We start from the raw sequence: 56,732 nt of genomic DNA, 5'->3' as shown, positions 1-56,732 counted from the left end.
CAAGAACGCTTGTCAGCCTTCTCATCGTATTTCAGGTTTTCGACACCGTACTTGCCTGCATCGGGGTTAGTAAAGGCATGACGCACGCCACTACCGAAGGCGACAAATTGCCAGTCTGCGCCGGTTTTTTCCATCTGCTCCAGAAACTTGGTGACAGTCGCAGGTGGCACCATCGCATCAGCATTGCCGTGGAAAGCCAGTATTTTGGTGTTGATTTCAGTGCCATCCGGCGCGGAAGGCAGCGAACCGTGGAAGCTGACCACACCCGCCAAATCTTTCACACCGCTGTACGCCATCTGCAAAATCGTGCCACCACCGAAGCAGTAACCCACCGCTGCCAACTTGCTGGTATCCACCTTGTCGCTTTTCTTGAGCTGCTCCAGACCCGCCAGCGCAGTACCGCGCCATGCATCCACGTCGGAGGTGACTTCTGTCATCCATTCCTTGGCTTGCGCAGGTTTGTCGGTGACTTTGCCATCGCCGTACATATCCGCCGCGAAGGCGACATAACCCATTTTAGCCAATTCTTCGGCACGGTTTTTGGCATGATCGTTTAATCCCCACCATTCGTGGACAACTAATACGCCGGGGCGCTTTTCTGTCACGGCATCGTCGTAATACATCTGACCGATGAATTTTGTGCCATCAAGTTCATAATTCACGGCTTCGCTTTTCACAGCAGCCATGACGTTAGCACTTAACAGAGACAAGCCAACAATCGCTAATGCAGCAATTTTCTTCATGTGAACACTCCTTTGGTTGTTATCCATACGTTTTTTGCACGTAAGTTTCGACCAATGCCTGAAACTCTTGTGCAATATTGTCGCCTTTCAGCGTGACGGTTTTCTGCCCGTCTTCGTAAACTGGGGCAACCGGCGTTTCACCGCTACCCGGCAGGCTAATGCCGATATTGGCATGTTTGCTCTCGCCTGGCCCATTAACCACACAACCCATCACCGCCACCGACATGCTTTCCACGCCTGCGTATTGATCTTTCCACACCGGCATTTGTTCGCGCAACCAGTTTTGGATGTCTTCAGCAAGGTGCTGGAAATAATCGCTGGAAGTACGCCCGCAACCGGGGCAAGCCACCACTTGCGGGGTGAAGGAACGCAAGCCGAGTGACTGCAAAATTTCCTGCCCGACGATGACTTCCTTTTCGCGCTTGGCGTGGGGTTCGGGTGTCAGGGAAATGCGGATGGTGTCGCCAATGCCTTCCTGTAACAGGATCGAGAGGGCAGCGGTGGAATAGACGATGCCCTTGCTACCCATGCCCGCTTCCGTCAAACCAAGGTGCAAGGGGTAATCGCAACGGCTCGCCAAGTCGCGGTAAGCACGTACCAAACCCTGCACTTCGCTGAGTTTGCACGACAGAATAATGTGATCGTGTGGCAGGCCGTATTCTTCGGCTTTCGCCGCACTGGTGAGGGCGGATTCGATCAGTGCAGCGTGCATGACGTCATACAGTTCCAGCGGCTGTGCCAGTTTGCTGTTTTCGTCCAGCTTGCGTGCCAGCAATTCCTGATCCAACGACCCCCAGTTAACGCCGATGCGTACTGGCTTGTCGTAACGGCAGGCGAATTCGATCATTTGCGCGAATTGCTCGTCACGCTTCTTGCCGCGCCCGACATTGCCGGGGTTGATGCGGTATTTGGCGAGGGCTTGCGCACATTCTGGCACAGCGGTCAGCAGCTTGTGGCCGTTGAAATGGAAGTCGCCAATCAGCGGCACGTCGCAGCCCATCTTGTCGAGGCGGTCGCGTACTTCGGGCACGGCTTGCGCTGCCTCCAGCGAATTGACGGTAATGCGCACCAGCTCCGAACCAGCGCGGTACAGCTCCGCACATTGCGCCGCCGTGCGGATTGCATCCGCCGTATCGGTATTGGTCATGGATTGCACCACCACCGGGAAATCGCCACCGACCGTGATATTGCCCACCTTCACGGGAACGGTGTGGTGACGTGGAATAACGTGATTGTTCATTAGTTATGCAGCCTGTTTCAAAGGTAGTTCAGCGCGTTTACTCACATACAAGACTTCAATACCCAGCACATTGCCGTTCACATCGTAGTCGAACATCATGCCCGGTTTGACCTCTTCGGTTTTGTCGACTTCGCCTTCAGCAAGCTGGATATACATGGCATCCGCTAGTGGATCAAATTCAATCTTCATGGTATCACCCTATTCAAAGTAAGCCGTCACGATAGTCACAGGTTCAATGGATTCATTGTAAATGACCCGCAGCCGCTTGAAACCTTTCTCTGGAATTTCTTTCAGCGCGTGAACGAGTGTCGCATCTTCTGCATCGTTTTCTGTTATATCAGGCATTGCCAAGGCAGCAGCTAACCACTCCTGCTTGATTCCCCGTTGCTGGAGCCGTTTCTTGGCGTGGTCACTCAACCTGTATTGCATCTTTTGTTATTCCCGGCTGTTCTGGATGCAGCCATTATGCCCTATCATGCGATAATTCGCAGTGACATGATGGTTTCCGGTAGCGTTATGAAAACAGTTTTTTCCTTGATCGAATCCCCAGTACACCCGAATTTTGGTGCTCTCTACCAGCAGCTTGGTATGCAAGAAGAGTGCTTTAACGCTGCCCGCAAACTGCACAAAGCCTTGCAGCAACAAGCTCCCGACTTTCTGACTGGGGAATTCATCTACGGCTATGGCAACAACTACGCCGGGGCGAATGTATGCAACCTCGATGTCACCTTACGCGCCTTACAACGCTTTTCCCCACAAACCAAAGTCATCGTGTTCTGCAACAAGGAAGACATGCAGTACGTTGTTAAACTCGCCGCCCTGTTTCCGCTACATGCTGTGCTGGCACTGCCGAGCAGCGAACAGGCCATGCGGGAAGCCTTACAAATCCCGCTGTAAATCCTGAATCAACTGCCGGGTGGATTCTGCCAACGCCTGATTCAGTGCTTCGACAATTTTGCTGGTGCTCACGGGTATATTTTCTTTGCGACTATCGTAACGGTGTTGCCCCATAACCCGCTGATCCTGCACCCGCACGAGGATGGATTCCATCGCCACGACCACGGCGGCATTGCCCTTGCCATCCGGCGGATACTCTGCCTGAAACGCAGATACGCGCAGCAACAGCTTGTAGTTTCCGCCCTTGCCCAGCATTTGTTCGGAAACCGACTGGAAGCCGCCGCTGCGTGACAAGGTATCCAGCATAACCGCGTGCAGGTACACCGACAAATCATCAGGCCAACGGCTGTGCGCGATGAAATCCTGCTGGAACCCCGGTTTCATCAGCGTGATGTGGGCGCTATCCAACGCTGGGCTGACCGACACTTTCGGCACATACAGATTGATGCTTAGGCGTTGTGGGGCAAGCGCTACCTGCGGATTCAGCCGGTAGGTCTGGTCGGCAGGCAAGTCGCTTTTCAACGGCGACGAACAGGCCGATAACAACATCACGCACGATAGCAGAAGAGGGCGTATGTTCATCGTGGCAACTCCGTTCCCTGCGGGGCAGGTTGGTAAATGATCTGCGAAGGATTTTGCCCCAACCGGTCACTCAACTGACGGATGGATACCGCCGTCTTACGCGATTCATTCAGCAATTGTCGGAGGTTTTCACTGCCTTCGCCCAGTAACTCGTTGACCTGACCTTCATTATTGACCACCACCCGGTCGACATCTTTCAGCAAGGTATCCAGCTTTTGCGAGGTATTGCGAATAGTACCCAAAGCGGCCTGAAAGTCTTTCATACTGGCAGTAATGCCTTGCTCAGAATGGCTCACTGCCTTGTTGGTGGCATCCACAAGCTCTGCCAGTTGGGTGCTGGTTTGTTGCAGGCTACTGATCAAGAGCGGGATACCTGCCACCGCCGTATCCAGATTTTTCAACAAGCTGGCTACGTTCTCACGGTTTTCCTTATTCAGCACTTCACTGGCAGAATTCAGCAATACGGTGAGGTTTTTCTCCAGATCGGGTAGCTTTTGCACCAAGGCATCCAGCTCCGACGGCTCGGTGAAAATGACCGGCAACGCTTGACCTTCGGCAGCCACCAGCGGTTGCGGTTTACCCACCTTGTCATTCTGGGTCAGGTTGATGAAAGGTAGCCCGGTCAGCCCTTGCTGACGCAAAGTGGCGATCGTAGCGGAATTGACCGGCGTATAATCTTCCACCCGTACCCGCACCCCAACCCGCGCATCACCACCGGGTAACAGAAAAACCTGCGTCACCTCGCCGACCTTGATACCCATGTAGCGGATTTCACTGCCCCGCTCCAAGCCATCGACCGGCGTATCAAAATGGATGTCGTAACTGACGAAATCCCTGCCCGCCTTATCATCGTAAAACAATCCGGCAAACAGGAAACCCGCCACCGCCATCGCGATGACAAACAAACCAACTACGAAGTAGTGGGCATCCCGTTCCATGTGTTCTCCCTCATGATTGCCTGCGCCCGCCTACCGCTGAAATATTGGCGGATTTGCGGATGCGGGCTTGCTAATAGCTCTGCTAATGTACCATCCACTATACGCTTATCGACCAAGATGGCGATACGCTCACAGACAGACGCTAAACTATCCAGGTCGTGCGTTACCATGACCACTGTCAATTCCAGATTGTGGTGCAAGGTCGCAATAAGCTGGTCAAACTCTTCCGCTGATACCGGATCAAGGCCAGAGGTCGGCTCATCCAGAAACAGTACTTGCGGGTCAAGCACCAGCGCCCGCGCCAACGCCACGCGCTTGATCATCCCCCCGGAAAGCTCAGAGGGGAACTTGTTGGCCACATGTGCTTCCAAACCCACCATTTCGAGACGCACGAGCATCAACTCGCGGCATTCCGCTGGGGTCAGATGTGAAAATTCACGCAGGGCAAACTGGATATTGTCCGCCACGCTCAGCGAGGAAAACAGCGCCCCCCGCTGGAACATCACCCCCCAGCGCCGTTTCAGGCCAGCCAGTTCCTGCCGCTTCATCCCGGTCAACTCCTGCCCCTGAAAATAAATTTCCCCGCTGGTGGGCGTATTCAAGCCCAGAATCGTGCGCAACAGCACCGACTTACCAGAGCCGGAACCACCCACAATGCCCAGCACTTCATTACGGCGAATCTCCAGATCCAACCCGTCATGCACCCGCTGGCTGCCAAACTGGTTGACCAGATGCTTGACGGCAATGATGGTTTCCATGACTCCCCCTTGCTAAAACCCAAGCTGATAGAACAGCACGGAAAACAGCGCATCCAGCAGCAGCACCAGAAAAATCGAATCCACCACCGCTTTGGTGGTGTGTTCGCCCAGACTTTCGGAAGAACCCGTCACCCGCATCCCCTGCCAACAGCCAATCAGGGCAATGACCACCGCGAAAAACGGCGCTTTGATCAACCCGGCAGCAAAGGTGCGAAATTCCACATTCAACGCCACCCGCGAATAAAACTGACTAAACGAAATATCCAGAATCGCGGAAGAAATCAGCGCCGCCGCCGCCAACGCCATAATATCCGCGAGTATTGTCAGCAACGGCAAAGCAATCACCAACGCCACCAGACGCGGAATCACCAGAATCATGAACGGGTCGCCACCCATCACCCGCAGCGCATCCACTTCCTGATTGGTTTTCATCAAACCAATTTCCGCCGCAAACGCACTGCCGGAACGCCCCGCCACCATGATCGCAGTCAGCAATACGCCCAGTTCGCGCAGCACCGAAATCGCCACCATGTCGACGGTATACATTTCCGCCCCCAGATCGCGTAATTGCCCACCGCCCTGATAGGTAATCACAATGCTGATCAGACAGGCAATCAAAGCCACAATCGGCACGGCACTGATGCCCGTGGAAAATACATGATGAAATACCGAGCGAAACCGGAAGGTAGAAGGTGAAAACAGTGCGACGACCAACCCGACCAGACTGTGGCCAAAAAACGTAATGAACGACCGCAAAGTTTCCAGCAAAGCCAGCGCAGATTGCCCCAAACGCCGCACGGGTGTTTGCAGGAATGCACCCCACCCCATAACAGGCTGATCACGCTGTCGCGCTTCCTCAAAATAGCCGAGGTATTCAGCGGGGAAATGTTCAAAGCGGACTTCGGCACCTTGTTGCTGCCAGATCTGTGCCTGCTGATAAACCAGCCATGCAGCGGTTACATCCAGCCGTTCTAGCGCACTAGCATCCACCACCACGCCCACCGCTGCTTCCAGCCCGATGGCAGACAGTTGCGTCTTGATGGCATCCGCTTCTGCAAACGTCCACTTGCCCTGCAAGTTCAGGCGAAGTGTTCCCTCTTGCCGTGTTGTTTCCAGTTCGATCATACTGCTATTGTGCCTGCTTCTGAATGCCACTCCCACCGTTTTGATCAAGGTGTCGGATCAAACCACACACTTGTGCCATCCAACGGAATAGTATCCGCCGCTGTTGGCATAACCGCTGGCAATTCCTTATTCACATAGTAGAACAACGCCGGTACTTGCCCGCTGACGCCGTTCGCTGCCACCTGATCCTTGGCGGCCTGCGTGACCTCAATTCCCCAGGCGGCGAAGTACGCGCTGTAATCCTTGCCCGCGATGGTTGAAGCACCGATGTACATAAAGTCATTGCCACTGATAGCACTGGCATCTGTGCGGGTGTAATGACCGAAACCCAGCCGGGTTTTCACCGCATCCCACTTGGCATCAGTTTTGATGGCATCGGTGAAAATGCGTTCCAGCAAATACAGCTTGGTGTAAACACCCCACGATTGCTGGCTGTAGGCCAATTGCATGTAGAACGACAAGCGCTCGAACGCATTGTCATACGTCCCCGTTCCCGACCACAGCGGGTGTTTGGTATCGGCTGCCGTGCCTGCCTTGCGGGCAGCTTGCAGGATGGTGAAAGCTTCCTGGTTCGCCGGGCGGGTCTGGCTGGGGTGTTTGCTTAGCCCCTGATCCAGCGTCCACTGCCATTGGGTGTGCAAAGGGAATATATTGTTGGACACTTCCGTGCTGCGCCCTTCGTAAATTTTCAGGCGGGCGCGTTGCAGGTTATGCCCCATTTCGTGGTTTTCACCCCAGCCCAACGGCTCAATCGGTGCGTAGGAATCAAACGGGTTGCCGGAGCACAACGCGCCACACGCCGCATTCACATCCGCGTTGATGTGCTGGATTTTCGGCTTGACATGAATCGCCGCATCGGTACACAGGTTGCGGGTGCTGCCGTCATACATCACGCTGCTCAAACCGAAACGGGTACAGAAATCACTGGTTGCAGCATCCAGCGCCGCCAGCCCTGCCCCGCTGAAACCAGCATAGGCGTAATTCCCGGCAATCAGGTAATGGTTCAGATCCTCGATGTACGCCTGCACGTCTTCCGGCGTATAACTGTTGGCCTCGTTGCCATCCTGCCGCGCGAAGGATTTCAGCATATAGGATTTGAGGGAATGGATTTCCGCATACGGGGTTTTGATGTCCACCCAGTCGCTGTCGCTTAACAGGATGTCATTCAGGAAACTCTGGATGTCGATGGCATCAAACGCCTGCAACAACGGGTTTTCCAGCACATTGTCGAATGCCAGCGTAAACGGGGTTGCGTCACTGTCGACACCCATCCAGCCAACGTAAAGCGGGCCACCGTAGGGGGTGGAAAAGGTGTAAGTCTGGCCTGCTGCCAGCGTTATGACCGGGCTGCTCATATAGCGCGGGCGGCTGTACTGCTGGTCATTCCACAAACGGGTGCTTTCCCGCAGGAAGTTGAAACGCAATTTGGCTTCAGACGTACCGCTGTCAGTACGGCGTACCGTGATGGTTTTACCGGGTGGCGCGTACAGGCCAGTGCTCGTCCATTCACCAAACACCGTAGGCGTGTACGTGCGGGTTTTACTGGTGGTGCTGGCTGCATTCAGCTTGGTTTGTGCGGTGGTAAAGTCGCCCATATCCGCTTGGTAAACGTTATCGGGGCGCGAATAGTGGACGCCGTAATCCGCAAACAATGCCTGATAAAAAGCCGTATCCGTCGTCGTCACCTTATCCATCGGGTAGTGGATGTCGGCGCGGTACTTGTCCGCCAGCAATACCGCGATTTTCAGCAAGCGCGAGCCGTCAGCCTGCGCAAACAGATTGCTTCCCTGATAATCCAGCGCCTGTAACTGGGTGCGAATCGCCGTTGCGCCCTGATTAAACAGTTCCTCGACACTATGACCGGCGGCATCGGTCACTTTAGCCAAATCACACTTCACCGTGCCTACACTGTCGGGGCAATCGCTAGCCTCGTAGGTGAAATCCGGCAGCCCGTCACGCAGGCTGGTCAGCGTGGTCTGGATAACACTGGCATCGGACGACTGGGCACATTGCGCCGCCACCGACGCAAAATCGCCCACGGTTTGCTCAGCATACCAACGCCAAAGCAGGCCAAATTCGGCCAGATTGGCGTCATTGGGCTGATACCAGTTATTGAAAACCAGCACCGGCTTGTTGGCGGCAAATGCCTGCTGCACTTCCGTGACATCGCGGTTCACATCGCCCAGATACAGGTCAAACGCGCCACTTTTCAGCAAGGCCGCGTCGACTGAAACCGTCCACTGGTGGCTCAGGCTATTGGCACTCAGCCAGTCATTCAGCGCCACCCTGTCCCAATAGTTAGGCACCAGCACGGTCAGTTTTTCATTGAGCACATCAGCGTCCGCAGCGCGTTTCAGCAGCCAGCGCAAAACATTGAGGGTGTTGTCTTTCAGATCCGTATTCACCTTGGTGAAGCTGAACACATTGGTTCCCAGCACGGCGTAGCGTGTACCATTGACCTTGCTGCCCATCCACGAATACACCTGCACCGCACCGTTATTGTACGCAGCATGGAGCGGCAAATTGTGCGGGCTGGTCGAAGCCATGTAAGCCGAACGCAGCGGGAACAGGGTTTGCACCAATCCAGCCGGATAAATGTTGGCAAGCTCAGCCTTGCAGTAATCCGCCTCACTTTGCGCCTGAGCAATACCCGCATCCAGCAATGCCTTGGTGGTCACGCTGCTGGCATCGCCAGTGCGCAAAGCATCTTCCAGCCGCGTATCCTCAACGCCACTGGTCGTCGTGACAGGCGCTTCACCCGTTGCCTTGACGATGTAATTCTGGCTGGTAGTCAGGTTATCGGGGTGTAATAGCACATTGGATTTCAGCAGGTTAAGGTCGGTTCCGGGTCCCGCGAAAATGGTCACGCCATCCAGATTCAGGTCGGTATTGAAATAACCGTTCAAACGATAATTCGCGCCTTGCGTGCTGTTATCCGGCTCGGTCAGTATTTGACCCAACACGGCATTCACATCCGTCCCCGGCCCGCCACCGATGATTTGGGTATTGGCATCCGCATCGCCCGCCCACAGCAACGCCTTGTCGCCCACCACCTGACGGGTCAGATCCCCGGCCTGCACGCCTGTGAAATCCACCACTGTCGCCGTTTGTGCCAGCGCCACCGGGTGGGAGGTTATCCCCAGATGATTACGATGGCGGATACCAATACGGTAATTACCCGGCGCAACCCCCATGAAGTCCAAAGTGTTTGCACCCGTTTGCGGGTTAGCCAGCAAACCATCACGTTGCACCATGACCGCCTTGCTGCCCAGCACGGTATCACTGCTAGCGTCATGCAATTCCAGCAATACCCAGTCCACCACCGCTTTATCACCTTCCACCGCCAATACGGCGGTACTGAGCGTTTCGCCTCCGGCATGGTTGAAAGGGGGAACGTTGTAAGGTTGCGTGATGGGTAAGTAGCCTTTGCTGCGTAAATCGTCACGCATTAAACCGCTGGAAGCCTCGTATGCGCCTTGCAGCAGCACGTTAACCTCACAGGAAACATCGGCGAAAGCGGGTTGGCAACTAGCGACCAATAGCACAAGCGTACTGAAGATATGGCTGATTTTCATGGCGCAATTTATTGTTATTCATGGGTAAAAGGTTGCGTCATGATACGGGAGTTCCCGCTCGACAAGGAGCGGGAAACGACTAACGGTTAGGCCGTTATGGCACTGATAAAGTATATGATCTATCGGGACTTGACAGTTAAGATAATATCTATTCACGACAAAGGAGCGGGTGAGATTACTCACCAACTCCTCGGACAAAGCCTAGTTTAACAATGAACTTGTCTATAACTCTGCGTATTGAAATAATCAGCCTAGTTAACCTTAATCGTCTCTTCCGCTTTCATTGGCAAGATTGGATTATTGTTAGCATCATATTCAACTGACGACGTTGGCCTACTCATCGCTCGAGCATTACTAGCACCATCTGCCTGAACGGGAATTGAAAAGGCTCGTGATTGCGATTCCCCGCCTTTCGTTGTCGTCACTATCAGATTGACATAACGTAGTCCAGCATCACTAGGATAGGCAGAAAATGACAGCGGATAATCTACTACATTCGACTTTAAATCGAGCATGAATGAATCACCCGCCAACCCCGTTACTAACAACCCGTCGTCTACAATAACGTCAACTTTAGCACTATCAATATTAAAGGCAGCCAAATGAAATACTGCACTGATATTACTGGTCTCACCCACGCTAACCTTATCAGACTTATACGTCAGGTCAACAGGTGCGCCCGGTTTCTGGTACTGCCCTTTGGTAGAGCCTACCAGCACTGTCGTATTTTCAACTCCAGCAGGGGCAGGAGCTGCTGCCGCACTATGGCTGACATCTGCTTTGCCACAACCAACCAACGTCACTAACGCAATGACAATTGCCAATGCTGTCTTATTCTGTTTCATAATCAATAACCTCTGTAAACATTAGACTTTGATGGTTAGTTAATGGATACATTAAAGCAAACATTTGCTCCAGCACCTTCTGCATTATCAACGTCATAAACCTCCATCACATAATCACCCGCAACCAAGTTTTGAGTAACTGTTTGTGTATTTGGTGCCGTATCCTGCGCCTCGATAAATGTTGCATTGAACGGTGATGCCTTCGCCACATTAAAAACTATTTTTGCTGGATCTCGCCCCGAAGTCCGTTCGGCTGTTATCGTGTAATCGCCTGCTGCTGCAATCGTAAATCTAAAGTAACGCCTTACAGACAAACGGTTGCCAGGGTTGGGGGCACTCAGGTCAACTACGCTACAACGCTCTACAGCACCACCACCAACCGTTAAGGGCGTGTAAATGGGAAGAACATTGAGGTTCCCACTGCGGTTATCCGTTTGAGCACTACCATAAATGTCATTAATTGGTTCCATATTTTCCATGGCGACAACCGAATCTATATTAGCCGCTTGGCTTGGGTTATTTTCTTTAATCGCCTTGATAAAGGTAAAGATGCTGGTATAGGCTTGGGTATTTTTTTCTTTACCTATCATGGTAGAGTAGATGGATCCAAAGCCCAAGGATACTGCATCACCCGTTTCATTTGTAGAATCATAAAGATCATACAGAACCCGCTGTAATGAACCCTCGCTGTAAAAGCCTGGCTCAACGGCTTCCTGCGTCTCAACATTCAACTCGAGACCAATGGATGCTTGATTCATACCGGATGTATCCACATACAACGGGTCGTCAGTAATCATGCCTGACAGGGCATTACCCCAAGCCTCACCAAATGCAAGGCGCATATCAAGAATATCTCCATCACTATGGATACCTCCCATGCTATCAGAACGGGAGAACTTGTCTTCGAAATAATGACCCCACTCGTGAATCATGATGTGATCATCAAACTCATCGGTATCAACATTTTCCTTCCCCAAGATATACAACCCGACTACGTCGCTATCATAATGAGAAGTGTCAATCTGCCCCAACGCCTTATCACCAACGGTTGGAACATTGTTTACTGACCAGTTAACCTTCAGGGGAGAAAAAGTGGCGGCAGGATCAACAGCCCTGATTTTCTCACAGACAGTATACATACTGTTAAGGATAGCAAAAGGAGCAGACTTCCGGGCAGCACCTGATGTATAACCGTTTCCTCCCCAACCAGAGGGCGCATATAAGTCACGGGTTGAATTACTCATGCCACTAGTCGTCAGGCTCCCGTCCAAGCTATACAATGCTTGACTGTTAGTATTATCGACAACCATTAAACTATAATCAGCCAGTTCAGCTTTGACCCGGATTTTCACCGGGGTGTTTGCCGGGACGGTAACACTATACGTACCATCAATACCCGTTTTGGTGCTGGCTATCACCGTATTGGAAGCATCCAATGCTTCAACCGTTGCCTTGCGGACATTGGAAATAACGGTATTGTTATAATCAAGTCCCGTTAGTTTAACAGGAACCAAATCAAAGGTAGCTTTTCCGCTAATGGTAACATTTACCGGTGATGAGGTAGCAACGACATTAATACCACTGGATGTGACGGAAGCCCCTGTTGTTATACCAGCTTGACGGCTAGCGGCGACAGGTATCACCTCAAAAGTAATGGTTGTCCCCGCGTCTGCTGCCACAATCATGTAGCTTTGGCTGGTTGCCCCGGCAATTACACTGCCATTACGCAACCAGCGAAAAGTGGATATACCTTGTGGATCATTTTTTGCGTCAGTATAGGTATAAGTACCGTTCAGGAGATCCCCAACCATGGCACTGCCGCCGTTGCTGTCAGAAATTGTTACATTACTGGCAACAGGAGTCGTGTTGGCTCGGGTGGGGATAGTTACCGTTCCCGAACTGGTCTGGGGAGTATCCCGCTGATCCAGTTCAGTATGACCACTACTCCGATAATCAGTGCTACTACTGGCAGCAGGAGCCGTGTTGACTCGGGTGGGGATAGTTACCGTTTCCGAACTGGTCTGGGAAGTATTCTCCACAACAGGCCGGGTTGATGCGATAGTAGCCAAATCTGAGGACAAACCATCATCGCTGTTCGCGATGTTAGTTGCATCACCGCACGCTGTCAGCAGTGAAGCTGCGAGCGGCAATAAAGCAAGCCGCCACCAAGGAAATCTACTGGACAGAGCAACAAAGCCTGTCCCTGTTTGCTGTGAAACCATAACCCGAGCTCCTTCTGATTCAAAAAATTCACCATCCAAGCCATATTTTGATAGGTTTACACGCTGACGAACCGTGTAGAATACTTAAAGCCTATAAACATGCAGAGATCCAAAAACACCGCTCATCATCAACTTAATTTATCATAATAACTGTGACCACTATCACTAAACTTAATCAATGGCTCCAAGCTGGGTTAATTACCCCAGCGCAACACGCCAATATCCTCAGTTTTGAAGCCGAGCGCCGTCAGAACGCCAACGGCTGGCTGTACAGTTTCATGATCCTCGGCGCGGTGATCATCGGGCTGGGCGTGATTTCGCTGATTGCGGCGAATTGGGCGCACATCGCCGATAGCACCAAACTGGGGGTGGATTTCGCGCTGCTGTCGGTGTTGGCGGGGGGCATTTTCTGGCAATACCCCCAACGCCGCCACGGGGTGTGGTTTGAAGTGCTGCTGGTGAGTTTCATGCTGCTGTGTCTGGCGAGCATTGGCTTGATTTCGCAAATTTTTCACATCAGCGGGCAGTGGTATCACGCGCTGCTGTTCTGGGCGGCAATTACATTTTTGCTGAGCCTGTTTGCCCGCAGCCTGTTTACGCGCTTTTTCTGGGTAACATTATTGCTGCAAGGGTTGGTGTGGAGTCTGGTCGATTTCACCACCCCTGACATCTGGCAGCAATGGAAAACCTTGCCTGCGGTGTTGCTGCTGGCTCCCTTACTATCCGCCACGCTGTATTACGCCACGTTTCCGGTAAAAACCTTGCGCGGCTTTAGCACCAGCCTGTACTTCTGGTTCCAAATTACCGCGATGATTGCGCTGGCCATGATCGACATTGCGCGTTCCGGTGGCGAAATGACGGAATATCAACTGGCGTGGTTTGTGCCTGCTTATATGACCGCCGGGCTACTGGCACTGGGAATCCTGTTACACCGCGAATACCGCTGGCTGAACCGGCTGTTATTGCTGGGGGCATTGGGCTTGCTGCTGCTGTATTTCCACCCTGATTGGCTGTTTAGCGGGCAAAGCCGTTACAGCCTGTTTGGGTCACAGGCACAGGCTACGGTCAGTTTCTGGCAGGCGGATGACATCCGCGCCCCCTTACTGACACTCGCCATTCTGTTCCTGTATGCGTTGCATTCGGGAAATAGCGGGCGGCAGCATACCTTCAATCTGGTGACGTTTTTGATCGGGCTACGCTTTGTGATCCTGTACTTTCAGGCGATGGGCGGGCTGGCAGCCACCGGGGTGGGGCTGATCGTTTCCGGCAGCTTGATCATCGGCATGACCTGGCTGTGGTACAAGTCGCGTGACCGCCTGCGGGCATGGACAACGGGGTTGCAAACTTGAACAGAAAGCGCTGGCTGATCGTGGCCTTGGTATTACCGATTCTGGCACTGGCGGGCAGTGCTTACCTGAAAAGCGTGCAGCGTAACAGCGGCGTGGCAGTGACTCTGCCCATCAGTGGTTTCGACCCGCGTGATTTGCTTTCCGGGCATTACCTGATTTACCGGGTGGATTACGGCGTGGAAGCGGTTTGTGACAAACAACAGGGGCAGGCCAGCGTGTGCCTGCGTCCGCAACGGGGGTTGTATCCAACGGATGAATTGCCGCCCGATTGCACGCTGTTCATCCACGGGCGGTGCGATAACGGCGTGTTTAGCGCGGGGATTGAGCGTTTCTACATTCCCGAAGCCTACGCGCAAGTGCTGGAAGCCAAGGTGCGTGATCAGCAGGGTGAACTGGTGTTGGCGGTGGATATGCAAGGCAATGCCGCCATCCGCGACTTGCTGATTGGTGGCAAGCCGTGGAAGGCAGCAGTGGACGGATTAGACTAGATTTCTGGCACTTCCAGCACCAGATCGGAAGCCGGTTCGCCGACACAGAACAGCCCCTTGCCCGCTGCGGCATCTTCTTCAAACAGTGCCAGCGGTTCGCCGTCGGGGTAAATCATTTCCCCCGAGACGATTTGCCCCATGCACACGCCACAAATCCCACCGCCACAACCCCACGGTACCGGAATTTCCTGACGCAAGGCGGCTTGCAGCACGGTTTCGCCTTCGTTCACCTGAAAGCGCCAAGGGGTGTTCTGGATAGTGACGGTGTAGGGCATGGGCTTGTGCTAACTTAGGATTTCGGGAATTTATAGTAGGTGTCGTTCAGGTACTCGGTCACTTTGTTTATGTCATCGTCGAACAGTTTGGAACCGAGGTTGGCGTCACAGCGGCGTACCTGCGCGACGAGCATCCCATAATCTTTCATCTTGTGGTCAGCACGGGTGTAAACGCCCGCATCATGGCAACTGATGCAGTTGGCGTCATGGATAGCCTTGCCCGGATGCACGTCGCTGGCAGCTTCTGCTGTTTCGGTTGCCTTCGGTGGTGAACTCGGCGCAACCGCCTGTTCCATCGGTTTGCCCGCCGTCTCCGGCGCAGTCGCTGTGCCGCTTTGTTTCTCGCCGCAAGCGGTCAGGGCGAATGCTGCAACAGCCATTGCCAGCATGAAAGGGGTCAGTAATTTCATCATTTAGCCTCATTTATATTTTCATCAAGCGGTGTACGGATTGCATCAGGCAATCCAAAGCACCTTGATTTTGTTGGAAAAAATGTTGGGCGGCAACACCTGTCTGGTGATGCACTTCCGCATCCTGCAACCACGTCAGCAAGGGTGCGTACAGCTCAGCTTCGCCCGCCACCAGTATTGCACCACCTGCCTCACACAGGGGCGGAAAGATGTCGGCGAAGTTGTGTACGTGTACGCCACTGACCACCGGCAAGCCAAAAGCAGCCGCTTCCAACGGGTTATGTCCGCCGTGAGCCACTAGGCTGCCACCGATGAAGGCCACATCGGCGGAAGCATACCACAACAACATTTCTCCCATACTATCACCCACAATAATGGCGGTATCAGAGGAAAAATCACTGCCCGCACTGCGCCGCACACTGGGCAAACCGCTCTCCGCACACAAGCGGGCAACAGCATCAAAGCGTTCTGGGTGGCGCGGCACCATAATCAGCAGCAACTCCGGCAACGCTTCCCGCAACCGGGCAAACACGCGCAGGATAATCTTGTCTTCACCCGGATGCGTACTGGCGGCCACCCACACCGGGCGACTTGCGCCCCACTGCTGGCGCCATTGCTTGCCCTGTTCCACCAGCCCGGTGGGAATCTGCCAATCAAACTTGATATTGCCGCACACCACCACTTGTTCAGCATAAGCACCGAGCTGCTGGAAATGCAAGGCATCTTGCTCACCGCGTGCCGCAATCAAACTGACATTTGCCAGTGTTTCCCACACCAACTTATCAATCCGCGCATAGCCCCGCATCGAACGTTCCGACAGCCGCGCATTCGCTAGCAACAACGGAATATTGCGTTGGGCGCAAGCGGCGTAAAGGTTCGGCCAGATTTCGGTTTCCATCACCACCAGCAATCTAGGCTGCACCCGCCTCAGCAAACGCGCCAGTGCATCCGGCAAGTCGTAAGGCAAATAACAGTGCTTGACCCGTTCACCGAACAGGCGCTTGACCGTATCCGACCCCGTAGGCGTCGTCGTTGTCACCAGCAGTGTGTGTTGGGGAAATTCCTTCAGCAAACGTTCCACCAACGGGCGGGCGGCAATGGTTTCCCCGACGGATACCGCGTGCAGCCAGATACAGGAACCGCGCACCGTACCAAAGCCAAAACGCTCGGCGAGGCGCTGCCGATATGCCGGGTTAGCACGGCTACGCCACAGCAAGCGCAGGATGAAGATGGGTGTCAGAAAGTACATCAAAACAGTGTAAAGATTACGTCTCACCTAACACCTCTAGCGCCACCGCCACATTCTCGCGCAAATGTTTGGGGTTGATTGTTCCTAGCACCACGCTGGTAGCGCCCGCTTGTGCGAGGATAAAGCTCAGCGCCTGTTCTACAGGATTCGCACCGCTGAATTTATCCAGATGTCCGCTGGCAAAGGCTTTTTTCACCAGCACGGCCTTGCCCTGTTGGGCGGCGGCTTCCAGCACCGGCAATTCGTCGGTGTACAGCGGGTTGTAAGCCGCCATCACCACGTCACAACCGAGTTCATAGGCCAACAAACCACCTTCCACGGTTTTCGAGGAAATGCCAACCGAGCGCACCCAGCCTTGCTCACGCATGTGTAACAAGGTATCCAGCACTGCCTCTTCACGCAGAATGCGCACATCATCGCCATCGGAATGGATCAGCACCATGTCGAGGTAATCGGTTTTCAGCAGGCGCAAACTGTTTTCCACGCTGAGGCGCGTGCCCGCTGCACTGAAGTCGAAGCTGGATTCGCCATCACGGAAATGTTCGCCCACCTTGGTTTCGATCACCCATTCGTGGCGGGAAGTCGGCAGCAGTTTGCCAATACGTTCCTCGCTCAAACCGTAGGCGGGTGCGGTGTCCAGCAGGTTAATGCCAAGGTCGAAAGCCAGCGCCAGCAATTCGCGCACTTCTCGATCAGAAGGCAGTTCAAAGCCTTGTGGGTATTTAACGCCTTGATTACGCCCGAATTTGACCGTGCCCAACCCCAACGGGCTGATTGCCATGCCGGTAGCGGCTACCGGACGCTTTTCCATCATTTAAAAATATCCTTGTAACTGGCATAAACGGCTCCCATCATGACCGGGATCAGCACCAGAAAACCCAGCATCATCGGAATCGACGCCACAAACGCCAGCACCATATAAAGCAAAGCAAATACCACGAAAGGTAACGCATTCGCCCACGCACCTTGGAAACTACCTTTCACTGCTTCTAACGCACTCATGCCGTTAAACACCACCAAGGCAGGCGCATAGGTGAACAACATCCCCATGCCCAAGCTAACCAGCAACAGGAAAACCAGTATACTGCCACCAAAATTGAAGATCGGCATCCCGGTCAGCTCATCAATGCTGATCATATCCCCCACCAATAACTTGCTAAGGATAGCGGCGACGAAACCCGCGCCCAACATCAAAGCGCCCAGCATCAACAACTGGTAACGGGTGGTTTCATCCTTGAATGCACTGAATAACTCAGGAATTTCAGTCTGCTTACCCGCATGAGCATTTTTCACGGCCAGCAACATGCCGCCGGTCAGCAAGGGCACGGCCATATTCAGCAGCACCCCACCGAGAAACGGCAACATGCTTAAGACCAGCACAATCACCCCAAACAATAACCCCATCAGCGCCCAATTCACCGGATTTGCCCGGAACATGCGCCAACCGAACTTCAACCATTCGATGGCCTGAAGCGGTTCAACAATCTTGACAGTCAGCATGAAAACTCCTTTCTTGAGCATGACGTATTACTCACCTGCGTAGTCTGCCTGTTTAGCCGAAAAGTAACAACGCAAGCCCAGCCAAAACGGTTTAAACGACAAACGGCTAACTCTGCACAAACTTTCCGTATTGATTGAGGTATTTCTGCAAAACCTATGCTTATGCTGTGCAGACACACAAGCACGCAAAGGATAGGCGATGAAAAAGACCTTGCTGGCATTATTACTAGCATTCGTGGCGGCGGTTGCATTACTGCCCGAAACACCGCGCATCCCGGTCAGCGGCGCGACGGCGGCAGACTGGAACCCGCAATCGTTCTGGTATTACCCGTGGGGACGTTCCGGCACACACAAAGGCATCGACATTTTCGCCAAGGAAGGCACGCCCGTGCTGGCGGCTACCCAAGGCTTGGTGGTGCATACCGGGGTGGATAGCATGGGTGGCAATAGCGTGCTGGTGCTGGGTGGCAAGTGGCGCTTGCATTATTACGCGCACCTGCAACGCATTGATACGCAAGCGTTACGCTGGGTAAAAGCGGGTGAACCACTGGGTACAGTCGGCACGTCGGGCAATGCCAAGGGCAAGCCACCGCACTTGCATTACGCCATCCGCACGCCTTACCCGCAGCCGTGGCTGTATAACGCGAGTGTGCCGCAGGCTTGGAACAAGCTGTTTTATGTTGATCCGAATCAGTGGTTGTTACAGTAGCTCTTTTTGCAAAGAAATTTTCTAGAAAACTGATTTTTATGAGATTATTTATCAAAAACTCGTATTAAGCACGCCGATTTCTCGTGATAAGGGTTCCCGAAAATCGTATTAAGGTCTAGTATTTCTCGTATTAAGGTGACGAGGAATCCGCATGTATCAACGTAACAGCACACCCTTTCTGCTGGAATTGCTGGCAGAATTCAGGATTCTTTACCTAACCGGGCCACGGCAGGCAGGCAAGACTACGCTTGCCAAAATGATTGCCGCCGAGCGTGGAATGCAATACCTGTCGCTGGATGAGGAAGCCGTAGCGGCAGCGGCACACAATGACCCCCACGGTTTTATCCAGTCCTTTGCCGGGCAGAATTTGGTGCTGGATGAATTCCAGTATGCGCCAGAACTCACCCCAGCCATCAAGCGGGCATGCGCGAACAACTGGCGCAAATCCTGCTGGATGGCGGCTACCCGGAAGTGCAAAGCAAAAGCACGCGCGGCAAATCCATCTGGTTCAAATCCTACATTCAGGGGCGTTTGTTCAAGGACTTTGAAACGCTGTACGCGGCGCGAGGGGAATATCATGCCAAGCTGCAAGCCTTGATTCCCTACCTCGCGGGCTTGAGTGGCAATTTGCTGAAATATGCCAGTGTTGCCAACGCTTTGGCGCAAAACGATCAAGTCATCCGCTCTTATATCGAGGCGTTGGAATGGATGTTTATCATCAAGCGTATTTCCCCGTTTGTGAAAAACAGCGCAAAACGCGAAACCGTGGGAATGCCGAAGCTGCACATGGTGGATACCGGGCTGGCTTGCCATTTGCTCGGTCTTAAGACAGCGCGGCAACTGGCGACTTCCGCCATTTTTGGCAACCTGCTGGAAAGCCTTATCGTGATGGAATGCTTCAAGCACATGGGCTGGGCGGAGGAGGAAGTTGGTGTTTACCACTTCCGTGATACCAGCAAAAACGAGGTGGATATTGTGCTGGAACGCAGCGGCGGCAAGCTGATCGGGATTGAAATCAAAGCGTCGGCTTCGGTGGGCGAGGCGGATTTCAAGGGGTTGGCGCAGTTGGCGGCGTTTGTGGGGGATAGGTTGGAGGCGGGGTTGGTGTTTTACAGTGGGGAGCGGGTGTTGCCGTTTCGGGTGACTGGACGACAGTTTTTTGCTGTGCCCATCAGTTTGTTGCTTGTGCCTTTGGCATAAGACAACCTACTGAACAACGGCTACTCATGACTTAAAACTTTGCACCACTACTCCTACACATCTTCCCCGCCTGATGCGGCTTTCGGTGCGTGAATACCATGTTTTGTCAGGATGTAGCGAATACTATGGGGGAGTTTTGCCCCAGTGAAACGTTCCACGCATTCCCCGTCACGGAACAGCAAGACCGTCGGCATGGCGCGAATATCGAAGCGGTGCATCAGTTGCTGGTTCTTGTCCACATCCACTTTCGCCAGCAGGAACGCGCCTTGGTAATCATCGGCGAATCCGGCCAATAGTGGCGTCAGCACGCGACAGGGGCCACACCATTCGGCATAGAAATCGACCATTACCGGCGTCTTGTGCGAGGTTTTCAATACCATCTCATCGAACTCGTCGGCATTGACGAAAGCTTCATAGCTACTACGGTTATCAGGCATCGCCTCCTGTTTAGCGCTGCGCCACCGCCTTAACATCAGGAATGTGAAGACGGCGACTACGATAGCGGTGAGGATGACGACGTGCATGAAATATTCCTTGGTTATACTTCTTTAGATAATGGTTTGTCACGAATGACCATTAGCTTTATATCCTGACCTGTAGCAACATCTTTCCAGAGTTGATCCGCCGTCATGACGGGTAGACCAGTCGCCAGCCCCAGCGCCAAACAGGCTCGGTCGCCCAACGACAAACCAAACGGCTTGCTAATAGCACGTAATTCCCCGGTCAGACGTGCTTGCTGTTCGTCCTGCGGAATAAACTCAAGTTCGAGACTGCTGATCACGGCCAGGATTTCCGGCATCGGCATGTTTTTGTCGACCAGTTTGGTGACTAGCTCGGCATAGTTGGCACTACCAATCACCCCGCTGCCTGCTTCAAGAATTGGCGATACCTTATCGGCTCCTGTCTCTTCAAACAGGTAAGCAAGCAGAGCCGAAGTATCCAGAATAACCTTACTCATCGGCTGCTGCCTTGCGTCGCTCCTGAATCAATTCGTCGACGACTGAAACGCCCGGACGGGCATATTGCCGCACGAGATCGCGGGCATGTTGCAGGCGTTGCTTGCGGGTGAAAACCCGTAGTTCTTGCGTTGCCTCCGACCAGTCGAGCAAGACCTGATCACCAATCGCTATACCCATTTTCTGACGGATGTCGGCTGGGATGACAATTCTGCCGCCTTGAGAGACATTTGCTGCCACGGATGTCACTTCTCACCTCAATGTCACATATTTAACTGAATGGCATTATTTTAGCAGGAGGGAAAAAGAAATGCATTAGGGCATTATCGATCAACGTCGGCGGCAAGAATAGCGGCAAAGTCATGTGTACGATGCAAGCCAAAGCCAGATTGCTTGCATGTGCCTATAAATTTCTTGATTATCTGCACATTAGCTGCAAACCTGTGGGAGATAATACTGTCTGAAACTTTGCATGATGCAGAATACAGAAACAAATGGGCCAAACCTGATGAATATTCCACCTTCACACAAAATTGTGTTGATCTTGCTGTCCGTCGCCATGCCCGGCGGGGCATTATTGCTGCTATTTCCCAAACAAGCAGAAAATCTGATGAGTGACATGAAATCGCGCATTCACCGTTACCGGAAATCCCGCCAACAATCGTCTTGAAATAATGGGGAAATACCAACATGCGCTTGAATCTACCGATGCTGACCGCCGCCATCATTCTATTCATCGTCGAAGTGATCATTGCCACCAAGCTCAACGACTACCACTTCATCCGCGCCTATTTCGGTGATTTTCTGGTGGTAATCTTGTTGTATTGCGCTGCGAAAGCTGTTTATGACTTCGAGCCGAAACGGCTGGCAATAGGCGTATTTGCCTTTGCCACACTGATTGAAGTCGCACAACTGTTCCGGCTGGCGGATGTGCTACACCTGACCGGATGGGCGCGGGTAGTGCTGGGGACGAGTTTCAGTTTCCACGATTTGCTGATGTATGCAGCGGGGTGTATCGCGGTATATTGGCTGGACACCCGGATAGGTCTAAAATTGAGGCTGGAATATTTGAAACAGCGATAACCGGAGAAAAAGGCCAACCATGACCCCCGCCATCAACCTTGCCAAAAAAGCCAAGATCGCCTTCAAGATACACGAATACGCCCACGACCCTGCCAATGAAGCCTATGGGCTGGAGGCGGCGGAAAAGCTCGGCCTGCCCCCCACGCAAGTCTTCAAAACGCTAGTGGTTAGTCTCGATGGCAAAGAACTCGCGGTTGGCATCCTCCCCGTCGCGGCGATGCTCAGCATGAAAGCCATCGCTAAAGCCGCCCACGCTAAAAAAGCCGACATGGCAGACAAGGCACTGGTCGCCCGCACCACCGGCTACGTGCTCGGCGGTGTCAGCCCTTTGGGGCAAAAAAAGCTGCTGAAAACCTTCATTGACACTTCTGCCGTGCAATTTCCCACGATTTACGTCAGTGCTGGGCGGCGCGGGCTGGAAATCGAGCTGGCAGCGCAAGACCTGCAACAGCTAACCCGAGGCGTATTGGTGGCGCTGACTCAATAGTCATCGGGGAAGATTGCACAAGCCAGAAAACAGCCTCATTTTGGTGTTAGAATCGCGTTTTAGCCCCATTTGCTTGACATCCTCCCCTCCCTAAAGGAAGGGGATTCCTACTGCATTCAGCTAGATAGTGTCTGACCGAAAAAGCCTTCCTGCCGCCACGAGTGCCCAATTTTAGTCCATGCAGCCGTTTTCCCCGCCACCTTCTGGCAAGCACGAGGGTAAAACGCTGGGTTTCAAGGCATGGCTGGCAGCGCAGGCTTGCCTTCGGTGCAGGGGCTGCCCTGCCTTCCCGGCATTTTCCCTCATCGGTCGGCGTTGTGGGGTGGTTCAGGCGGCTTGGCGCTGTCGTCGGCGTTCATCCTTCTGCAAGGCCTCCAACGCCCTGGCCTGTAAAATGGCCCCGACCTTTTGCAGGTTCCTGCCCACCACCGCCAGTGCCACATAGCGCTTGAAGCGTTCCAGCCCCCGGTCGGGGCAATAGTCCAGCCCATGGACTTCCAGTGCGTTGATGCCGGATTCCACCGCTGAGTGCTGGCGTCTGGCCTGGACAAACGCCGGGTCGGTTTCACGGGCAGTGTCCGCCTGGCTCCAGCGGCCCTTTTTCGGCAACACCACCCGGTCGAGCAGTTCGGCCAGTTCGCGCTGGTTGGCCGGTGAGTGGAACCCCTTGTCAAAGCTGCACGCGCTCAGGGAGGGGAACAGCGCTTTGGCTTGCTTAACCATGGTCACGGCAATCTCACTGTCGGGGCAGTGTTGCATCACTTGGTGGTGGAGGATGAAGCCGTCAGCCGATTCCATCACGCACACGTTCAGGCCCAGCTCCACCGGCACACCGGCTTTGCCCTTGCTGAGCCATTCGCTGTAATCCTCGAAGAGGGAGAAGATCTTGTCGCCGTGGGGGATGGTTTCCCCGTCCAGCACCCGCCGCCGCACCAGGTCAACCTGATGCCACCCGTACCCCAGCCAGCGCTGGAGGTCGTTGCCCGACCGGCTGTCCAGCAGGCTGAGGGGCAGGTCAGCCACCGTTTCCTCCACTTTCGACAACAGCGCGGCGCACAGGCCCAGGTAGGTGTGGTGGGCGTCACGGATGGCCTGTTGCCGGGTGGCCTGCTTGTCCGGGTCTTGGGAGCTGGAGTGCTTGAGCTTCTGCGCATGACGGCAGGCTTTCTTCACCTGGCGGAGATTGTACTGCCATTGCCGCCAGCGGCTGTCGCCGTGCCCTTCACACCAATCGGCCACCGTGCGCACCGAACAACGCACCGCGTCGTACAACAGGTTGATGTCGGTCGGGTAGTGGATGTTGCTTTCCACCACGAAGGAGTCACAACGGGCGCTCAGCGGCGCGGCTTTTTTTTTAGCAGCTTGTGACCGGCCTCCACCACCAACTGGTTGATGCGTTGCAGGCTGGCTTCGTCCACCAGAGCGGCGTTGTCCTTGACCGTTTGCAGCTTGTACTCATCGTCATCATCCCAGAAACCATGCCCCAGCATCTGACGGATGCTGCGGTGCTGGTTCGCCATCTCCAGCAGCCGGTCATAGTCCCAGTTCAGGTTCACCCGCAATGTCGCCAGCACCAGCGCATTCCACAGATCCATGCCGGGGCGTCCACGGCTGGCGTCCACCTCCGCCGGAACCCGCTTTTCCAGCACCGCAAACACCGCCTCACGCAGTTCGTCTGTCACATAAATGTATTGCAGCCCTTGCAACACCTGCGGGATGTCGTCCCGCGAACGTGGGTTGAAGGTCAGCCTGCCGATGTCAGCGTGACCCAGGCGAAGTTGGCGGGCGATCACTTCACGCATCGTGTGTCTCCTGCGAAGTTTGGCGGATGGATGCCCTATTTTGCCCTATTTTGGGCGCTTTTGCAGCTTTCTGGCCTGCTTCCGGGAAATCTTAGGGCAAGGAAAACGGGCGTAGCATCTTGATCGGAAAAGGGTTTTAGGGTTTCCGGTCAGACACTAGATAGTGTCTGACCGAAAAAGCCTTCCTGCCGCCACGAGTGCCCAATTTTAGTCCATGCAGCCGTTTTCCCCGCCACCTTCTGGCAAGCACGAGGGTAAAACGCTGGGTTTCAAGGCATGGCTGGCAGCGCAGGCTTGCCTTCGGTGCAGGGGCTGCCCTGCCTTCCCGGCATTTTCCCTCATCGGTCGGCGTTGTGGGGTGGTTCAGGCGGCTTGGCGCTGTCGTCGGCGTTCATCCTTCTGCAAGGCCTCCAACGCCCTGGCCTGTAAAATGGCCCCGACCTTTTGCAGGTTCCTGCCCACCACCGCCAGTGCCACATAGCGCTTGAAGCGTTCCAGCCCCCGGTCGGGGCAATAGTCCAGCCCATGGACTTCCAGTGCGTTGATGCCGGATTCCACCGCTGAGTGCTGGCGTCTGGCCTGGACAAACGCCGGGTCGGTTTCACGGGCAGTGTCCGCCTGGCTCCAGCGGCCCTTTTTCGGCAACACCACCCGGTCGAGCAGTTCGGCCAGTTCGCGCTGGTTGGCCGGTGAGTGGAACCCCTTGTCAAAGCTGCACGCGCTCAGGGAGGGGAACAGCGCTTTGGCTTGCTTAACCATGGTCACGGCAATCTCACTGTCGGGGCAGTGTTGCATCACTTGGTGGTGGAGGATGAAGCCGTCAGCCGATTCCATCACGCACACGTTCAGGCCCAGCTCCACCGGCACACCGGCTTTGCCCTTGCTGAGCCATTCGCTGTAATCCTCGAAGAGGGAGAAGATCTTGTCGCCGTGGGGGATGGTTTCCCCGTCCAGCACCCGCCGCCGCACCAGGTCAACCTGATGCCACCCGTACCCCAGCCAGCGCTGGAGGTCGTTGCCCGACCGGCTGTCCAGCAGGCTGAGGGGCAGGTCAGCCACCGTTTCCTCCACTTTCGACAACAGCGCGGCGCACAGGCCCAGGTAGGTGTGGTGGGCGTCACGGATGGCCTGTTGCCGGGTGGCCTGCTTGTCCGGGTCTTGGGAGCTGGAGTGCTTGAGCTTCTGCGCATGACGGCAGGCTTTCTTCACCTGGCGGAGATTGTACTGCCATTGCCGCCAGCGGCTGTCGCCGTGCCCTTCACACCAATCGGCCACCGTGCGCACCGAACAACGCACCGCGTCGTACAACAGGTTGATGTCGGTCGGGTAGTGGATGTTGCTTTCCACCACGAAGGAGTCACAACGGGCGCTCAGCGGCGCGGCTTTTTTTTTAGCAGCTTGTGACCGGCCTCCACCACCAACTGGTTGATGCGTTGCAGGCTGGCTTCGTCCACCAGAGCGGCGTTGTCCTTGACCGTTTGCAGCTTGTACTCATCGTCATCATCCCAGAAACCATGCCCCAGCATCTGACGGATGCTGCGGTGCTGGTTCGCCATCTCCAGCAGCCGGTCATAGTCCCAGTTCAGGTTCACCCGCAATGTCGCCAGCACCAGCGCATTCCACAGATCCATGCCGGGGCGTCCACGGCTGGCGTCCACCTCCGCCGGAACCCGCTTTTCCAGCACCGCAAACACCGCCTCACGCAGTTCGTCTGTCACATAAATGTATTGCAGCCCTTGCAACACCTGCGGGATGTCGTCCCGCGAACGTGGGTTGAAGGTCAGCCTGCCGATGTCAGCGTGACCCAGGCGAAGTTGGCGGGCGATCACTTCACGCATCGTGTGTCTCCTGCGAAGTTTGGCGGATGGATGCCCTATTTTGCCCTATTTTGGGCGCTTTTGCAGCTTTCTGGCCTGCTTCCGGGAAATCTTAGGGCAAGGAAAACGGGCGTAGCATCTTGATCGGAAAAGGGTTTTAGGGTTTCCGGTCAGACACTAGATAGCTGACTTACTTCGGTGGGTTCCTGCTTCACAGAGCGGCTTAAGGCCGCATCTCCACAGGCTAACAAGCGGTATCCCCGCTCTTTGATATTGATCGCGCCGACATGATCGGCGTTATTTTCGTAATGGCACTGCACACACACAAACTTGGCTTGCGTCTGGCGGTTATCTGCCGACACATGGTGACATTCTGGGCATTCCTGACTGGTATAATGCGGCGGCACGGCAAACAACATGCCGCCTTTCCATGCCATTTTGTAGTCGAGTTGCCGTCGAAATTCTCCCCAACCTTGATCGAGAATGGCTTTGTTTAAGCCGGACTTTTGGGCAACGTTCTTGCCGGGGTTTTCTGCTGTGCCTGCCGCTGACTTCGACATATTCCGTACCTGCAAATCTTCGATGAACACGAACGCGTGGTTTTGGCTGAGCGTGGTCGTCGCCTTGTGCAGGAAATCGCGGCGGGTATTGGCGATTTGTGTGTGAATTTTTTGAACGTTGGCTTTGGCTTTTTTCCAGTTTTTGCTGAATTTCTGTTTGTGCGCCATACGCCGTTGGTATTTGGCAAGCTTGGCCGCTTTGGCTTTGAAGCTGTTGAGTGGCTCGATGTACGTACCATCGGAGAGGGTGGCAAAACGCGCTATGCCAAGGTCGATGCCGATGCTTCGGCTACGCTCAGCACAAGTGCTGGTAGTCGCTTGGGATGTGGGCAATTCCACTTCCCGTTGGGCGATGCCCTGAGCCTGTCGAAGGGTTTGGATACTGACAAACCATTTACTGTCCTTGCTAGAAACCGTGACATTGCGCAGTTCACCCAACACATCCCGGCTGTTGCGGTAGCGTATCCAGCCCCGTTTTGGCAGGAAAAGTCGGCTATTACCTTGATCGAGCTTGATTTGTTTGGGGTCGGGATAACGGAAACTGTCACCGCTGCCTTTGCGCTTGAAGCGGGGGAAATCGGCGCGTTTCGCAAAGAAATTTTGGTAGGCTTTGTCGAGGTCTTTGAGCGCGTGTTGCAAGGGATGGACGGGGGAATCTTTCAGCCACGGCGTTTCTGTGCCGTTGCGCCATGCCGTCAGATGCTTTGCCATTGCCACATAACCGATGAACTTTTCACCCGCTTCATGGCTGGCTTGCTGTAACGCTAATGCCTTGTTGTAAACGAAGCGGCATGACCCAGCAAAACGGCGTAGTTGACGCTGTGTTTCACCATTGGGCATGAGTTCGTATTTGAAGGCTTGGTGTCGTTGCATCTTCGGAGTGTAGCTAAAAAAGAGCGGCTTGAGTGGGTATTCTGCGTTAAACTGCGCGGATTATCCGACAAAACTACCGAACATAGGGCGGCTTCGCCACCCGCGCTATCCTCCCCGACCTGAAGGACGGGGTTTGCCGCGCAACCTGATCAAGAACAGCAATTAAAGGAACCCCCTCATGTTAAAAATTGGCAAATTCAACCTGCTGCGCGTCACCAAGGCCACCAGCTTCGGGGTGTATCTGGATGGCGAGAATTACGGTGAAATCCTCCTGCCCAAGCGTTACGTGCCGGAAGGCTGCCAACCCGAAAGCTGGCTAAACGTGTTCATCTATCTGGATTCGGAAGACCGCCTGATTGCCACCACCGAAACCCCACGGGCAGAAGTCGGCGAAATCGCCTGCCTGAAAGTCGTGGCTGTCAGCCATTTCGGTGCGTTTCTGGATTGGGGTTTGCCGAAGGATTTGCTGGTTCCGCGTAAGGAACAGGCCACGCAGATGAAGGAAGGCCAGTCGTATGTGGTGTACATTTACGTCGATGATCACACCGAAACCATCGTTGCCTCATCGCGGCTGGACTTGTTCCTCAACGAATTCAATAGCCATTTTGAGCCGCGCCAGCCCGTGGATATGATGATTTATGAACGCACGGAACTGGGCTACAAAGCCATTATCGAAGCCACCCACCTCGGCTTGGTGTACGCTAACGAAGTGTTCCAGCCCTTGCACATCGGGCAACGCCTACAGGGTTACATCAAAGCCATCCGCCCCGACCAGAAAATCGACCTGATGCTACAATTGCCCAGCCCGGTGGTGCAGGATGCGCTGGCGCAGAAAATCCTTGATCACCTGCAAGCGCAAGGTGGCACATCCACCTTTACCGACAAGAGTTCACCGGATGACATTTACCGCGAATTTCAGGTGAGTAAAGCACATTTCAAACGCGCCATCGGCTTGCTGTACAAGCAGCAGAAAATCGTGATGGGTAAGGATATGATCCGGCTGGTTTCCTGACTAAAACTCCAGGTTTTCCAGTGTCCACCCCTTGGGTTCAACATACGACCATGTCTTGGTATCAAAGGGGAATGTCCACGTTTTTTCGGGAATCGTTTTCCCCTTTTCAGTACCACTCACGGTAATGTTAAGCGGGAAAACCTTGTCGCCGATTTGGGTGGAGTCGATTTTCAAATGGCTGGTGTAACTGGTTACTTTGCAGCCACTGGCTTCATCACAATTGCCTTCATCAGAATAGTCTTGAACGAAACCCGCCAGTTCCTTAATCTTCTTACCGTAGGGCGCAAGAATAGAATAACGTGTGCCGGTAATACCTTGGTGAGTATCGCCCCACGTATTTTTCCAACCCCAGTAGCTGGATGGCCCCAGTTTCACCAAATCCCATTTTGTTGGGCCACTACCAAAGGCTCCCATGGAAATCGCAGGATCACCGGCAATAATTTCCATACCCTTGCTGCCTTCCTTAAGCACTAATGCGCCCACTAACCCGCCATCGACGTGGGAACCACCCTCCCCGTCACCATTGGTCATTTCGCCACTGAGTAACACATAGGTGCGCAGCCCATCATTGGCTCTTACCGTATCGACACGATCAACCTTCATGCAGTAATAATACTTCGGGGTGTCGGAATGATAACGCAGGCAGTTATTTTTATCGTGACCCTCATACACCATGTCGAGCACGTCCTCCAAAGACGAAGCTTGTTCTGGTGTCTGCGCTTGGGGAGCGGCATCGTGCGACGCAACAGGGGTTAAGAAGGCATCGAAGGCGTAGGCGGTTTTATCTTTCCACTGAATTTTTACCCAATGTCCCGTATTGCCACCGATGGACTCTTCATTGCCCACCTGCTCAAGCACATTCACTTTGCCACCGACAGGCACATTACCCCATTTTGCAGCGCCCACATCTGGCTTGGCACGCACCACCAAGCTGGGTTCGGCCGTGGATTCATGCCACTCGGCAGAGGCGGTTTCGCCCAGCGAACAGGCCAGTACGAAGCTGAGAATTAATGAGGTCTTTATTTGTCTATTGCGCATTTATTGTATTTCCAGTGATACGGGCACGGTCAAAAGCTTGATCGAAACATTGGAAAAAACTTTAACAGCAGTATGCCCGGTACACAGTGATTATCATCACAGTCAGTGGTATTGACCTGACAGACAGCGCGAATGTTGCGTCTTCTTCCCGCTGAATGAGCCACTGAAATCGGTGTTGCAATAGCCGGGGCGTACCAAACTCAAACCGACTTTTGGCAATGTGGGAACACTCACGGTGGATGAGCGCCAATTCCTGACCCAACGTGGTTTCAGCCAACAAGGCAATACCTTGGCCTACAGTGCCAGCATTCAGGGCTTGCGCTATCTGGCAGGCAATGTGCGAGTACCGCAAACAACCTTTTTCCGCCAGCCGTCTGAGCTGACCATTATCGCGCCGGATGGTGTCGCCGATACCGCTGCAAAAATTGCCCTGACGCCGCTGACACTGGCGGCAACGGATAGGTTAGCTAAAGCCGCTTATATCCTCGCCCTGACTCGAGCTGAGCACAATTATGGATAATTGCATCTCACATAACGACTATTGCCATGCAAAGTATCTTTGACAAGCTGGGCAATCTTCAATAATACAGCCGGATGACTGTTCATGTAAGCCAATGTTTGTGCAGCTTCAATCGGCATCGCCACGCTCTGACAGGGGGTATCCCCTGTGACATCCTGATCGTTTGGTGGATTCAACAAGACCAACTGGCGTACTGGAAAGGATTCCGCCAATTGCAAAGCAACCCCTGCACTAATGTCTGAAGCTACAATACTGAACGGTTGGGAATCAAAACAAGCATCAACAATATCGGTTGTCTGATTCAAGTGTTCCTGCTGGTACTGTTCAACCAAGCCGGATGCCCCACTGGTGCCGCCATAACCAAGAAAATCAAACGCACACGAAGAGATTAAATACTTTTGCAGTAAAACATGCCGCAATAGCAAAAAACTGCTGCGCCCTTCTGCCCCGCCGCCATGCAGGCAAAGCACTTCTGGTGGTACGTCCGCATCCTTAGGCAAAATGTCGCCATGCAGATAAATGCTACTGTATTCGATAAAAAAAGGTTCTAGTTTCGGCGCTGGGTCGGTCAATTCATGCACAATGATTACCCCATGTTCATAACAACGGTTTCGTTAGCGGTAGGAGCAGAACGGATGGTCTATTTACGCCCCAATTTTGGTCGTCCCCGCTGTATCCAGCTTGTTCCTGACAAAGGCTTTGCCTTCTTCCAATTGTTGCTTGAAGAATGCCTGCCAATGTTTGCTGTCAAAATCCTGTAACGTACCACCTGCTTCAAAATGGCGGATAAACACCTGCCCCGCAGCATAGATAGCTGCGCCTGCCAGTGCCGTCATACTGAGACCGCCGCCCACGGTACCAATGCCCGGAATAAGTTTGGCGAAACTGCTTAACCCCAACACCGTCAGAACAGGCAAAGAGCCACTGATTAGGGACGATACAATGCCTTTACCCAGTTGCTCATCAAAATCCACCGAATAATGATTACAGAGGCTACGCAGCAGGTTAAGTTGCACAGCACTCAACGCCATAATGTCAAACAAGGGGGCTGGCAACAAACCCAGTGCCATGCCCGAAACCATATGCGTTTTGACGGTATTCTGAGCGTTCGAATGTTTACCTTGCAGTGAAGCCGCTACCAACTTGATTTCCACTTCCTGAAGCTTGGCGGTCAAGTCGTCAATTAATTGGGCATGTTCGGCGGCTGTCATTATTTGCTGCTCCTTTTCCTTGAGCGTACCCGTTAGCTCATCAATCAGGTGGGATTTTGCTTGCACTTGCGCATTGGCAAGCTGCATGGCGGTTTCAGTTTTCTGGAGTTTATGCGTCAGCTCATCCATCAGATGTGCCTGACCGCTCAAACCGATCAACTCCTGCTCCTTTTGCTGGATCAGGGCAGTGAGTTCATCAATGCGTTGTGCCTGCTCCTTGATTTGCCGTGACAACGCGGCCTTACTGGACTGAACAGTATGGTTTGTGCTGGCTTCAGCACTTGTTTTGACACTATCCTCAGACATTGAGACTCCTTCATAGCTCAATTAATAAACGCCACGCTAGAGAATGATGCTGACCATACCATGAGGTCGTAACGACTCCAAATCCAACACTAAGCGCCGCTTACGGATTTTTATGACCGCCGCATCACGTACCAGACTGTATTCCAAACGCCCCACAAACGTATCCATCCGCTCCAAGGCAAAACGGTAGCAGACGAAATTGGCAGTAACCTCGGCACCAGTAGCATTCTGCTCCAGAATTCGCACATTGCTGATCATGCGCCGTACCCGTGAACGCGGGTTTTCAGCAGCCACTTGCCCATCCAGATATTGCTGCACCCGTGACACGACGCGCTCGCGGTTGTCATACACCAGCGACAAGCTAGTTGCACCATCGCTGTTAGGTTTGTCAGTGGTAGGAATATGGTATTCGATGTCATCAGTCAGCAGATTCAGCCATTCTGATAACTGCCAGTTATCCAGTAAAGCGGCTTCCTGATAGAGAAAATCTTCTACTTCAGCACGAGTCAATGCTATTGCTGTTTGCTTATCCATTGTCTCCCCCTCAAGTCGCGTCTGCTGGATAATGTACTTGCCCTTCGGTCAGCAGCGGATGCCAATGACGGTAAAATCCGCGTAATTGCAGCTCATCAGTAGGTAACGGTTCTGCCCGCATCATACCGCGTGAGCAATCAATCCAGTCAAATGCCTGATGGCTCAAACCGCGCTGACAGGATTCCAGCGTATCAACGTCATCCGGGCTGACGAAACCCGCAGGCCCCGGCAAACCGGAGTGAGTACGCAAGCGTTCTTCGCGCAGTTCCGCACTTTCCCCTTTCGCGGCTAACATCCATTCATTCACCTCCACTTGATCAACCGAAATCGGATGAAAAGTACGGATACCCGTATTGCTGTTATCCAGAATATAGAAGTTGGGGAACAAACGCATACTACGGTTGACCTGACTGATGCGATAAGCACGTTCAGCACCGTATAGTTGTTCCAGTTCTACCCGATTGGCTTCAATGGCAGGTTTCAGAGATTCCGGGAACAATGGTCCCCAACGACCGGGGAAACGCCCCAAAGCTGCTAGATTCTGATGTTCATCGCCTCCGTGACCATTGCCAAATGACCAGCCTCTGGGCGTGAAGCCCCCCGCATGAGCACCCACTTCCGCGCCTTTACTGCGCATAAAGCTGAGGTAACGCCGATGCAAAATACGGAAGTGGTAAGAGTCGATGGCATTCTCTGCCACCAGTTTCCAGTTGGCGCGGATAATATAGCGGTGGCTACCGGGTAAAATCTCCAGCCCTTGAGGTGCTTGATCAGCCACCAAATCCAGCATCTCACTCGCCCCAGCCAAGAAATCTACCAACGGTTCAGCATCAGCAGTGGCGTTGATGAAGATAACCCCCCGGTAACTGGCAACCTGAGCAACCCGTTTCAACCCCATCGTTTTACGCTCAAAACGGCTACCGTCGTAGGCATCCTCACCGGGAACACCAATCAAGTGACCTTGCGTGTCAAATGACCAGCCGTGGTAGGAACACTTAAAGGTACGGGTACAACCGGCATCATTCCGACACACCAATGCACCACGGTGTGAACAGGCATTGATCAATGCATGAATATTGCCATCTTCGCCACGGGTAATCAGCAGAGACATGCCTCCCACCCGCCGGGACACAAAAGCATTGGGCTTTTCCACTTCCGACTCATGCGCAGCATAGAGCCACGTGCGTTTGAAAATCCGCTCCTGCTCCAAGGCTAATACCGCTTGATCGGTAAAAGCACTGGCTTTTACCCTGAAAAGACCGTCAAGGGGGTTATCGTCAACCAGACCAGCCAAGGTTTCAATCGTGTCTGACATACACGTCTCTGCTCCTGCACTTTACTTAGATTATCTAAGAGTAAGATACTAACAGAACAACTATTCAACAGAGTACCATCTAAATGTTAAGAAATGTTAAGCGCAGATGAACAGCATTGACAGTTGAATATTCGATGACTAGTCTGAAAAGTAGACATCGTGTCATTACCACCCTTTTCACCTCATTGACATCCTCCCCTCCCTAAAGGAAGGGGATTCCTACTGCATTCAGCTAGATAGCTGACTGACTTCGGCGGGTTCCTGCTTCACAGAGCGGCTTAAGGCCGCATCTCCACAGGCTAACAAGCGGTATCCCCGCTCTAAAACATTGATCGCGCCGACATGATCGGCGTGATTTTCATAGTGACATTGCACACACACAAACCGCGCTTGCGTCTGACGATTGTCCGCCGCTACATGGTGACATTCGGGGCATTCCTGACTGGTGTAATGCGGTGGCACAGTGAACAACATGCCGCCTTTCCATACCATCTTGTAGTCGAGTTGCCGTCGAAATTCACCCCAGCCTTGGTCGAGAATGGCTTTGTTTAAGCCAGATTTCTGGACAACGTTCTTGCCGGGGTTTTCTGCCGTGCCTGCCGCTGACTTCGACATATTTCGTACCTGCAAATCTTCGATGAACACGAACGCGTGGTTTTGGCTGAGCGTGGTCGTCGCCTTGTGCAGGAAATCGCGGCGGGCGTTGGCGATTTGCGGGTGAATTTTTTGAACTTTAACTTGGGCTTTTTTCCAGTTGTTGCTGAACTTTTGTTTGTGCGCCATGCGCCGTTGGTATTTGGCGAGTTTGGCGGCTTTAGTTTTGAAGCTGTTGCGCGGTTCGAGGTACGTACCGTCGGAGAACGTGGCAAAACGGGCTATACCCAGGTCGATGCCGATGGCTGTCGTGGCTTGAGAGGCGATTTTTTCCACTTCCCGCTGAGTTTGGATGCTGACAAACCATTGGCTGCCCTTGCTGGAAACCGTGACATCGCGGCTGTTGAGGTAGCGTATCCAGCCCAGTTTCGGCAGAAAAATTCGGCTACTGCCTGGGTCGAGCTTGATTTGTTTGGGGTCGGGGTAACGGAAGCTATCACCACTGCCTTTGCGTTTGAAGCGGGGGAAGTCGGCACGTTTGGCGAAAAAGTTTTGGTAAGCCTTGTCGAGGTCTTTGAGTGCGTGTTGCAGGGGATGAACGGGGGCATCTTTCAGCCAAGGGGTTTCTGTGCCGTTACGCCATGCTGTCAGATGCTTGGCCATTGCGACGTAACCGATGAATTTTCACCCGCTTCATGATTGGCTTGCTGCAACGCTAATGCCTTGTTGTAAACGAAGCGGCATGACCCAGCAAAACGGCGCAGTTGACGCTGTGTTTCACCATTGGGCATGAGTTCGTATTTGAAGGCTTGGTGTCGTTGCATCTTCGGAGTGTAGCTAAACAAGAGCGGCTTGAGTGGGTATTCTGCGTTAAACTGCGCGGATTATCCGACAAAACTACCGAACATAGGGCGGCTTCGCCACCCGCGCTATCCTCCCCGACCTGAAGGACGGGGTTTGCCACGCAACCTGATCAACCGACGCATCGGCAGAGCACTGCTCACTGTCAAACTTGCCCTGTTAGGGGCAGTGGTTTACCCCCCCCTGTCTTGGGTAAGTGCTGCCAGTTTGCTTGCACTCATGTGGCCATTGTTTCGCCGTAACTTCCGTATTTTGCTTGAAGAACGGCGATTCAAATACCGTTTGGTAGCAACCCTGTCAATCTTTAGCAGCTTGGCTGCTGGGTATTACGTGGTCAGCAGCCTGATAGTGGTCGTAGTCTTTTCCGCCTTCAAGCTCGCTGCCCGCACCGAAGCCTATTCTCAGGCTGCAATGATGAACACATTTGCCTTGCAGCCGCCCACTACGGTGTGGATACAAGTGGCTGGAATGGAAACGGAAGTCAGCTTTGCCGAAGTGCAGGTCGGCGACATCATTATCCTGTCTGCCGGGCAAACCATCCCGGTCGATGGGCATATTACTGAAGGTGCAGCAACCATTGACCAGCATGTGCTGACAGGGGAAGCCCAGCCGGTTGAAAAAACCTTGGACGACACCGTGTTCGCCAACACGCTGGTGCTGACAGGTAAAATTTACGTGCAGGTCGAACAGACCGGAAATGATACGGCGGCAGCACAAATCGGCAATATCTTGTGCAACATGACCGCTCAACGGCTCGAACACGAAGCTCGCAGCGAACAACTGGCCGACAAGTTGACACTCCCTGTCTTGGCTGCTAGTGGTCTGGCGATGGTAACGATTGGCCCTGCGGGAGCCGCCGCCATCATGAACAGCGGTTTCGGTTCCACCCTGTTTTTCTCCGGGCCTTTGAGTATGCTCAGCCACCTGAACCTAGCTTCCCACCACGGCATTCTGATCAAGGACGGACGTTCGCTAGAAAAACTGCACAGCGTCGATACCGTCGTCTTCGACAAGACCGGCACACTCACGCTGGAACAGCCTGAAGTTAGCAGCATCCATTGCTGCGCGGACTGGCCGGAAGCTGAGGTACTGACATTTGCGGCACTGGCTGAACACCGCCAAACCCACCCAGTCGCCAACGCTATTCTTGCCGCCGCCGAATGGCACGGGCTGGAAATGACACCTCCTGATGACGCCGCCTACACCGTCGGCTTCGGCGTACAAGTCAACCATCAGGGCAATACGCTTCAGGTCGGCAGCCAGCGTTTCATGCAACAAGTCGGCGTTGAAATCCCCGCCACGCTGGAAGAGGTCAAGGTGAATTGCCAAACCAGCGGCAACTCACTGATTTTCGTGGCAGTCAACGGGCAATTGGCCGGTGCACTCGAATTGCAGGCACAACTGCGCCCTGACACGGTGGAACTGGTTAACAAACTGCACCAGCGCGGCCTGAAACTGTGCATCCTTTCCGGCGACCATCGGCAACCTACTGAGCATTTGGCGCGACGGCTGGGAATTGACGATGTGTTTGCAGAAGTCCTGCCGGAAGGCAAAGCCGACAAGATCCGTGAATTACAGGAAGCCGGGCGCACCGTGTGTTTCGTCGGCGACGGCATCAACGATGCAATTGCCCTGCAACAGGCCGATGTCTCGGTATCGCTGCGGGGCGCAACGTCTGTTGCGACCGACAGTGCGCAAATCGTGCTGATGAATCAATCCTTACAGCAACTCGATCAGTTGTTCGAGATTGCTGACGGTTTCAACAAAAACCTCAACCAAACTATGCGCATAGCCTACATCCCCGGCAGCGTGCTGATTGGTGGGGTATTCCTGTTTCATTTCGGCATGACGGCCGCGTTGGTGCTGTATGGCTCGGGTGTCACCGCCGCCATGAGCAAGGCATTGTCACCGTTACGCCAACTGTCAAAACCAAGCAACAAGCCATGACAATGATCACCGGGTAAGGAGCAAGAGAGGCCATCCATGAGCAAAATCCTCGACTACGAAACCTATCAACGGTTCGGCAAGGCTAGAAAAACCAGCGCTGCCGCCCCTGACCCGGTTGCTATCCTGCACTGGCTGCGGCAACAAGGCATTATCCAAGCCCCTTACTACCTGCATATTCACACAGGCCGGGCAGAAATCGGCTGGCAAGCCAAGGAACACATCGCTCTGCTGGATGGGGAAACAGACACCGACTGGGTAGCCGCGCTCAAACGCATCGGCGATCAGGCTGCCGCCCTTAACAGTAAAGCCTTCGGTTATGTTGGCTTTGATGCTTGGGATAGCCAGCAAGGCATTGCCCCGGATAACAGCACCACTTTCCCGCTGGTACAGTTTTTTATCCCCGAACACCGTTTGTGCGTAGAGGATGGACAGATGGAGTATTTTGGTGCTGATAACCGCCTGCTCGATCTTGCCCTGCAAGCCCCGCCTTGCCCAGCCACCGCTTTATGCCCCGTATCCCCCGATGTGGGTTATTCGGAACAACGCTTGATGCAAGCAGTTGATACCGCCACACAAGCCCTTACCGGTAACGTTACCAAGGTAGTCCTGTCACGTTATTTGGGCTTTGACTACGATGCTGACCTGCTGGATTTATTTGCCGAATACTGCCTGCGCCAGAAATACGCCGATGCGGTACTGATGGATTTTGGCACTGTCGGTGCTGCTATTGCCTCCCCCGAACTGCTGGTGAAGGTAGATAATGGCAAGGTTGCCGCCAACCCGCTGGCAGGCACCAAAACCCGTAGCGCCAACCCGGCAGAAAACCAGCGCATCGCCCAAGCCTTGCTCAACGACCGCAAGGAACTGGCGGAACACACCCTCGCGCTGGTGCAGATGATGAGCGAACTGCATCCGCACTGTGAGCCGGGTTCGTTGGTCATCAACCGCCTGCTGGATGTGATTCAGCAAAAGAATGTCATGCACCTGAGTTCGGAACTGAGCGGCGAACTGGCAGAAGACAAACACTGTATCGACGCCATGCTCTCGCTATTCCCTAGCGCCATGGTCAGCGGTGTACCGAAAGCTGCCTCCATTGAACTGATCCGTGAACTGGAACAATTCCCGCGTGGGCTGTTCGCCGGTACGGTCGGCTGGGTATCCGGGCGTGATTGCCGCTTTGCCTTGACCATTCGCGGCATGTACAAATACGACAAACGCCTGTTTGTGCAAGCGGGCGCAGGCGTGATGGCAGAGTCCAGCCCTGCACAGGAAAACGAGGAAATCAGATTGACTTCCTCCCCTCCCTAAAGGAAGGGGATTCCTAATTCATCGAGAACAGGACAACGACACCGAAATGCCATCACCACTAACATTCTCTCCAAAGGCTAGCACCGCCAGTCCGGCGGCTAAAATGTTACGTGCTGCATTCACGTCACGGTCGTGGGTTGCGCCACATTCCGGGCATTCCCAAGACCGCACGTCCAGCGGCATGTTTGCTTTCACGAACCCGCAGCCGTTACAGCGTTTGCTGGAAGGGAAGAAACGGTCGATTTCGACATACGTCCTGCCTGCCCAGTGGGCTTTGTACGCCAGTTGGCGGGTAAATTCCCCCCAACTCGCATCCGCAATGTGCTTGGCCAGTGTCGGGTTCTTAATCATGTTCTTCACAGCGAGGTTTTCAGCGCAGATCACTTGGTTCTCGTTTATTAATCTGCGGGACAGTTTGTGTAAGTTGTCCGAACGGCAATCGGAAATCTTCGCGTGAACACGGGCAACGTTGCGTTTGGCTTTCAGCCGATTCTTGCTGCCGAATTTCTTCTTGGCAAGACGGCGTTGATACTTCGCCAGTTTAGCCGCGTGTTGGGCAGTGTGGCGGGGATTGCCGGACTTAAAACCGTCAGAGGTGACGAACAAATCCTTGATGCCCACGTCGATGCCTGCCTTTTTGTCGGTGACGGGCAACAGCGTGGGTTCAAATTCACACAAGCAAGACACGAAATAGCGTCCGGCCTGATCTTTGGACACGGTAACGGTGGTCGGGGCAGCAGGAAGTGGCTGGCTCCATCGAATGTCCAGCGGCGCAGCGCACTTCGCCAGCTTCAATTCACCGTTGCGGAATGTAAAAGCACGGTAAGTAAATTCTGCCGACTGTCGGTGCTTTTTGGATTTGAAGACAGGGTATTTTGCCCTGCCCTCAAAAAAGTTCTTGAACGCGGTTTGTTGGTTCCGCAAGCATTGTTGCAGCGGAACACTGGAAACGTCGTTCAGAAAAAGCAGTTCGGGCAGCTTCTTGATGGCTGTCAACCGCGCATTAGCATCAAGGTAACTGACCTTTTCATTAGCCTGATAGTAAGCATCGGTACGGTAACGCAAGATGCTGTTATACACGTAGCGCACACAACCAAACGTCTGCGCCAGCAACGTTTCTTGTTGTGGGTCTGGGTAGAATCGGAATTGGTAGGCGCGTTTTGCTAGCATAACTCACAGTATAGTTCATACCGTGTGATTTCTGTGTGTTTAATCAAGATAGCTTAACCAAAAAGAGGAGCGAGAAGAGGGTCGGCTAACGCCGACGCGCTATCCCTCCCCGCCCTGAAGGACGGGGTATCTCGCGCAAGATGGATGAACATGTACGCAAAGCAGGCTAAATCATGAGTGAATCACAGCGGCTGGCTGTCATTACCGGCGCTGGCAATGGCATTGGCAGATCTACGGCGCTAATGCTGGCAAAACACGTCAAGACCCTAGTACTATTGGATACCGATGCAAACAAGCTCGCCACCTTGGCAAACCAATTGACAGCACTGGAATACCCCTTACAGATAGATATTTATCTGCTGGATGTCACTCAGGAAATGGCGGTACAAACGGTGTTCGGAGAGATTGCAAACAAGCATTCGCGGCTCGACATCCTCATCAATGCCGTGGGTGGCGGTACAGCGGCAGGCAACCCCGGTGCCAAGCTGGAAGACATGGAATTGTCGCAGTGGCAGGGGCTGCTTGACCTCAACCTGACTTCAACCTTCCTCTGCTGCCGCGCTGCCGTGCCGCTGATGAAACGTCATCAGTATGGCAGGATCGTCAACTTTTCTTCGATTGCCAGCCACGGGCGGCGTGACAAGGTGTCAGTCGCTTATGCCGCATCCAAAGCTGGAGTAGATGGTTTTACCCGTAAACTGTCGCGGGAAGTTGGCTCGTATGGCATTACCTGTAACGCGGTTGCCCCCGGCATTACCCTGACCGAGCGGGTCGATGAAAAATTCTGGCAGGTGCGCTCGGCAGCAGAGAAAAATGACGTATTGGAGTCGATACCCGTGGGTCGACTTTCTACCCCGGAAGAACAGGCGGAAGTGACGGTGTTTCTGGCCTCTGAAGCAGCCAGTTATGTAACGGGGCAGATTGTTGAAGTCAGTGGGGGAATTTGATCCCAACCCAACCATAATGCAAGGTATGCTATTCTGAAGGCATCCAAACTTCAGGATTTTCCCGCATGATTCGATTTCCTTACGGCATCATTGGCATTCTCGCGGCTGGGCATAGCCGTCTCGCAGGAGGAATCCTCGTTCTTTAGGGCGGGGAGGATGTCAAGTGGTCGATTCGGAAACGGCGCTATGCCGACTTGTTGGTACTGGTGATCCGCCCCAGTATGCGCCAGTACCCTACCCTGCAACAATTGCAGTATTACCACGCCGTATTGGCAGAAAAATACCAGGAGCCACAGCGGCTGCATTGTCTTGCCGTGGTAGCTTTGGGTTTTGACCGAGTGGTGTGGCAGGCACTGTAAATTGCAGCCGCTTCATTGGCAGGTGCAGGGTGTGACCGGAAGTGCTGCACCCCCACTCGATTCCATGATGTTCAAGAGGGATTCAATCCGTTCCTGAAGCGCGGGATGACGGGCAATGCGTTGGCTTGTCTAACAGGCGGGGACTCGTTTAATGGGAATATTAACCGGATATTAGACCATGCATCACTTCCGGTCACACCCCCGCGCCACACCGCAATGGCATGGCTAAAAGCCGGTAACATTCAGGCATCCTTGGCGATTATTGCACTGCAATGGCTGGCGCTGGAGAAGCCCCTGGCGTAATTCGGTGACTAGTGGTCACGTTTCAGTCGTTTCCATAGCGTGCATTTTCCCCGAAAACAGGCTGGAAGTGATAATCATGGCTGCACCGACCCATTCCTGCCAATCCATGCGTTCCTGTGTTAACCAAAACGCAGCAATAGCGGCGATGATCAATTCAAACAGAAAAATGACGTTGGAGCGGCTGGCAGGCACGAGGGTAATGCCGTATTGCACCGCATAAGTCACACTGCCCAGTGCTACGGCTAGACCCAGCAATATCCAAATTGCATTGGGCGTAAAGACCTGCAAGCCACCTTGGAAGGGCACGAAAAACAAACCAACTCCCGTTAATATCGTCACCCCCAGCCACACAGTCAGGGTTTTTGCGCCATTGCTTACATTCGTGCTTAAGTAGCGCCCCGCGACAATGCTCAGAGCAAAGGTTACGCCAGCGGACAAGCCAAACCATTCCGCCTGATTCGCAGGCAAACGCCCATCGGGTTGCCACAACATCACCAGCGCCCCGCCCAGCGACAGGGCGACAACCAGCCAACCGATGGCGTTCAAGCGTTCCCGCAGCAGGAACCACGCGAATAACACCGTCCACAGGGGTGAGAGGTAAAACAGCAGCAGCACCCGCATGACTTCACCCTCCAACGCCCCGAGGACATAGCCAACATTGCTCCAGCCAGAGGTTAACCCCAAGATTACTAGCCAGAACCAGTGGGCACGCGCTTGCCACAAATCCTTGGCATACCACCAGCCGACGACCAGTGTGGGTAATAAGAAGGCGATACAGGTTGCGGTTAGCCCATCCACCCCCATTTCATCCAGCAAACGGAAGGGATACCAAAACAAACCCCACAGGGTGGCAGAATAAAACAGGGTCAACAGCGCAACGGTGTGCTGTAGGCGGTGTGAGGGCATAAAGGTTTCCGAATAATGCTAAGGCTAGCCAGTTTACTGGAAAGATGGTTTTGTTTTGGCGTTATAATCGTTTTTGACAAGCTGATCCAACTTGATGATTCAGCAAAGGTGATTGTATTGACCGAAATGAACGATGAACTCAAGAATCTGCTGTGGCGCTCGATCGAGCTGGAGCTGCGTTTATTGCGTTTCATGCAGCTAAACCGTGCTGACCAGACTGACCGTACCACTTCCAGCCGGATTATGTGCGGGATTGGTTTTGAACATGCCGAAAGCGTCAAAATGCTGATTGCGGGTGGAAATTTTACCTCGGCGATCAGCTTGTTGCGCCTTCAATACGAAGCCTTGGTACGTGGGATATGGCTGCACTACGCCGCGACAGATACGGTCATTGCACGTCTGATGGGTGAGTTCAACCACGAAAAAGCCAACCGGGCTGACAGGCTGCCGCTGATGGCACAAATGGTTCAGGAGCTGGAAGGCAAGCCACCCGCAGGGGATATGAAGCGGTTATTACAGTTTAAGGAATACTCATGGAAACCGCTGAGTTCCTATGTGTACGGCGGTATCCATGTGTTGCACCGTCACAGCAAGGGCTACCTCCCAGCCCTGCTCCATCAAGCGGTCAAGGCCTCCAACGACGTTTCGATAATGCTGGCGCTGCATTTGGCGCGGCTTTCTGGCAAGGAGAAGCCCGTATTGCTTGTTCCTCTCCTTGAACAAAAGTTTGCGGATTGTTTGTTGGAACGTCGCCCGCAAGCCAGTGTCTAAGAAAACGCCGAACTCTGAGGCAAGTGCAATTTTTTACAGCCTTAGCGCTGCATTTTTATGTAATATTACCCCATGCTACAACTAGACAAAACCCATATCCAAGCCCGCAAAGCCGAGCTTGAAGCCGCCAAGCAAGCCCTTAAGCAGCATTTCGTTGGGATAGATAAAATCATCGACGAGTTGATGGACTGCATTCAGGTCTGGTATTTAATGCCGGAACTGCTCAAGCGCCCGGTGATTATCAACCTGTGGGGCATGACCGGGGTAGGCAAAACCGACTTGGTGCGCCAACTGGTCAAACACCTGCATTTTCAGGACAGGTTTGCCGAAATCGAGCTATCGAATACCGGGCAAACTTCGTGGAGCTCGTCGGTGTCAGCGGTGCTGGATGATTACGGCTTCCACAACGGCAAGCCTTGCATCGTGCTGTTTGATGAAATCCAGCGCTTCAATACCATTGATTCCAAAGGTGAAGCCCTACCACAAACCAAGTTTATGGATTTCTGGGAATTGCTGTCTGACGGGCATTTGTCTAAAAAGCAAAAGGACGACCTCGACAGTTTCCTGTACGAATATTACCAGCGGGAACGCAATGCCCAACGCCGCCGCAGCAAGGGTGATAAAGACGACGAGGAAGATGTCGGCCCCGCGTACATCAGCACTTGGGATGCGATTAACCTGAAAAAAGCGCTGAATCTGGATATGGATGTCGGCGATATGCTCGACATTACCGAAGAAGAAATGGTCAATATGATCCTCGCTGCCAAGCGCAAGAAGGTGATTTATGAACCGATTAACCATACCCAGACGCTTATCCTGATTTCGGGCAACCTGGATGATGCTTTCCAGATGGCGCATCAGGCGGCAGAAGCGGATGTGGATGCGGATATTTTCCACGCCTTCACCACCAAAGTGACGCTGATGGACATCAAGGATGCGCTGTTACGCAAGTTCCGCCCGGAACAGGTGGCGCGTTTTGGCAATATCCACCTCGTTTACCCCAGTCTGCGCAAACAGGACTTCAACACGCTGATTACGCGGGAAGTTAACCGGGTGCAGACGGATACCGAGCAGCGCACCGGCATCCGGCTGGTGACGGATGCGAGTATCAATCGCCTGATTTACCGTAATGGCGTATTCCCGGTGCAAGGCGTGCGCCCGCTGTTTTCCAGCGTGACCGATATTCTGGAGGTCAATCTGTCGCGGCTATTGCTGCAAGCGTTGACCGATGATGCTGATGAAATTCACCTGCATTATGATGAGGCGCAGCAAAAAATCATGGCGCGTTTGGGAGATGCGACGCTGGAATACCCTTACGTGGGGCGTATCGACAAAATCCGTCAGGACAATACCTTGGCTGCCGTAGCCAATATCAGCGCCCACGAAGCGGGTCATGCGGTGGTTTACATGGTGCTGTTTGGGCTGATTCCGCTGCAATTGCAAAGCAAGGTTGCCAGCAGCTATGCCAGCGGCTTCACTTTTCCACACCAATTGCACCGTACCCGGCGCAGCTTGCTGGACATGATTAAAGTGTATCTGGCGGGCGGGGTTGCCGAGGAATTGCTGTTCGGGTATCAGGAGGCTTCCACCGGGCGTGAAAATGACCGCGAACGCGCCACCGAACTGGCGATGGATTATGTGCGCCGCTACGGTTTCGACGACGAATTTCAGGCCACTTACACGATTGAAGATTACCCGCACCGCATGAATACCACCGTCACCGATATGGACGTGGAAAAAATGATGATGCGGCTGGTGAGTGAAACCAAGGAATTGCTGGGGCAATATGCTCATTTCTTGCACGCGCTTTCCAACGCGTTGGCGGATGCGGGCAAGCTGGAAACGCAAGATGTGGCAGCAATTGCGCAACAGCACGAGGTTCAGGCCGAGATCAAGCCAGAAGGCCATTTGCATATCGCCGATTACGATGTGCAGTTGCGCAAGCCCTTGGTATGGCGCGGGCGGAGTAGCTGAGTAACCGCGTTACTGGGTTGAATTCAGTAGCTGTTCCACAAACGCGGGCACGATCTGGCTGGCCAAACCGTTGATGGACTCGTCGAACAGCTCGCTGTTGTTGGTGGGGTCAAGGTTCAGTTCTACTGTCCTGACGCCTTCTTCCTGAGCAATTTTGACCAGCCCTGCCGCCGGGTAAACCAGCCCGGAGGTGCCGATGGCGATAAACAGGTCGGCTTCTTCCAGCGCCCTGAAAATATCTTGCATCTGGAGCGGCATTTCATCGAACCAGACAATGTGCGGGCGCAAATTGCCGGGGCGCTGGCAGCAGTCGCAGATACTGTCGGTATCAATATCATCCAGCCAATCGTAGACCAGCCCGCTTTGCTGGCAGCGGATTTTGGCGAGTTCGCCGTGCATGTGAATCAGGTTTTGGCTGCCCGCCCGTTCGTGCAGGTTATCGACATTTTGCGTGACCAGCAGCACCTTGCCGGGGTGTTCGCGTTCCAGCTTGGCAAGTGCCAAGTGCGCGGCGTTGGGTTGAACCTTGGGGTCATGCAGTTGCCGCCGCCGGGCATTGTAAAATTCGTGTACCAAGGCCGGGTTGCGCTCGAAACCGTCAGGGGTGGCGACATCTTCGATGCGGTGTTCGTGCCACAGCCCGTCGCTGGCACGGAAGGTTTGGATGCCGGATTCGGCGGAAATCCCCGCGCCGGTGAGAATGACGATGTGTGCGTGCATGTTCATAATGGGTATGTGTTTGGTTAGGTGATTATTCCAAGTAAGTCCAGAAAACGCGCGGGTTTAATGGCTTGTGTGACACCATACGGAGAGTCGGGAAAGTCCTGCATGTTGCCAGTAATCAGGTAGTCAGCTTGTGTAGCCATCGCCAAGTCGATGTAGGGTTGGTCTTTGGGGTCTGGGGAAAGCACGCTGGATTCAGGTACATTCGCCACCAATGTGCCACCCGAATACACCGTAAATAGGATTTTCTGCATATTTTCCTGCTGTGCTGCAAATTTTTTCCGTGATAGCACATCCTGATACTCGCTCAAAATGGCGATACTGACAACGACCTGTGCTTCTCGTAGGGCGTAGCGCAAGACTGCATTGCAAACCCGACTTTTCAGACCGGCTGAAACCAATATATTGCAATCAAGGATGATTTTCATCATTTGCCTTGCCGATGAGCGTTGGTTTCGGCGATAGCCGTTTGCATAATGTTGTCTTCTTGTTGCGCTGTTGTACTTGCTGACTCCTTGATCATGTTGTCAAAGAAAGCATCACGCCCAGCAGCAGTTGCCAGTGTTGGATAAGCGGCTTGTAGTTGCGCCATTTTTTGTAACACTTTCTCCGTTTCTGAAAGCTTTTGCTTTTCCAATGCTTCCCGGATTAGGGTGCGTACATAGTCGCTGGCATTGGAAAAGCCGCGTGATTCTACTTGGTTTTGCACGAAATCTTTCAGTGCGTCGGAAAGTGAAATGTGTAAGGTTGCCATGATCTACCTCTCTTGTGCAGTTCTCTAATCATAGCGCTATGTAAATCTTTGTCAAAGTTTTACATTTTCCTGCCTACATTTCCTTCTAACAACGCGACTTCCCCCGCATCCAGCCCAAACAGCGCATAAAGTAAGTTCTAACTTCGTAGAACCCACCGCGAACGGCTGGGCACATTGCTGTTATCAAGCGGGGTAAGGAATTAATTGCCGTTGTTACGCAGTGTGTTATTCATGCTATTACTTGTCTGGTGCAGCAGCATATCTGCGTCGCCCCCTCTGACACTGACCGACCAGCAAACTAGGATCGACGACTTGCCCCTTATCTTGAGGAAGCTTCGGCAGCCGCGCACTCCCCATCCCCAACATCAGCCCCGCATACGTAAATATCACCGAATACACCAGCCCGAAATCCAGCAACAAAGTGGTAGCAATATCCACCACATCCACCCCAATCGGGGCAAGCAGGTTGAATTGTTGGCGGCTGGCAAACGTATCCGCCAGTTCAAATACCGTCAGCACAGGCAATAAATCAGCACGGGGCAGCAAAATGTGCGGCACATTTCCCTCTGTCAACACTTGATGACGGTGCAAAATGGCAAGGTTGGCCGCCTGCATCGCTGGCAAATCATTGTTACCACTACCGACGTAACCGACCGTCTTGCCTTCCTCCTGCCATTGCCTGATCAGCCCTGCCCTATCATCGGTATCAGCAAACACGTACACCGCACGCTGTTGCTGACGCAATGCCCGCACGATTCCCCCAAACTGCCCGCATACCACGGTGTCATGCAGGATACGTCCATCAAACACCACGGTATCGACCTTGTGAGCCTGATCCAGCAACTGCGGGTGGGTTAGCAAAATATCCTGTTCCAAGGCGTGGCGCATGAATTCGTGGGCGGTGTATGGCCCCAGCTTGCGCAAATGCGAGCCAAAGAAGGTTGTCAGGAAAGCCGCCGAGCGATTGATCCCCAATACCGGCGTACTCAACACACACGTTGCCAACATCAGTGGGGCAGCGCGTGACCCCATACGTTCGCCCAACTGCTGGGCAGCGGTCGGCTGCTGGGAAGTTTGCTCCAGCCAAGCCACCAAAGGCTGTGCATCCTCGCCAAAACGTTGCCGGAGAGCCTGTCGCCACGCTGCTTCATTACGTACCTGTATCCGGTGCATCAGGGTATGCAAACCCGCATCCAGTGCCGCAATAAAGGTATACCCCATCACCACACACACGCCTAAACGTGCAGTAGTCAGCACCTGATCATTAACGCGGCGTTCTTTGCCTACCACCTGGCCAGCCTCGCGAATCACCGGCACAAACAAGTACAGCGATACCGGCAAACTCAGCCACCCCAACACGGGCAGCGCCAATAATCCTCCGGCAGCAGCCACACCCAGTGACGCGGCTGATACTACCATCTCACGATCAGCTTGTTGCACATCCGTAGCGGCGGGCTGACGCGCAAACCATGCGGGCTTTTTGACACGCTGCAACGCCTTACCACTCGCATACAGCACCCCACCTGTCATCAATACTGGAAGCCAAATCATGTGATTCCCTCATGTCATACCAGCGTTATTTGTACAAAATTTTAACCCAACCTACACAGCACAAAGTGGTAGAGAAATGTTAAGAAATGTTACGTCTGGTTCAAAAGCTATCAGGTTCATGCCAACATCACGTTACCCTAAGATAGTTACAAGGTTGACATTATGCGTATGACAGCATCCTTCCATTTCCTTACCACAGGCTTATTGGCGGTTACGCTGTCAGTAACAACATCGCTACAAGCAGCGGAAACAGATAAAGCCATCGAACCGGCAGATAACGGCTGGAAAGGCGCACTCGAACTCGGCATTAGCAATACGACGGGTAACGTTGAAACCAAAAGTGCTAATGTGGGTCTCCAGCTTAACCGTGAAACCTTGCCATGGCGTTACCGTGTTGCTGCCAAAGCCAGTAGTATGGATGCACTAGGTACGCGCGTTTCAGAAGACTACCTTCTCGACCTGCAAGCGGATTATGTCCTGCCCAATAAAAACTACTGGTTTGGCTATGCGGGGTACGATTCCAATAAGTTTGCCTCTATTGACTCACGTTATGTCGAAATTTTTGGCTATGGCATGAATGTAGTCGATACCCCCAAACAGAAATTAGACATGGAACTGGGTCTGGGTGGACGCCAAAGCACTTTCACCGGCACATTAGGTGATGAAAAGGGTGCAATTGGACACATAGGGGTAGAATACAGCCTACAGTTAACCGACAACACCAAGTTTACCGAAAATCTCGTCGTCCAACCCGGTTCAGCCAATACATTCACCATGTCTGATACGGCACTGGAAGTTGGTATGAGTAAAAACACCTCACTCAAGCTCGGTTACAGTTACACCAACAACAGCGACGTCTTTCCCGGCATTAAAAAAACGGATGCCACGACCAGCGCTAACATTGTTATCGGTTTCTAACCCATCAGAGGATAAGCCTTCATGACCACGGTAAATCTTGCCGCTGATACTCAGCACGTTGAAAACACCCTGCAAGACTGGTATGAAGCCATCCATCGCCACGACCTGCAAACGGCTGCTGACTTACTGACAGCCGACTTCCTGATCGTAGAACACACCGAAGTGCTGGACAAAACACAATGGCGATATAGCATGGGCTACCCTGCGTAATGGCGAGGGGTGGACGCCCAATGATGGTGAACCACCACTGGAGCTGGAAGATGACAACGCCCATAAGTGAACGCCACGTTGGTAATACTTTAGAGTTGGTTGCCATCCACTTCCGGTTACTACGGTAGCTATTCACCCTTCAGGGCGTTTTGTAAACGCCTGCTAATATCCGTCATCTGCTCATGCAGGAAAAAATGCCCCCCCGGATAGACCACTTGCTCAAAAACCTCACTGGTCTGCTTGTGCCAACCTGCCATATATTCAGGGGTAACAAATGTGTCATCCGCCCCCGTGAAAGCCGTCAATGGACACGGCAAGGGCATAGCATCCCGATACTGGTAAGTCTCATGCAAGGTAAAATCCGCCCTCACAATCGGTAGCAGCAACTCCCGCAAATCGGCATTGGCCAGTACTGCCTCTGGTGTACCACCGTAGTGACGCAATCTAGCAATGAGATCGGCCTCCAACAATTGGCTCATCGGCGGATTCGGATTAGGCAAATCCGGTGCACGAAAAGCTGACACAAACAGATGCTGCGGCAAGGGCAGACCCTGCTGGCGTAATCCCCGGCACACCTCAAAAGCCACCAATGCCCCCAAGCTATGCCCAAAAAACACAAACGGCTGGTCCAGCAACGGCAAAATGGCCTGTAATAACTGCTCCACCAGCAACGGTACCTCGGTGATGCACGTTTCCCGCAAGCGACTTTCCCGCCCCGGCAATTGCACCCCCAGAAAATCCACCGTTGTGCCTCGCTCACGCCATGCTTTTGCCCAAGGAAAATACGCCAGCGAACCTGCGCCGGAATAAGGAAACATCAATACCCGCGCCTGCCCCTGTTGCGGTAAGCGGTAATCCGTCAACCAAGGCGCTAAAATTATGGTGTCATTGCGCATCTGTACCTATCCCCTCGCGAATTCGCCGCAAAATATCCTTCACCCGTGAAATGGATTGCATCAGGGTCGGCAAATGGTCAAGACTTCCCTGAAAATTCCAGAAATACGTAATGATGGAGAACACAGTTCCCGCTTCAATGCCTGGTGTTTGCGTCGTGAACGTAAACACGTAAATGGTCACCACGACCACAAACAGTTCGACAATTCCCCCAGTCCCCGCTTCAATATCCGAGGTTTTGATCCGTAAGAAACGCGTAAAGCGAAAATGTTGTTCCAGCCGTAATAGCGAGCCTTGGTTAATCACTTGAGCCTGACGCTCCAGATTATTGTTAATGCTGCGATTAAGACGCTGGATGGGTCGCCACAGCGAGCCATTCAAGGCCAACACCGGAATCAGCATCAGGGTGGCCGCCAGTGCGATATGCCAATCAAACAACATCAACATAATCAGCGAGCCGATGAAGGTAATCACCATCGAAAATACATCGGGGATGTCACGTTCCATAAAATCGACCACTTCACGAATCAGCATGGAGCGAGCCACCAGTTTGCTGGTCGCCATCCCCATCGCGCGTTGCTGCTGAATAACTTTCGGAACAACCGCAGTATAAATCCCCATAAAAACCCGCGTGTCATACATCTTGCGCCCGACCGTCATGCCAGCCAATACCATCCACAAGCCAACAAACAATCCTAAGGACGTGTATTCATGTACGAGCAAACCATTAATCGCCTCCCCGATTGCCAAAGGCACGAGCAAGGCCAGCAACTGTGTGCCCAGACTCAGCGCGTAGGTCAAGCCCAGTTTCCCCCGGTTTGCTTTCAATAAACCCGTTAATAGATTATGGTTGTGCAAGCGTTGTTGTTCCTTTTTCTGGCAATAGCTTAGTCAATAAACGGCGTGTCGAATCAGGTTGGTGCTGTTTTTCCAGCAAAGGCCGACTCGCGATTCCCACCCCCAAAAGCATCTGGAGTGCCGCCAACACTTCCACCAGCAAGAAACCACCGTGGAAGAACAAGACCCCGCCAACACTGACCAGACTCAAGCCCGCCGCCGTGTTGAAGTTTTTGTTAATATTGTCATCCAGCGCGTGCGACAAGTCCATCAGGGTAATGAATTGCTGAAGATCCGCATCCATCAACACCACCTGTGCCGTATCGGTTGCCGCTGTGGTTGCGCCACTCAAAGAAACTGACACATCCGCCTGTTTCAACGCAATCGCATCGTTAATACCATCGCCGATGAAACACACATTGCGCCCTTCCGCTTGCAACTGCTTGACCAAATCCGCCTTGCGTTCCGGCAAGGTATTGGCAAAATAGCCATCAATACCCAACTCGTTCGCCAGTGCTTTGGTGGGCAATTCGCTGTCACCAGAAATGATGTACAGTTTCAGGCCGCGCTCGTGCAAACTGCGCACAATGTCGGCAGCTTCCGGGCGCGTCGTCGCTTTTAACTCCAGAATACCGGCTAACTCACCATCCACTGCCACGTACACCAAGGAATGCCCGTTGGCACTGCAAGTCGCTTCCAACGCCTGCATTTCATGGGAAATGGCAATGTTTTCCGTATCCATGAAACGGTGACTACCCACCGCCACCCATTCGCCTTGCAGCTTGACCTTAATGCCGAAACCGATTTCGTACTGAGCCTCATCAATCCCCGGCAGCGCCAATTGGCGTTCATTCGCGGCGGCAATAATCGCCTGTGCCACCGGATGTACCTGACGGTGTTCAGCCGCCGCCGCCAACCGCAAGACCTCATCAGCACTGCGCTCACCACAGGCGTGAACATTCACCACATGCGGCTGCTCAATGGTCAGCGTTCCTGTCTTGTCAAACACCACCGTGTCAATTTTTTTCAGACGTTCGAGCGAGTCGCCGTTTTTGACCAGAATCCGATGTTTGGAAGCTACATTGAGGAAATTCAGCATGGTCAGCAGCCGCAACCACACCATATTCAGTGTGAAGTTAGACCCCAACACCGCCGTTGCCCCGGCTGTCCCCGCCAATGGCAAGCTGACCGCACCCAGACCCAGCATCGGCCACAGAGTACGGTCGGCAATCTTCATGGCACGCGCTTCCATCGACAACTGGAACTCGGTGCTGCGGTTGAGGATTTCGCCGATTTGCGCCGCACTGGTTTCTTCACCCGTTTTTTCCACCTGCACGAAAATACGCCCGCCCAGCACGATGGTGGAAGCCAATACCGTATCCCCCACGCCTTTATCCACCGGCTGCGATTCACCCGTGAGCATGTGTTGGTCAATCGAGGCAATCCCTTCCACGATCACACCATCCACCGGAATGGTATGCCCCACATCCAGCACCAGCACATCACCTGCCTGCAACTCGGCGAAGGGGATTTCTATTTCCGAACCTTCCAGCAACACCCACACCGAACGCGGTTGTTGCTGGAAGATATTGACCAGTTCATAGCGCGATACATCCTCGCAAACTACCATCACCTTTTGCGTAAGACTGCCGAGGATCGCACCCAGCATCCCCACCACGTAAAAGCCGCCTAACCACATTCCGGCGAAATACACCGCCATCAGGTGCGCGGTACTCAAACGACGCTCCTTGACGGCAATTTCATACGCCACCTTGAAAATGGGCAATGACAGGTATAAACCTGCGCCAATAATCAGCGGTGCAACCCACGGCAAACCAGCAACCGCACCCATCCCCAACACACCCAAGGAGACTCCCCCCAGCAACATCTGCCGGTTGATGGCTTTCTCTTCGGGGGATAAACACAGCTCGCGCCCGGCGGATAGTTCGCTCAGGTATTGATCACGCGCCCGACCCGCCAAACGCGGGTCAATGTGTCGCTTGACCCACACTTGGTAATCGTTATCCCACTTTTCTAGCGAGGTACCTGTGCTCACCAACCATTTGCCCAAGATAGGTGACTGATTGGCAACAGCCGCTGTGAAACGTTCGCCAAAAGTGCGAGTATCCTCTTCCAGTGGCTTGCCATTGAGGACTTCGACCAAACGGCGTTTTTTGAAACGTTTACGGTTACTCGCGGTGGAACTGACGCCGATGAAGGCCGCCCCACCCACAAATACACCAACAGCGATAGGAATCATGGGGTTATCCTTGGTACGGAGGTATTATTGATCATATTGGATTGCTTAGCCGCCCTCGGAGTAGCGTAACGGCGACGCCCTTGCGGCCAAAAGACATGCGACGCACCACTGATCGCAGCCAGTTCACGAAACATACTTTACCCCCTGCCGTTTGTCCCCCAGCGTGCCAACGGGTGGCAAGGGCAAATACCCTTGTTGCGCCAGCCATGCAAAATACGCCGCCAAACTCGCTTGCCCCACGACCGGGCAAGTCATCCCCGAATCCGCCAAACCCGCGAGCGTATTACGCCCATCAAACAGAATATGTTCCGGTTCACGCTCAAAATCGTAATGGGTAAACAGCGATAACAACGGGTGTAAACCGATTTCCGGGTCATCCTTGGCACGGCGCAACAATTCAGTTTGCCACTGTTTCGGCGGCAATAAACGAATGTTGTAACCCAAACCCAGCAACGCCTTGTAACCCAGATTGGCACGGGTATTCTGTCGATTCCCCACATGGAACGTTTTGCCCAGCAAATGCCGCTGCGATGACAGGTACACAATGGCTTGGCAGGCATAATCGGCGGGTACGAAATTATCCTCACCCAGCGGACTATCCAACCCTATACCCAGTTGCACGGCGGTCAGGATGGCACGGTAGAAATTATCCTTCACCAAAGTAAAACCACCCTGCGCCAACATCCCGGCAACGCCACTGACCCGGTGGATGGTGACAGGCAAGCCACGTTGCCCTGCCAGACTCACGATCTTGTCCGCCACCCATTTGGTTTCGACGTAACCATTTTCCAGCAACTCCGGCGAACCGAGGTCAGCATCCTCGTACATCTCGGTGACTTCCGGGGCAAATACCGACAGGCTGGAAATGAAGTGCAACGGCTTAGTACGGTAATGGCAGGCCAAGCGGATAGCCTCTTGTGTCCCCCCCACATTCGCTGCTTTCAATACTGAATACGGGTAAACATGGTTAACCCATGCGCCATTGTGGTAGATCACGTCTATCTGCTGCGCCAGCAAGGCAAAATCATCCAGTGTCAAACCAAAGCGCGGCAGCCCCAAATCACCCAGCACGGGGATCAAACGTGGGCGATAGGCTTCCTGCCACAAGCCGTGCGCCGCCAACGACTGTTGTAAACGTTGCAAACCCGCTGCTTCATCGTTTGCCCGCACCAGACAATAAAGCTGTGCCGGAGTCTGTTGCAGCAATTCATGCAGTAAAAATGCCCCGACAAAGCCGGTTGCCCCAGTCAGGAACACGGTTTGCAACGTCTCCTTTTCCACCCTGAAATCAGCGGTGGCAGGCACGATGTCATCGTCCAGCCATACTTCCGCCTGGAAATCGACGGCCTTCACCGTTCCCGCCAAACCTGCGCGGGCATGATCAATGTGCTCGGCAAACGCCGCTAACGTGGGGAAATCAAACAGGCTACGCACCGGCAAATCCACATGGAATGCTTGCGATACCGAATGCAGCAAATGGGTAATCAGCAAGGAATGCCCACCGAGATCAAAGAAACTATCGAATGCGCCTACTGCATTAACTTGCAACAATTCCTGCCAAATCCCCGCCACCGTTATGTCGGTCGGGGTACGCAGTGCGACATGGGCGGTATCTGCCTGTATTGCTGGTTCTGGCAAGGCACGGCTGTTCAACTTACCGCTGGGGGATAAGGGCATAGCATCCAATAGTACAAAGGCGCTAGGAACCATGTAATCCGGCAAATGCTGCTGCACAAACTCGCGCAGTTCGCGGCGCAGGTATTGCGCCTGTTCTGCCAGCGTGCCCGTCAACAAGGCTTGTAACTCAGCAAATGCGGGGTGTGGAATGACCTCGGCTTTTGAACACGCCACCACATACGCCACCAGATACTTGTGCCCTGAGGCTTTGTCTTTTGCCAGTACCACGGCTTCCTGTACCGCCGGGTGTTGCTGTAACACCGCTGCAATTTCCCCTAACTCGATGCGGAAACCACGAATTTTCACCTGTTCGTCAATCCGCCCCAGAAATTCGATAGTGCCATCCGGCAAATAGCGCACCAAATCGCCCGTTTTGTACAAACGGCTGCCAGCCTCTGCTACGAACGGATTGGCAATGAAAGTTTCCGCCGTCAAATCGTCACGGTGCAAATAACCGCGAGCCAGTGCAATGCCACCGATATGCAATTCACCCGGCACACCCACAGGAACGGGTTGCCGGTGGCGATCAAGAATATAGGTTTGTGTATCCGGCAAAGGTCGCCCGATCAGTACACTGTCGGTCAGCCCAACCTTGGTATCCTGCCCAGTGTACAGCGTCGCGGTAATCGTCGTTTCGGTCGGGCCGTAACCGCAGTACACAGGGACACGTCCGCCGGTGTGTTGTTGCCAGCGTTTCAGCCGTGCTTTTAATACCTTGTCGCTGCCTGCCACCACCAACCGCACACTCTCCGGCACCGCATGATTCGCCAGTTGTACGACCCATTCATGCCAGTACGGCGCAGGCAGGTTAAGGATGCTGACCTGTTCCTGCCCGACAAACCTCACCAGTTCCGCCACCGACTGGGTGCAATCTCGCGGCGCAACGACCACGCAACCACCGCGTAACCACGTCGGAAACATCTCTTCCGCCGCCACATCAAAACTGAACGCCGCAAACTGCAACACCCGATCTTGGGGGTTTAAGGTGTAGCTATCCGCCAATGCCAGCGCCCGGTTGACCAAGGCGCGGTGCGGAATCATCACGCCCTTGGGTAGCCCCGTAGAACCAGAGGTATAAATCACATAGGCCAAATGCTCCGCATCCACAGCCGTATAGGGTTCAGGGCAATCCAGCGAGGTAGCAGCCAGCTCAAGCGGATCCAAACACAGCACTTGCAAATCATGGTATTGGGTAAAACGTTGCGCCAACGGGCTTTGCGTCAGCAAGACCTTGACCTTGGCGTGATCCAGCATGTAGCTGATGCGTTCTGGCGGATAATTCGGGTCGAGCGGCAGATAAGCAGCCCCGGCTTTCAATACGCCCAACACGGCAATACTGGTTTCCAGTGAACGCTCGACACAGACTCCGATCAAGTCATCCGGCTGTACGCCCTGTTGCAGCAAGGTAAACGCCAGAGCATTCGCCTGAGCATTCAGTTCTCGATAGCTGAGCGACTGCCCGGTACAGAGGACGGCAGGTGCATCGGGGGTTTGTGCGGCTTGCTGGGCAAACAATTCGTGCAAACACACCTCACGCGGGTAAGCCGTCGCGGTAGCATTCCAGTCATGCAAGACAAGCTGTTGTTCTGCGGCTGTCAGCAAGGGTAATGCCGCCACGGCTAGCTGCGGATTATCCACCACACCCGTCAGCAACACTTGCCAATGCGCCACCATGCGCTTAATGGTGCTCGTATCAAACAGCGCGGTGGCGTATTCCCATACCCCCACCAACCCATCCGGGGTTTCCTGCAAGGATAAGGTCAGGTCGAAAGCCGATACATCACTCGGCGCAGGCAACAGGGAGGCCGTCAAACCGAGCAATTGCAAAGTTTCCGCACGGGTATTCTGTAAGACCAGCATGACCTGGAACAGCGGCGAATGGCTGGTGGTACGTTCCGGGTGCAAAGTTTCCACCAGCACATCAAAGGGCAAATCCTGATGCTGGTAAGCATCCAGCGTGGTTTTGCGCACCTGTGCCAGCAATTCCCTGAACGTTGGGTTGCCTTCCAAGCGGGTACGCAACACCAGTGTATTGATGAAACAGCCAATCAAGCCTTCGGTTTCCAGCCGGTTGCGGTTGGCAATCGGTGAACCCAGCAGGATGTCATCTTGCCCCGAATACCGCGCCAGCAATACCGCAAACGCAGCC

Annotated in this window: 59 protein-coding genes (2 of these 59 running past the window's edge); 19 read left to right on the top strand and 40 right to left on the bottom strand. The window is 53.6% G+C overall.

The window, feature by feature from the left end:
• The 4 genes in view from J9253_RS01445 to J9253_RS01430 are tightly spaced (at most 19 nt apart) and all read right to left on the bottom strand, a layout consistent with a single transcriptional unit that may run on beyond the window.
• On the bottom strand, nt 1-743 hold the 5' portion of the coding sequence (locus J9253_RS01445) for a dienelactone hydrolase family protein (RefSeq protein WP_210222981.1). The gene continues 40 nt to the left of window position 1, outside the view; 743 of the gene's 783 nt are visible here — the first part of the coding sequence; it begins with the start codon at nt 741-743; the stop codon falls past the left edge of the window.
• A gap of 19 nt (nt 744-762) precedes the next feature.
• Nucleotides 763-1,983 carry a flavodoxin-dependent (E)-4-hydroxy-3-methylbut-2-enyl-diphosphate synthase gene (gene ispG, locus J9253_RS01440; protein WP_210222980.1) on the bottom strand — a complete coding sequence of 407 codons (1,221 nt, stop codon included), beginning with the start codon at nt 1,981-1,983 and terminating at the stop codon, nt 763-765.
• Between the two features lie 3 nt (nt 1,984-1,986).
• The gene (locus tag J9253_RS01435; RefSeq protein WP_210222979.1) at nt 1,987-2,172 is read right to left on the bottom strand and encodes a DUF2283 domain-containing protein; all 186 of its coding nucleotides are present in this window, start codon (nt 2,170-2,172) and stop codon (nt 1,987-1,989) included.
• Between the two features lie 9 nt (nt 2,173-2,181).
• Nucleotides 2,182-2,412, bottom strand: coding sequence for a DUF4258 domain-containing protein (locus J9253_RS01430; protein WP_210222978.1), 231 nt, complete (start codon nt 2,410-2,412; stop codon nt 2,182-2,184).
• An 87-nt stretch (nt 2,413-2,499) separates the two neighbouring features.
• Between J9253_RS01430 and J9253_RS01425 the strand changes: the two genes are divergently transcribed.
• Nucleotides 2,500-2,880, top strand: coding sequence for a hypothetical protein (locus tag J9253_RS01425; RefSeq protein WP_210222977.1), 381 nt, complete (start codon nt 2,500-2,502; stop codon nt 2,878-2,880).
• On the opposite strand, the gene J9253_RS01420 is transcribed toward J9253_RS01425, so the two are convergent.
• From J9253_RS01420 to J9253_RS01390, 7 genes are all read right to left on the bottom strand, one after another.
• A complete protein-coding gene (locus J9253_RS01420) occupies nt 2,863-3,462 on the bottom strand; it encodes an ABC-type transport auxiliary lipoprotein family protein (protein ID WP_210222976.1) in 600 nt (199 codons plus the stop codon). The genes J9253_RS01425 and J9253_RS01420 overlap by 18 nt on opposite strands.
• On the bottom strand, nt 3,459-4,400 hold the full coding sequence (locus tag J9253_RS01415; protein ID WP_210222975.1) for an MlaD family protein: 942 nt from the start codon (nt 4,398-4,400) through the stop codon (nt 3,459-3,461). Before J9253_RS01415 ends, J9253_RS01420 begins: the two co-directional genes overlap by 4 nt.
• On the bottom strand, nt 4,373-5,158 hold the full coding sequence (locus J9253_RS01410) for an ABC transporter ATP-binding protein (protein ID WP_210222974.1): 786 nt from the start codon (nt 5,156-5,158) through the stop codon (nt 4,373-4,375). The genes J9253_RS01415 and J9253_RS01410 overlap by 28 nt, the downstream gene beginning before the upstream one ends.
• A gap of 12 nt (nt 5,159-5,170) precedes the next feature.
• Nucleotides 5,171-6,283 (bottom strand): MlaE family ABC transporter permease, encoded by a 1,113-nt coding sequence (locus J9253_RS01405; RefSeq protein WP_210222973.1) that lies wholly within the window; start codon nt 6,281-6,283, stop codon nt 5,171-5,173.
• Between the two features lie 44 nt (nt 6,284-6,327).
• A complete protein-coding gene (locus tag J9253_RS01400; RefSeq protein ID WP_210222972.1) occupies nt 6,328-9,858 on the bottom strand; it encodes an ImpA family metalloprotease in 3,531 nt (1,176 codons plus the stop codon).
• A 251-nt stretch (nt 9,859-10,109) separates the two neighbouring features.
• Nucleotides 10,110-10,703 carry a hypothetical protein gene (locus J9253_RS01395; RefSeq protein ID WP_210222971.1) on the bottom strand — a complete coding sequence of 198 codons (594 nt, stop codon included), beginning with the start codon at nt 10,701-10,703 and terminating at the stop codon, nt 10,110-10,112.
• 35 nt (nt 10,704-10,738) lie between these two features.
• Nucleotides 10,739-12,925, bottom strand: a complete 2,187-nt coding sequence (locus tag J9253_RS01390; RefSeq protein ID WP_210222970.1) for a hypothetical protein — start codon at nt 12,923-12,925, stop codon at nt 10,739-10,741.
• Between the two features lie 152 nt (nt 12,926-13,077).
• On the opposite strand from J9253_RS01390, the gene J9253_RS01385 reads away from it, so the two are divergent.
• Both J9253_RS01385 and J9253_RS01380 read left to right on the top strand, forming a co-directional pair.
• Nucleotides 13,078-14,274, top strand: coding sequence for a DUF2157 domain-containing protein (locus J9253_RS01385; protein ID WP_210222969.1), 1,197 nt, complete (start codon nt 13,078-13,080; stop codon nt 14,272-14,274).
• Entirely contained in the window at nt 14,271-14,762 is a 492-nt protein-coding gene (locus J9253_RS01380) for a GDYXXLXY domain-containing protein (protein WP_210222968.1), read from the top strand. The genes J9253_RS01385 and J9253_RS01380 overlap by 4 nt, the downstream gene beginning before the upstream one ends.
• Here the strand turns inward: J9253_RS01380 and J9253_RS01375 are convergent.
• Genes J9253_RS01375 through J9253_RS01355 form a run of 5 tightly spaced genes read right to left on the bottom strand, consistent with a single transcriptional unit; the run spans nt 14,759 to nt 18,196 of the window.
• Nucleotides 14,759-15,037, bottom strand: a complete 279-nt coding sequence (locus J9253_RS01375; protein WP_210222967.1) for a 2Fe-2S iron-sulfur cluster-binding protein — start codon at nt 15,035-15,037, stop codon at nt 14,759-14,761. The two genes, J9253_RS01380 and J9253_RS01375, sit on opposite strands and share 4 nt — an antisense overlap.
• 14 nt (nt 15,038-15,051) lie before the next feature.
• Entirely contained in the window at nt 15,052-15,450 is a 399-nt protein-coding gene (locus J9253_RS01370; protein WP_210222966.1) for a hypothetical protein, read from the bottom strand.
• Nucleotides 15,451-15,460: 10 nt separating this feature from the next.
• A complete protein-coding gene (waaA, locus tag J9253_RS01365) occupies nt 15,461-16,723 on the bottom strand; it encodes a lipid IV(A) 3-deoxy-D-manno-octulosonic acid transferase (RefSeq protein ID WP_228291471.1) in 1,263 nt (420 codons plus the stop codon).
• The gene (locus J9253_RS01360) at nt 16,713-17,510 is read right to left on the bottom strand and encodes an aldo/keto reductase (RefSeq protein ID WP_228291470.1); all 798 of its coding nucleotides are present in this window, start codon (nt 17,508-17,510) and stop codon (nt 16,713-16,715) included. Before J9253_RS01360 ends, waaA begins: the two co-directional genes overlap by 11 nt.
• Nucleotides 17,507-18,196, bottom strand: a complete 690-nt coding sequence (locus tag J9253_RS01355; protein WP_028489998.1) for a BPSS1780 family membrane protein — start codon at nt 18,194-18,196, stop codon at nt 17,507-17,509. Before J9253_RS01355 ends, J9253_RS01360 begins: the two co-directional genes overlap by 4 nt.
• 199 nt (nt 18,197-18,395) lie before the next feature.
• Here J9253_RS01355 and J9253_RS01350 point away from each other — a divergent pair, with 199 nt between their 5' ends.
• The 3 genes from J9253_RS01350 to J9253_RS01345 all read left to right on the top strand — a co-directional run bounded on the left by J9253_RS01350 (nt 18,396) and on the right by J9253_RS01345 (nt 20,105).
• Complete coding sequence (locus J9253_RS01350; protein WP_210222965.1) at nt 18,396-18,905, top strand: M23 family metallopeptidase; 510 nt, start codon at nt 18,396-18,398, stop codon at nt 18,903-18,905.
• Between the two features lie 151 nt (nt 18,906-19,056).
• Complete coding sequence (locus J9253_RS20875) at nt 19,057-19,503, top strand: AAA family ATPase (RefSeq protein WP_228291469.1); 447 nt, start codon at nt 19,057-19,059, stop codon at nt 19,501-19,503.
• Nucleotides 19,437-20,105 (top strand): DUF4143 domain-containing protein, encoded by a 669-nt coding sequence (locus tag J9253_RS01345; RefSeq protein ID WP_228291602.1) that lies wholly within the window; start codon nt 19,437-19,439, stop codon nt 20,103-20,105. Before J9253_RS20875 ends, J9253_RS01345 begins: the two co-directional genes overlap by 67 nt.
• Nucleotides 20,106-20,158: 53 nt before the next feature.
• On the opposite strand, the gene trxA is transcribed toward J9253_RS01345, so the two are convergent.
• Genes trxA through J9253_RS01330 form a run of 3 tightly spaced genes read right to left on the bottom strand, consistent with a single transcriptional unit; the run spans nt 20,159 to nt 21,301 of the window.
• A complete protein-coding gene (gene trxA, locus J9253_RS01340) occupies nt 20,159-20,629 on the bottom strand; it encodes a thioredoxin (RefSeq protein ID WP_210222963.1) in 471 nt (156 codons plus the stop codon).
• A gap of 14 nt (nt 20,630-20,643) precedes the next feature.
• Nucleotides 20,644-21,063 (bottom strand): type II toxin-antitoxin system VapC family toxin, encoded by a 420-nt coding sequence (locus J9253_RS01335; RefSeq protein ID WP_210222962.1) that lies wholly within the window; start codon nt 21,061-21,063, stop codon nt 20,644-20,646.
• The gene (locus tag J9253_RS01330; RefSeq protein WP_210222961.1) at nt 21,056-21,301 is read right to left on the bottom strand and encodes an AbrB/MazE/SpoVT family DNA-binding domain-containing protein; all 246 of its coding nucleotides are present in this window, start codon (nt 21,299-21,301) and stop codon (nt 21,056-21,058) included. Before J9253_RS01330 ends, J9253_RS01335 begins: the two co-directional genes overlap by 8 nt.
• Nucleotides 21,302-21,533: 232 nt before the next feature.
• Here J9253_RS01330 and J9253_RS01325 point away from each other — a divergent pair, with 232 nt between their 5' ends.
• The 3 genes from J9253_RS01325 to ybaK are packed head-to-tail and all read left to right on the top strand — an operon-like array spanning nt 21,534 to nt 22,631.
• Nucleotides 21,534-21,731, top strand: a complete 198-nt coding sequence (locus J9253_RS01325) for a hypothetical protein (RefSeq protein WP_210222960.1) — start codon at nt 21,534-21,536, stop codon at nt 21,729-21,731.
• Between the two features lie 20 nt (nt 21,732-21,751).
• On the top strand, nt 21,752-22,144 hold the full coding sequence (locus tag J9253_RS01320) for a ribosomal maturation YjgA family protein (protein ID WP_210222959.1): 393 nt from the start codon (nt 21,752-21,754) through the stop codon (nt 22,142-22,144).
• Between the two features lie 19 nt (nt 22,145-22,163).
• Entirely contained in the window at nt 22,164-22,631 is a 468-nt protein-coding gene (ybaK, locus tag J9253_RS01315) for a Cys-tRNA(Pro) deacylase (RefSeq protein WP_210222958.1), read from the top strand.
• Between the two features lie 327 nt (nt 22,632-22,958).
• On the opposite strand, the gene J9253_RS01310 is transcribed toward ybaK, so the two are convergent.
• The 3 genes from J9253_RS01310 to J9253_RS01300 all read right to left on the bottom strand — a co-directional run bounded on the left by J9253_RS01310 (nt 22,959) and on the right by J9253_RS01300 (nt 27,683).
• A protein-coding gene (locus tag J9253_RS01310) for an ISNCY family transposase (RefSeq protein ID WP_228291448.1) occupies nt 22,959-24,433 on the bottom strand; the annotation gives its coding sequence in 2 pieces (ribosomal slippage) (nt 22,959-23,980 and nt 23,980-24,433; 1,476 coding nt in all).
• 363 nt (nt 24,434-24,796) lie between these two features.
• Nucleotides 24,797-26,271, bottom strand: a protein-coding gene (locus tag J9253_RS01305; RefSeq protein ID WP_228291448.1) for an ISNCY family transposase whose coding sequence is annotated in 2 segments (ribosomal slippage) — nt 24,797-25,818 and nt 25,818-26,271 — 1,476 coding nt in all. Because the reading frame shifts where the segments join, the coding sequence is not laid out codon by codon here.
• Nucleotides 26,272-26,420: 149 nt separating this feature from the next.
• Nucleotides 26,421-27,683 (bottom strand): RNA-guided endonuclease InsQ/TnpB family protein, encoded by a 1,263-nt coding sequence (locus J9253_RS01300; RefSeq protein ID WP_210222957.1) that lies wholly within the window; start codon nt 27,681-27,683, stop codon nt 26,421-26,423.
• Nucleotides 27,684-27,861: 178 nt separating this feature from the next.
• Between J9253_RS01300 and J9253_RS01295 the strand changes: the two genes are divergently transcribed.
• Entirely contained in the window at nt 27,862-28,695 is an 834-nt protein-coding gene (locus tag J9253_RS01295; protein ID WP_028489992.1) for a CvfB family protein, read from the top strand.
• On the opposite strand, the gene J9253_RS01290 is transcribed toward J9253_RS01295, so the two are convergent.
• Nucleotides 28,696-29,733: an SH3 domain-containing protein gene (locus J9253_RS01290; protein WP_210222956.1), complete on the bottom strand. Its 1,038-nt coding sequence runs from the start codon at nt 29,731-29,733 to the stop codon at nt 28,696-28,698.
• A gap of 102 nt (nt 29,734-29,835) precedes the next feature.
• Entirely contained in the window at nt 29,836-29,967 is a 132-nt protein-coding gene (locus tag J9253_RS21090; RefSeq protein ID WP_266097366.1) for a hypothetical protein, read from the bottom strand.
• A gap of 1 nt (nt 29,968) precedes the next feature.
• On the opposite strand from J9253_RS21090, the gene J9253_RS01285 reads away from it, so the two are divergent.
• Nucleotides 29,969-30,253: a hypothetical protein gene (locus J9253_RS01285; protein WP_210222955.1), complete on the top strand. Its 285-nt coding sequence runs from the start codon at nt 29,969-29,971 to the stop codon at nt 30,251-30,253.
• Here J9253_RS01285 and J9253_RS01280 read toward each other — a convergent pair.
• From J9253_RS01280 to J9253_RS01255, 6 genes are all read right to left on the bottom strand, one after another.
• Nucleotides 30,244-30,834 carry an alpha/beta fold hydrolase gene (locus tag J9253_RS01280; RefSeq protein ID WP_210222954.1) on the bottom strand — a complete coding sequence of 197 codons (591 nt, stop codon included), beginning with the start codon at nt 30,832-30,834 and terminating at the stop codon, nt 30,244-30,246. The two genes, J9253_RS01285 and J9253_RS01280, sit on opposite strands and share 10 nt — an antisense overlap.
• A 63-nt stretch (nt 30,835-30,897) precedes the next feature.
• Nucleotides 30,898-31,770 (bottom strand): YcjF family protein, encoded by an 873-nt coding sequence (locus J9253_RS01275; RefSeq protein ID WP_210222953.1) that lies wholly within the window; start codon nt 31,768-31,770, stop codon nt 30,898-30,900.
• Nucleotides 31,771-31,806: 36 nt separating this feature from the next.
• Nucleotides 31,807-32,304 (bottom strand): aromatic-ring-hydroxylating dioxygenase subunit beta, encoded by a 498-nt coding sequence (locus J9253_RS01270; protein WP_210222952.1) that lies wholly within the window; start codon nt 32,302-32,304, stop codon nt 31,807-31,809.
• 10 nt (nt 32,305-32,314) lie between these two features.
• Nucleotides 32,315-33,619, bottom strand: a complete 1,305-nt coding sequence (locus J9253_RS01265; RefSeq protein WP_210222951.1) for an aromatic ring-hydroxylating oxygenase subunit alpha — start codon at nt 33,617-33,619, stop codon at nt 32,315-32,317.
• Between the two features lie 228 nt (nt 33,620-33,847).
• On the bottom strand, nt 33,848-34,876 hold the full coding sequence (locus J9253_RS01260) for an RNA-guided endonuclease InsQ/TnpB family protein (RefSeq protein WP_210222950.1): 1,029 nt from the start codon (nt 34,874-34,876) through the stop codon (nt 33,848-33,850).
• Entirely contained in the window at nt 34,861-35,037 is a 177-nt protein-coding gene (locus J9253_RS01255; RefSeq protein WP_210222949.1) for a helix-turn-helix domain-containing protein, read from the bottom strand. The genes J9253_RS01260 and J9253_RS01255 overlap by 16 nt, the downstream gene beginning before the upstream one ends.
• A 133-nt stretch (nt 35,038-35,170) precedes the next feature.
• On the opposite strand from J9253_RS01255, the gene J9253_RS01250 reads away from it, so the two are divergent.
• Entirely contained in the window at nt 35,171-37,021 is a 1,851-nt protein-coding gene (locus J9253_RS01250) for a heavy metal translocating P-type ATPase (RefSeq protein WP_210222948.1), read from the top strand.
• 36 nt (nt 37,022-37,057) lie between these two features.
• A complete protein-coding gene (locus J9253_RS01245; RefSeq protein ID WP_210222947.1) occupies nt 37,058-38,329 on the top strand; it encodes a chorismate-binding protein in 1,272 nt (423 codons plus the stop codon).
• A gap of 18 nt (nt 38,330-38,347) precedes the next feature.
• On the opposite strand, the gene J9253_RS01240 is transcribed toward J9253_RS01245, so the two are convergent.
• Nucleotides 38,348-39,499 carry an RNA-guided endonuclease InsQ/TnpB family protein gene (locus J9253_RS01240; RefSeq protein WP_210222946.1) on the bottom strand — a complete coding sequence of 384 codons (1,152 nt, stop codon included), beginning with the start codon at nt 39,497-39,499 and terminating at the stop codon, nt 38,348-38,350.
• Between the two features lie 173 nt (nt 39,500-39,672).
• Here J9253_RS01240 and J9253_RS01235 point away from each other — a divergent pair, with 173 nt between their 5' ends.
• Both J9253_RS01235 and J9253_RS01230 read left to right on the top strand, forming a co-directional pair.
• A complete protein-coding gene (locus J9253_RS01235; RefSeq protein WP_210222945.1) occupies nt 39,673-40,446 on the top strand; it encodes an SDR family NAD(P)-dependent oxidoreductase in 774 nt (257 codons plus the stop codon).
• Nucleotides 40,447-40,640: 194 nt separating this feature from the next.
• A complete protein-coding gene (locus tag J9253_RS01230; RefSeq protein WP_210222944.1) occupies nt 40,641-40,805 on the top strand; it encodes a hypothetical protein in 165 nt (54 codons plus the stop codon).
• A 318-nt stretch (nt 40,806-41,123) separates the two neighbouring features.
• Here J9253_RS01230 and J9253_RS01225 read toward each other — a convergent pair whose 3' ends face one another.
• Nucleotides 41,124-42,014: a DMT family transporter gene (locus tag J9253_RS01225; RefSeq protein WP_210222943.1), complete on the bottom strand. Its 891-nt coding sequence runs from the start codon at nt 42,012-42,014 to the stop codon at nt 41,124-41,126.
• 126 nt (nt 42,015-42,140) lie between these two features.
• Here J9253_RS01225 and J9253_RS01220 point away from each other — a divergent pair, with 126 nt between their 5' ends.
• Together J9253_RS01220 and J9253_RS01215 are read left to right on the top strand one after the other, a co-directional pair.
• Complete coding sequence (locus J9253_RS01220; protein WP_407701803.1) at nt 42,141-42,785, top strand: DUF6988 family protein; 645 nt, start codon at nt 42,141-42,143, stop codon at nt 42,783-42,785.
• A gap of 72 nt (nt 42,786-42,857) precedes the next feature.
• Nucleotides 42,858-44,759 (top strand): AAA family ATPase, encoded by a 1,902-nt coding sequence (locus J9253_RS01215; RefSeq protein ID WP_210222941.1) that lies wholly within the window; start codon nt 42,858-42,860, stop codon nt 44,757-44,759.
• A 9-nt stretch (nt 44,760-44,768) separates the two neighbouring features.
• Here the strand turns inward: J9253_RS01215 and cobB are convergent, their stop codons facing one another.
• From cobB to J9253_RS01195, 4 genes are all read right to left on the bottom strand, one after another.
• The gene (gene cobB / locus J9253_RS01210; RefSeq protein ID WP_228291468.1) at nt 44,769-45,479 is read right to left on the bottom strand and encodes a Sir2 family NAD+-dependent deacetylase; all 711 of its coding nucleotides are present in this window, start codon (nt 45,477-45,479) and stop codon (nt 44,769-44,771) included.
• 23 nt (nt 45,480-45,502) lie between these two features.
• Nucleotides 45,503-45,913, bottom strand: a complete 411-nt coding sequence (locus J9253_RS01205; RefSeq protein ID WP_210222939.1) for a putative toxin-antitoxin system toxin component, PIN family — start codon at nt 45,911-45,913, stop codon at nt 45,503-45,505.
• Nucleotides 45,910-46,236, bottom strand: a complete 327-nt coding sequence (locus J9253_RS01200; RefSeq protein ID WP_210222938.1) for a ribbon-helix-helix domain-containing protein — start codon at nt 46,234-46,236, stop codon at nt 45,910-45,912. The genes J9253_RS01205 and J9253_RS01200 overlap by 4 nt, the downstream gene beginning before the upstream one ends.
• A 237-nt stretch (nt 46,237-46,473) precedes the next feature.
• Nucleotides 46,474-47,787, bottom strand: a complete 1,314-nt coding sequence (locus J9253_RS01195; protein WP_210222937.1) for an HAD family hydrolase — start codon at nt 47,785-47,787, stop codon at nt 46,474-46,476.
• A gap of 162 nt (nt 47,788-47,949) precedes the next feature.
• Here J9253_RS01195 and J9253_RS01190 point away from each other — a divergent pair, with 162 nt between their 5' ends.
• Both J9253_RS01190 and J9253_RS01185 read left to right on the top strand, forming a co-directional pair.
• Complete coding sequence (locus J9253_RS01190) at nt 47,950-48,705, top strand: DUF481 domain-containing protein (RefSeq protein WP_210222936.1); 756 nt, start codon at nt 47,950-47,952, stop codon at nt 48,703-48,705.
• 21 nt (nt 48,706-48,726) lie between these two features.
• Nucleotides 48,727-48,915, top strand: a complete 189-nt coding sequence (locus J9253_RS01185; protein WP_210222935.1) for a hypothetical protein — start codon at nt 48,727-48,729, stop codon at nt 48,913-48,915.
• A 128-nt stretch (nt 48,916-49,043) separates the two neighbouring features.
• Here J9253_RS01185 and J9253_RS01180 read toward each other — a convergent pair whose 3' ends face one another.
• From J9253_RS01180 to J9253_RS01165, 4 genes are all read right to left on the bottom strand, one after another.
• Nucleotides 49,044-49,811 carry a thioesterase II family protein gene (locus J9253_RS01180; RefSeq protein WP_210222934.1) on the bottom strand — a complete coding sequence of 256 codons (768 nt, stop codon included), beginning with the start codon at nt 49,809-49,811 and terminating at the stop codon, nt 49,044-49,046.
• Nucleotides 49,801-50,667 (bottom strand): ABC transporter six-transmembrane domain-containing protein, encoded by an 867-nt coding sequence (locus J9253_RS01175; RefSeq protein WP_210222933.1) that lies wholly within the window; start codon nt 50,665-50,667, stop codon nt 49,801-49,803. Before J9253_RS01175 ends, J9253_RS01180 begins: the two co-directional genes overlap by 11 nt.
• Nucleotides 50,654-52,906 (bottom strand): heavy metal translocating P-type ATPase, encoded by a 2,253-nt coding sequence (locus tag J9253_RS01170; protein ID WP_210222932.1) that lies wholly within the window; start codon nt 52,904-52,906, stop codon nt 50,654-50,656. Before J9253_RS01170 ends, J9253_RS01175 begins: the two co-directional genes overlap by 14 nt.
• Before the next feature lie 123 nt (nt 52,907-53,029).
• On the bottom strand, nt 53,030-56,732 hold the 3' portion of the coding sequence (locus tag J9253_RS01165; RefSeq protein WP_210222931.1) for a non-ribosomal peptide synthetase. It continues 962 nt past the right edge of the window; 3,703 of the gene's 4,665 nt are visible here — the last part of the coding sequence; the start codon falls outside the window, past its right edge; the stop codon is at nt 53,030-53,032.

The sequence above is a fragment of the Thiothrix litoralis genome, assembly GCF_017901135.1.
GTDB lineage: Bacteria > Pseudomonadota > Gammaproteobacteria > Thiotrichales > Thiotrichaceae > Thiothrix > Thiothrix litoralis.
Note: the sequence above shows the minus strand (reverse complement) of the source record. Positions and strands in the feature narration are given on the sequence as shown.

What these genes read in the sequence shown, in the direction of transcription:
- ispG (WP_210222980.1), bottom strand. Translation starts at nt 1,983, where the DNA reads ATGAACAATCACGTTATTCCACGTCACCACACCGTTCCCGTGAAGGTG.
- J9253_RS01435 (WP_210222979.1), bottom strand. Translation starts at nt 2,172, where the DNA reads ATGAAGATTGAATTTGATCCACTAGCGGATGCCATGTATATCCAGCTT.
- J9253_RS01430 (WP_210222978.1), bottom strand. Translation starts at nt 2,412, where the DNA reads ATGCAATACAGGTTGAGTGACCACGCCAAGAAACGGCTCCAGCAACGG.
- J9253_RS01425 (WP_210222977.1), top strand. Translation starts at nt 2,500, where the DNA reads ATGAAAACAGTTTTTTCCTTGATCGAATCCCCAGTACACCCGAATTTT.
- J9253_RS01420 (WP_210222976.1), bottom strand. Translation starts at nt 3,462, where the DNA reads ATGAACATACGCCCTCTTCTGCTATCGTGCGTGATGTTGTTATCGGCC.
- J9253_RS01415 (WP_210222975.1), bottom strand. Translation starts at nt 4,400, where the DNA reads ATGGAACGGGATGCCCACTACTTCGTAGTTGGTTTGTTTGTCATCGCG.
- J9253_RS01410 (WP_210222974.1), bottom strand. Translation starts at nt 5,158, where the DNA reads ATGGAAACCATCATTGCCGTCAAGCATCTGGTCAACCAGTTTGGCAGC.
- J9253_RS01405 (WP_210222973.1), bottom strand. Translation starts at nt 6,283, where the DNA reads ATGATCGAACTGGAAACAACACGGCAAGAGGGAACACTTCGCCTGAAC.
- J9253_RS01400 (WP_210222972.1), bottom strand. Translation starts at nt 9,858, where the DNA reads ATGAAAATCAGCCATATCTTCAGTACGCTTGTGCTATTGGTCGCTAGT.
- J9253_RS01395 (WP_210222971.1), bottom strand. Translation starts at nt 10,703, where the DNA reads ATGAAACAGAATAAGACAGCATTGGCAATTGTCATTGCGTTAGTGACG.
- J9253_RS01390 (WP_210222970.1), bottom strand. Translation starts at nt 12,925, where the DNA reads ATGGTTTCACAGCAAACAGGGACAGGCTTTGTTGCTCTGTCCAGTAGA.
- J9253_RS01375 (WP_210222967.1), bottom strand. Translation starts at nt 15,037, where the DNA reads ATGCCCTACACCGTCACTATCCAGAACACCCCTTGGCGCTTTCAGGTG.
- J9253_RS01370 (WP_210222966.1), bottom strand. Translation starts at nt 15,450, where the DNA reads ATGATGAAATTACTGACCCCTTTCATGCTGGCAATGGCTGTTGCAGCA.
- J9253_RS01360 (WP_228291470.1), bottom strand. Translation starts at nt 17,510, where the DNA reads ATGATGGAAAAGCGTCCGGTAGCCGCTACCGGCATGGCAATCAGCCCG.
- J9253_RS01355 (WP_028489998.1), bottom strand. Translation starts at nt 18,196, where the DNA reads ATGCTGACTGTCAAGATTGTTGAACCGCTTCAGGCCATCGAATGGTTG.
- J9253_RS01350 (WP_210222965.1), top strand. Translation starts at nt 18,396, where the DNA reads ATGAAAAAGACCTTGCTGGCATTATTACTAGCATTCGTGGCGGCGGTT.
- J9253_RS20875 (WP_228291469.1), top strand. Translation starts at nt 19,057, where the DNA reads ATGTATCAACGTAACAGCACACCCTTTCTGCTGGAATTGCTGGCAGAA.
- trxA (WP_210222963.1), bottom strand. Translation starts at nt 20,629, where the DNA reads ATGCACGTCGTCATCCTCACCGCTATCGTAGTCGCCGTCTTCACATTC.
- J9253_RS01335 (WP_210222962.1), bottom strand. Translation starts at nt 21,063, where the DNA reads ATGAGTAAGGTTATTCTGGATACTTCGGCTCTGCTTGCTTACCTGTTT.
- J9253_RS01325 (WP_210222960.1), top strand. Translation starts at nt 21,534, where the DNA reads ATGATGCAGAATACAGAAACAAATGGGCCAAACCTGATGAATATTCCA.
- J9253_RS01320 (WP_210222959.1), top strand. Translation starts at nt 21,752, where the DNA reads ATGCGCTTGAATCTACCGATGCTGACCGCCGCCATCATTCTATTCATC.
- ybaK (WP_210222958.1), top strand. Translation starts at nt 22,164, where the DNA reads ATGACCCCCGCCATCAACCTTGCCAAAAAAGCCAAGATCGCCTTCAAG.
- J9253_RS01300 (WP_210222957.1), bottom strand. Translation starts at nt 27,683, where the DNA reads ATGCAACGACACCAAGCCTTCAAATACGAACTCATGCCCAATGGTGAA.
- J9253_RS01295 (WP_028489992.1), top strand. Translation starts at nt 27,862, where the DNA reads ATGTTAAAAATTGGCAAATTCAACCTGCTGCGCGTCACCAAGGCCACC.
- J9253_RS01290 (WP_210222956.1), bottom strand. Translation starts at nt 29,733, where the DNA reads ATGCGCAATAGACAAATAAAGACCTCATTAATTCTCAGCTTCGTACTG.
- J9253_RS01275 (WP_210222953.1), bottom strand. Translation starts at nt 31,770, where the DNA reads ATGTCTGAGGATAGTGTCAAAACAAGTGCTGAAGCCAGCACAAACCAT.
- J9253_RS01270 (WP_210222952.1), bottom strand. Translation starts at nt 32,304, where the DNA reads ATGGATAAGCAAACAGCAATAGCATTGACTCGTGCTGAAGTAGAAGAT.
- J9253_RS01265 (WP_210222951.1), bottom strand. Translation starts at nt 33,619, where the DNA reads ATGTCAGACACGATTGAAACCTTGGCTGGTCTGGTTGACGATAACCCC.
- J9253_RS01260 (WP_210222950.1), bottom strand. Translation starts at nt 34,876, where the DNA reads ATGGCCAAGCATCTGACAGCATGGCGTAACGGCACAGAAACCCCTTGG.
- J9253_RS01255 (WP_210222949.1), bottom strand. Translation starts at nt 35,037, where the DNA reads ATGCAACGACACCAAGCCTTCAAATACGAACTCATGCCCAATGGTGAA.
- J9253_RS01245 (WP_210222947.1), top strand. Translation starts at nt 37,058, where the DNA reads ATGAGCAAAATCCTCGACTACGAAACCTATCAACGGTTCGGCAAGGCT.
- J9253_RS01240 (WP_210222946.1), bottom strand. Translation starts at nt 39,499, where the DNA reads ATGCTAGCAAAACGCGCCTACCAATTCCGATTCTACCCAGACCCACAA.
- J9253_RS01235 (WP_210222945.1), top strand. Translation starts at nt 39,673, where the DNA reads ATGAGTGAATCACAGCGGCTGGCTGTCATTACCGGCGCTGGCAATGGC.
- J9253_RS01225 (WP_210222943.1), bottom strand. Translation starts at nt 42,014, where the DNA reads ATGCCCTCACACCGCCTACAGCACACCGTTGCGCTGTTGACCCTGTTT.
- J9253_RS01220 (WP_407701803.1), top strand. Translation starts at nt 42,141, where the DNA reads ATGAACGATGAACTCAAGAATCTGCTGTGGCGCTCGATCGAGCTGGAG.
- J9253_RS01215 (WP_210222941.1), top strand. Translation starts at nt 42,858, where the DNA reads ATGCTACAACTAGACAAAACCCATATCCAAGCCCGCAAAGCCGAGCTT.
- cobB (WP_228291468.1), bottom strand. Translation starts at nt 45,479, where the DNA reads ATGCACGCACACATCGTCATTCTCACCGGCGCGGGGATTTCCGCCGAA.
- J9253_RS01205 (WP_210222939.1), bottom strand. Translation starts at nt 45,913, where the DNA reads ATGATGAAAATCATCCTTGATTGCAATATATTGGTTTCAGCCGGTCTG.
- J9253_RS01200 (WP_210222938.1), bottom strand. Translation starts at nt 46,236, where the DNA reads ATGGCAACCTTACACATTTCACTTTCCGACGCACTGAAAGATTTCGTG.
- J9253_RS01195 (WP_210222937.1), bottom strand. Translation starts at nt 47,787, where the DNA reads ATGATTTGGCTTCCAGTATTGATGACAGGTGGGGTGCTGTATGCGAGT.
- J9253_RS01190 (WP_210222936.1), top strand. Translation starts at nt 47,950, where the DNA reads ATGCGTATGACAGCATCCTTCCATTTCCTTACCACAGGCTTATTGGCG.
- J9253_RS01185 (WP_210222935.1), top strand. Translation starts at nt 48,727, where the DNA reads ATGACCACGGTAAATCTTGCCGCTGATACTCAGCACGTTGAAAACACC.
- J9253_RS01180 (WP_210222934.1), bottom strand. Translation starts at nt 49,811, where the DNA reads ATGCGCAATGACACCATAATTTTAGCGCCTTGGTTGACGGATTACCGC.
- J9253_RS01170 (WP_210222932.1), bottom strand. Translation starts at nt 52,906, where the DNA reads ATGATTCCTATCGCTGTTGGTGTATTTGTGGGTGGGGCGGCCTTCATC.